This window comes from Streptomyces sp. NPDC007264 (assembly GCF_042869095.1).
GTDB lineage: Bacteria > Actinomycetota > Actinomycetes > Streptomycetales > Streptomycetaceae > Streptomyces.
This window is the reverse complement of the sequence record NZ_JBIAFD010000002.1, coordinates 1-57671: the sequence shown is the minus strand read 5'-3', so window position 1 is coordinate 57671 and position 57671 is coordinate 1. Positions and strand designations below refer to the sequence as shown.

46 protein-coding genes and 1 pseudogene (1 of these 47 running past the window's edge) are annotated in these 57671 nt (G+C 72.4%); 26 read left to right on the top strand and 21 right to left on the bottom strand.

What is annotated here, in order from left to right:
- The 5 genes from ACFYMU_RS02940 to ACFYMU_RS02920 all read left to right on the top strand — a co-directional run.
- Positions 1-1243: the 3' portion of a PucR family transcriptional regulator gene (locus ACFYMU_RS02940; protein WP_388367046.1), read on the top strand. Its footprint begins 317 nt before the window's first position; the window shows 1243 of its 1560 coding nt (coding positions 318-1560); its start codon lies off the left edge, out of view; its stop codon occupies positions 1241-1243.
- 325 nt (positions 1244-1568) lie between these two features.
- Complete coding sequence (locus ACFYMU_RS02935; RefSeq protein WP_388367044.1) at positions 1569-2411, top strand: nitrilase-related carbon-nitrogen hydrolase; 843 nt, start codon at positions 1569-1571, stop codon at positions 2409-2411.
- Positions 2412-2529: 118 nt separating this feature from the next.
- The gene (gene hydA, locus ACFYMU_RS02930; protein ID WP_388367042.1) at positions 2530-3933 is read left to right on the top strand and encodes a dihydropyrimidinase; all 1404 of its coding nucleotides are present in this window, start codon (positions 2530-2532) and stop codon (positions 3931-3933) included.
- 12 nt (positions 3934-3945) lie between these two features.
- Positions 3946-4965 carry a TIGR03842 family LLM class F420-dependent oxidoreductase gene (locus ACFYMU_RS02925; RefSeq protein WP_388367040.1) on the top strand — a complete coding sequence of 340 codons (1020 nt, stop codon included), beginning with the start codon at positions 3946-3948 and terminating at the stop codon, positions 4963-4965.
- A gap of 175 nt (positions 4966-5140) precedes the next feature.
- Positions 5141-6667: an NCS1 family nucleobase:cation symporter-1 gene (locus tag ACFYMU_RS02920; protein ID WP_388367038.1), complete on the top strand. Its 1527-nt coding sequence runs from the start codon at positions 5141-5143 to the stop codon at positions 6665-6667.
- A gap of 23 nt (positions 6668-6690) precedes the next feature.
- Here ACFYMU_RS02920 and ACFYMU_RS02915 read toward each other — a convergent pair whose 3' ends face one another.
- The gene (locus ACFYMU_RS02915) at positions 6691-7374 is read right to left on the bottom strand and encodes a hypothetical protein (RefSeq protein WP_388367036.1); all 684 of its coding nucleotides are present in this window, start codon (positions 7372-7374) and stop codon (positions 6691-6693) included.
- Between the two features lie 423 nt (positions 7375-7797).
- Positions 7798-8097: a DUF6480 family protein gene (locus ACFYMU_RS02910; protein WP_388367034.1), complete on the bottom strand. Its 300-nt coding sequence runs from the start codon at positions 8095-8097 to the stop codon at positions 7798-7800.
- A gap of 200 nt (positions 8098-8297) precedes the next feature.
- On the opposite strand from ACFYMU_RS02910, the gene ACFYMU_RS02905 reads away from it, so the two are divergent.
- The 7 genes from ACFYMU_RS02905 (at position 8298) to ACFYMU_RS02875 (ending at position 18548) form a co-directional block, all read left to right on the top strand.
- Positions 8298-10118: a gamma-glutamyltransferase family protein gene (locus ACFYMU_RS02905; RefSeq protein ID WP_388367032.1), complete on the top strand. Its 1821-nt coding sequence runs from the start codon at positions 8298-8300 to the stop codon at positions 10116-10118.
- A gap of 94 nt (positions 10119-10212) precedes the next feature.
- Positions 10213-11058, top strand: a complete 846-nt coding sequence (locus ACFYMU_RS02900; protein ID WP_388367030.1) for an inositol monophosphatase family protein — start codon at positions 10213-10215, stop codon at positions 11056-11058.
- A gap of 187 nt (positions 11059-11245) precedes the next feature.
- Positions 11246-12655 carry a phytoene desaturase family protein gene (locus ACFYMU_RS02895; RefSeq protein WP_388367028.1) on the top strand — a complete coding sequence of 470 codons (1410 nt, stop codon included), beginning with the start codon at positions 11246-11248 and terminating at the stop codon, positions 12653-12655.
- Complete coding sequence (locus ACFYMU_RS02890; RefSeq protein ID WP_388367026.1) at positions 12652-13200, top strand: O-acetyl-ADP-ribose deacetylase; 549 nt, start codon at positions 12652-12654, stop codon at positions 13198-13200. Before ACFYMU_RS02895 ends, ACFYMU_RS02890 begins: the two co-directional genes overlap by 4 nt.
- 259 nt (positions 13201-13459) lie before the next feature.
- Positions 13460-15106 (top strand): hypothetical protein, encoded by a 1647-nt coding sequence (locus ACFYMU_RS02885; protein WP_388367024.1) that lies wholly within the window; start codon positions 13460-13462, stop codon positions 15104-15106.
- A 17-nt stretch (positions 15107-15123) separates the two neighbouring features.
- Complete coding sequence (locus tag ACFYMU_RS02880; protein WP_388367022.1) at positions 15124-16872, top strand: FHA domain-containing protein; 1749 nt, start codon at positions 15124-15126, stop codon at positions 16870-16872.
- Positions 16869-18548, top strand: a complete 1680-nt coding sequence (locus ACFYMU_RS02875) for a protein kinase (RefSeq protein WP_388367020.1) — start codon at positions 16869-16871, stop codon at positions 18546-18548. Before ACFYMU_RS02880 ends, ACFYMU_RS02875 begins: the two co-directional genes overlap by 4 nt.
- 894 nt (positions 18549-19442) lie before the next feature.
- Here ACFYMU_RS02875 and ACFYMU_RS02870 read toward each other — a convergent pair.
- Positions 19443-19691, bottom strand: a pseudogene (locus tag ACFYMU_RS02870) (protease); the annotation flags it as partial.
- An 882-nt stretch (positions 19692-20573) separates the two neighbouring features.
- Here ACFYMU_RS02870 and ACFYMU_RS02865 point away from each other — a divergent pair.
- Positions 20574-22052: an AlkA N-terminal domain-containing protein gene (locus ACFYMU_RS02865; protein ID WP_388367962.1), complete on the top strand. Its 1479-nt coding sequence runs from the start codon at positions 20574-20576 to the stop codon at positions 22050-22052.
- Between the two features lie 10 nt (positions 22053-22062).
- On the top strand, positions 22063-22575 hold the full coding sequence (locus tag ACFYMU_RS02860; protein ID WP_388367018.1) for a methylated-DNA--[protein]-cysteine S-methyltransferase: 513 nt from the start codon (positions 22063-22065) through the stop codon (positions 22573-22575).
- A 114-nt stretch (positions 22576-22689) separates the two neighbouring features.
- On the opposite strand, the gene ACFYMU_RS02855 is transcribed toward ACFYMU_RS02860, so the two are convergent.
- Together ACFYMU_RS02855 and ACFYMU_RS02850 are read right to left on the bottom strand one after the other, a co-directional pair.
- Positions 22690-23427, bottom strand: a complete 738-nt coding sequence (locus ACFYMU_RS02855; protein ID WP_388367016.1) for an NAD-dependent deacetylase — start codon at positions 23425-23427, stop codon at positions 22690-22692.
- Positions 23428-23527: 100 nt separating this feature from the next.
- On the bottom strand, positions 23528-24019 hold the full coding sequence (locus ACFYMU_RS02850) for an NUDIX domain-containing protein (protein ID WP_388367014.1): 492 nt from the start codon (positions 24017-24019) through the stop codon (positions 23528-23530).
- A gap of 331 nt (positions 24020-24350) precedes the next feature.
- On the opposite strand from ACFYMU_RS02850, the gene ACFYMU_RS02845 reads away from it, so the two are divergent.
- On the top strand, positions 24351-25469 hold the full coding sequence (locus tag ACFYMU_RS02845) for a glycerate kinase (RefSeq protein ID WP_388367959.1): 1119 nt from the start codon (positions 24351-24353) through the stop codon (positions 25467-25469).
- 223 nt (positions 25470-25692) lie between these two features.
- Here ACFYMU_RS02845 and pssA read toward each other — a convergent pair whose 3' ends face one another.
- The 9 genes from pssA to ACFYMU_RS02800 form a co-directional block, all read right to left on the bottom strand.
- Positions 25693-26511, bottom strand: coding sequence for a CDP-diacylglycerol--serine O-phosphatidyltransferase (pssA, locus tag ACFYMU_RS02840; RefSeq protein ID WP_388367956.1), 819 nt, complete (start codon positions 26509-26511; stop codon positions 25693-25695).
- 22 nt (positions 26512-26533) lie between these two features.
- Entirely contained in the window at positions 26534-27181 is a 648-nt protein-coding gene (locus tag ACFYMU_RS02835) for a phosphatidylserine decarboxylase (protein ID WP_388367012.1), read from the bottom strand.
- 170 nt (positions 27182-27351) lie between these two features.
- Positions 27352-28557, bottom strand: coding sequence for an acyl-CoA dehydrogenase family protein (locus tag ACFYMU_RS02830; protein ID WP_388367010.1), 1206 nt, complete (start codon positions 28555-28557; stop codon positions 27352-27354).
- Positions 28558-28559: 2 nt separating this feature from the next.
- Entirely contained in the window at positions 28560-29072 is a 513-nt protein-coding gene (locus ACFYMU_RS02825; protein WP_019757884.1) for a MaoC family dehydratase, read from the bottom strand.
- A gap of 4 nt (positions 29073-29076) precedes the next feature.
- Positions 29077-30042: an HpcH/HpaI aldolase/citrate lyase family protein gene (locus ACFYMU_RS02820; protein WP_388367008.1), complete on the bottom strand. Its 966-nt coding sequence runs from the start codon at positions 30040-30042 to the stop codon at positions 29077-29079.
- Complete coding sequence (locus ACFYMU_RS02815) at positions 30039-32066, bottom strand: protein meaA (RefSeq protein WP_388367006.1); 2028 nt, start codon at positions 32064-32066, stop codon at positions 30039-30041. The genes ACFYMU_RS02820 and ACFYMU_RS02815 overlap by 4 nt, the downstream gene beginning before the upstream one ends.
- Before the next feature lie 10 nt (positions 32067-32076).
- Positions 32077-33414, bottom strand: coding sequence for a crotonyl-CoA carboxylase/reductase (gene ccrA, locus ACFYMU_RS02810; RefSeq protein ID WP_388367004.1), 1338 nt, complete (start codon positions 33412-33414; stop codon positions 32077-32079).
- 480 nt (positions 33415-33894) lie between these two features.
- Positions 33895-34707 carry a TetR family transcriptional regulator gene (locus ACFYMU_RS02805; RefSeq protein ID WP_388367002.1) on the bottom strand — a complete coding sequence of 271 codons (813 nt, stop codon included), beginning with the start codon at positions 34705-34707 and terminating at the stop codon, positions 33895-33897.
- Positions 34708-34843: 136 nt separating this feature from the next.
- A complete protein-coding gene (locus ACFYMU_RS02800; RefSeq protein WP_388367000.1) occupies positions 34844-36649 on the bottom strand; it encodes a 3-hydroxyacyl-CoA dehydrogenase family protein in 1806 nt (601 codons plus the stop codon).
- Positions 36650-37037: 388 nt separating this feature from the next.
- Between ACFYMU_RS02800 and ACFYMU_RS02795 the strand changes: the two genes are divergently transcribed.
- Positions 37038-37613 (top strand): adenylosuccinate lyase, encoded by a 576-nt coding sequence (locus ACFYMU_RS02795; RefSeq protein WP_388366998.1) that lies wholly within the window; start codon positions 37038-37040, stop codon positions 37611-37613.
- Between the two features lie 66 nt (positions 37614-37679).
- Here the strand turns inward: ACFYMU_RS02795 and ACFYMU_RS02790 are convergent, their stop codons facing one another.
- The 3 genes from ACFYMU_RS02790 to ACFYMU_RS02780 all read right to left on the bottom strand — a co-directional run bounded on the left by ACFYMU_RS02790 (position 37680) and on the right by ACFYMU_RS02780 (position 40960).
- Entirely contained in the window at positions 37680-38078 is a 399-nt protein-coding gene (locus ACFYMU_RS02790) for a RidA family protein (RefSeq protein ID WP_388366996.1), read from the bottom strand.
- Between the two features lie 46 nt (positions 38079-38124).
- A complete protein-coding gene (locus tag ACFYMU_RS02785; RefSeq protein WP_388366994.1) occupies positions 38125-39711 on the bottom strand; it encodes an alpha/beta hydrolase in 1587 nt (528 codons plus the stop codon).
- 181 nt (positions 39712-39892) lie between these two features.
- Positions 39893-40960, bottom strand: a complete 1068-nt coding sequence (locus ACFYMU_RS02780; RefSeq protein WP_388366993.1) for an Rv2578c family radical SAM protein — start codon at positions 40958-40960, stop codon at positions 39893-39895.
- Positions 40961-41139: 179 nt separating this feature from the next.
- Here ACFYMU_RS02780 and ACFYMU_RS02775 point away from each other — a divergent pair, with 179 nt between their 5' ends.
- Positions 41140-42090, top strand: a complete 951-nt coding sequence (locus tag ACFYMU_RS02775) for an alpha/beta hydrolase family protein (RefSeq protein WP_388366992.1) — start codon at positions 41140-41142, stop codon at positions 42088-42090.
- A gap of 38 nt (positions 42091-42128) precedes the next feature.
- Here ACFYMU_RS02775 and ACFYMU_RS02770 read toward each other — a convergent pair whose 3' ends face one another.
- Positions 42129-42596, bottom strand: coding sequence for a cupin domain-containing protein (locus ACFYMU_RS02770; protein WP_388366990.1), 468 nt, complete (start codon positions 42594-42596; stop codon positions 42129-42131).
- A 114-nt stretch (positions 42597-42710) separates the two neighbouring features.
- On the opposite strand from ACFYMU_RS02770, the gene fdxA reads away from it, so the two are divergent.
- The 5 genes from fdxA (at position 42711) to ACFYMU_RS02745 (ending at position 49278) form a co-directional block, all read left to right on the top strand.
- Positions 42711-43034, top strand: a complete 324-nt coding sequence (gene fdxA / locus ACFYMU_RS02765; RefSeq protein WP_388366988.1) for a ferredoxin — start codon at positions 42711-42713, stop codon at positions 43032-43034.
- Positions 43035-43387: 353 nt separating this feature from the next.
- A complete protein-coding gene (locus ACFYMU_RS02760; RefSeq protein ID WP_388366986.1) occupies positions 43388-44740 on the top strand; it encodes a PP2C family protein-serine/threonine phosphatase in 1353 nt (450 codons plus the stop codon).
- Between the two features lie 125 nt (positions 44741-44865).
- Complete coding sequence (locus ACFYMU_RS02755; RefSeq protein WP_388366984.1) at positions 44866-45309, top strand: SRPBCC family protein; 444 nt, start codon at positions 44866-44868, stop codon at positions 45307-45309.
- Between the two features lie 281 nt (positions 45310-45590).
- Positions 45591-47987 (top strand): MFS transporter, encoded by a 2397-nt coding sequence (locus ACFYMU_RS02750; protein ID WP_388366982.1) that lies wholly within the window; start codon positions 45591-45593, stop codon positions 47985-47987.
- 136 nt (positions 47988-48123) lie between these two features.
- A complete protein-coding gene (locus tag ACFYMU_RS02745) occupies positions 48124-49278 on the top strand; it encodes a Gfo/Idh/MocA family protein (RefSeq protein ID WP_388366980.1) in 1155 nt (384 codons plus the stop codon).
- Positions 49279-49287: 9 nt separating this feature from the next.
- Here the strand turns inward: ACFYMU_RS02745 and iolD are convergent, their stop codons facing one another.
- The 3 genes from iolD to iolC all read right to left on the bottom strand — a co-directional run bounded on the left by iolD (position 49288) and on the right by iolC (position 53271).
- The gene (gene iolD, locus ACFYMU_RS02740) at positions 49288-51162 is read right to left on the bottom strand and encodes a 3D-(3,5/4)-trihydroxycyclohexane-1,2-dione acylhydrolase (decyclizing) (RefSeq protein ID WP_388366978.1); all 1875 of its coding nucleotides are present in this window, start codon (positions 51160-51162) and stop codon (positions 49288-49290) included.
- A 210-nt stretch (positions 51163-51372) separates the two neighbouring features.
- Positions 51373-52251 (bottom strand): deoxyribose-phosphate aldolase, encoded by an 879-nt coding sequence (locus tag ACFYMU_RS02735; RefSeq protein ID WP_388366976.1) that lies wholly within the window; start codon positions 52249-52251, stop codon positions 51373-51375.
- Between the two features lie 63 nt (positions 52252-52314).
- On the bottom strand, positions 52315-53271 hold the full coding sequence (gene iolC, locus ACFYMU_RS02730) for a 5-dehydro-2-deoxygluconokinase (RefSeq protein ID WP_388366974.1): 957 nt from the start codon (positions 53269-53271) through the stop codon (positions 52315-52317).
- A 320-nt stretch (positions 53272-53591) separates the two neighbouring features.
- Here iolC and ACFYMU_RS02725 point away from each other — a divergent pair, with 320 nt between their 5' ends.
- The 4 genes from ACFYMU_RS02725 to ACFYMU_RS02710 are packed head-to-tail and all read left to right on the top strand — an operon-like array spanning position 53592 to position 57501.
- Positions 53592-54614, top strand: a complete 1023-nt coding sequence (locus ACFYMU_RS02725; protein ID WP_388366973.1) for a sugar ABC transporter substrate-binding protein — start codon at positions 53592-53594, stop codon at positions 54612-54614.
- Complete coding sequence (locus ACFYMU_RS02720) at positions 54614-55690, top strand: ABC transporter permease (RefSeq protein WP_388367953.1); 1077 nt, start codon at positions 54614-54616, stop codon at positions 55688-55690. The genes ACFYMU_RS02725 and ACFYMU_RS02720 overlap by 1 nt, the downstream gene beginning before the upstream one ends.
- A gap of 6 nt (positions 55691-55696) precedes the next feature.
- Complete coding sequence (locus tag ACFYMU_RS02715; RefSeq protein ID WP_388366971.1) at positions 55697-56602, top strand: ATP-binding cassette domain-containing protein; 906 nt, start codon at positions 55697-55699, stop codon at positions 56600-56602.
- Entirely contained in the window at positions 56599-57501 is a 903-nt protein-coding gene (locus ACFYMU_RS02710; protein WP_388366969.1) for a sugar phosphate isomerase/epimerase family protein, read from the top strand. The genes ACFYMU_RS02715 and ACFYMU_RS02710 overlap by 4 nt, the downstream gene beginning before the upstream one ends.
- Positions 57502-57671: the final 170 nt, after the last annotated feature.

Below are 57671 nucleotides of genomic sequence, written 5' to 3'. Positions count from 1 at the left end.
CGCCGAACGCTGCGGCCTGCCCATGGTGGTGCTCCACCGCCCCTTCCCCTTCGCCGAACTGACCGAGGAGGTCCAGTCCCGGCTGGTGCGGCGGAAGTTCGCGGCCGTGAGCCTGTCGGAGTCCGTCCGCACCGCTCTGACCGGGCTCATCACCGCGGGCGCCCCACTGCAGCGGCTGCTCGACGAGATCGCCGTGCACGCCGGCTGCCCGGTGATCCTCACCAACCTCGCCCACCGCGTGCTCGCCACGGCGGGCGAGCGGTCCGCGGTCGACGACGTGCTGCGCGACTGGGAGCGCATCGCCCGGCAGGCCGGCGGCAGCGAGGGCGACGGCTGGGTCCGCGCCGAACTGGGCGCGTGCGGCGAGCGCTGGGGCCGGATCGTGCTGTGCGGCCACCGCGGCGACAGCCCCATCGGGCGCCTCCTCGCCGAGCGGGCGGCCGAGGCCCTGGTCCTGCACCGCATGCTCCACGGCTCCGTGCACTCCTGGGAGGAGCAGTCCGCGCAGAGCCTGCTGACGGACCTCGTCACCGGTGTCGTACCGGCCCGCCAGCTCCTTCCGCGGGCACGCGCGGCGGGGCTGCCCGTGAACCGCCGCGCCTTCGTCCCCCTCGTCGTGGGTGAGGGCGAACCGGCCGCGCTCGACCGTGTGCTGCGCCTGCTGGGCCTGCCGGGACTGGTCGCGGAACTGGGCGACGGTGCCACCGCGGTACTGCTCAGCCTCGCCCGCGACCAGGACGCCGAGGCCCTGACCGCGCACTTCGCCACCCGGCTGCGCACGGAATCGGGACGCAGTCAGACGGTCGTCGCCGCGGCCGACGCGCGCGTCGCCTGGGAGGACGTGCCCGCCGGTCTGCGGGAGGCACAGCACGTGGCCGACGCCGTCACCGACCACTCGGCGGCGATGGACCTCCCGGCGGTCGTACGCCTCAAGGACGTCCATCTGCGCGGACTGATCCGGCTGCTGCGCGACGACCCGCACGTCCAGTCCTTCGCCGAGCGGGAGCTGGACGGTCTGCTGTGCGGCCGCGACGCCGAGCAGGAACTGCTGCCCGTGCTGCGGACCTATCTGGCCACCGGCCGCAACAAGTCGCGCACCGCCCAGCTCCACCACGTCAGCCGGCCCGCGCTCTACCGCAGGCTGGAGGTCATACAGGCCCGCCTCGGGGTCGACCTGGACGACTTCGAGCAGGCCGCCTCGGTGCACATCGCGCTGCTCGCCCACGATGCCCAACAGGGGTGAAACACCGTGGAGAAGAGCAGGAAACACGCGCGTACGGGCCGGGGTGACACCGTGGAACGCCGGGAGCCCGCAGACGTGACACGGTGCAACTCAACCCGTCCCGCCCTGCTTCCTAGGCTCCTGGGACGAGCGCCGCAAGTCCCGTTTGCCCCGCGACGCCCTGCACGCACTCTCGCCGCACCGGGCGCAAGCCCAAGTACATCCAGTACGTGGGCTAGCGCCCGGCGCGCCGAGAGCACGCACCGGACGCCGCAGAGCCCGTCCTTCGGCCGGACGACGGGACTTCCGGCGCTCGCCCCCGCACACCCAGCGACCGGAGGTCCCGATGAGCAGAGTGATCCGTGCGGCCGTCTTCCAGACCGCGTGGACGGGCGACAAGGAATCGATGATCCAGGTCCACGAGCAGGCGGCCCGCGACGCGGCCGCGCAGGGTGCTCAGGTGCTGTGCTTCCAGGAGCTGTTCTACGGACCCTACTTCTGCCAGGTCCAGGACCCGGCCTTCTACGAGTACGCCGAGCGGATTCCGGACGGCCCGATCGTCAAGCGCTTCCAGGCGCTGGCGAAGGAGCTGGGCCTCGTGCTCGTGCTGCCCATGTACGAGGAGGAGCAGCCGGGCGTCCTCTACAACACGGCCGCGGTGATCGACGCCGACGGCTCCTACCTCGGCAAGTACCGCAAGACACACATCCCGCAGGTCAAGGGCTTCTGGGAGAAGTTCTACTTCCGCCCGGGCAACTCCGGCTGGCCCGTCTTCGACACGGCGGTCGGCAGGATCGGCGTGTACATCTGCTACGACCGGCACTTCCCGGAGGGCTGGCGGGCGCTCGGCCTCGCGGGCGCCGAGATCGTCTTCAACCCGTCGGCCACCTCGCGCGGTCTTTCCGGCTATCTGTGGCAGCTGGAGCAGCCGGCCGCGGCCGTCGCCAACGAGTACTTCGTCGGCGCGATCAACCGCGTGGGCGTCGAGGAACTGGGCGACAACGACTTCTACGGGACGTCGTACTTCGTGGACCCTCAGGCGCAGTTCGTCGGCGAGGTGGCGAGCGACAAGGACTCCGAGCTCGTCGTCCGCGACCTGGACATGGCCAAGCTGCGGGAGGTGCGCGACCGGTGGCAGTTCTACCGCGACCGCGCGCCCGGCGCGTACACCCCGCTGACCGCGCCCTGACCGGGCGGCGGCACCCGCGCCCCGGCAGGGGCTCGGGCAGCCGAGCGGACACAGACAACCGGCACCGTCCGACCGCACCCCAGCGGAGCGTCCACGCAGGCAAGGGAGCAGAGGGAGCATGAGCAGCCGTACCGTCATCCGCGGTGGCCTCGTCATCACCGCGTCCGACGAGATCCACGCCGACGTCCTGATCGAGGACGGCCGCATCGCCGCCCTCGCCGCGTCCGGCACCCCGGCCGCCGGGGCATGGACGGCCGAGCGCACCATCGACGCCACCGGAAAGTACGTGATCCCGGGCGGCGTCGACGCCCACACCCACATGGAGCTGCCGTTCGGCGGCACCTTCGCCTCCGACACCTTCGAGACCGGCACCCGGGCCGCCGCCTGGGGAGGCACGACCACGATCGTCGACTTCGCCGTCCAGGGCGTCGGCCACACCCTGCGCGAGGGGCTGGACGCCTGGCACGCCAAGGCCGAGGGCAACTGCGCCGTCGACTACGCCTTCCACATGATCGTCTCCGATGTGAACCAGGAGACGCTCAAGGAGATGGACCTGCTGGTCGAGGAGGGTGTCACCTCCTTCAAGCAGTTCATGGCCTACCCGGGCGTCTTCTACAGCGACGACGGCCAGATCCTGCGCGCCATGCAGCGCTCCGCCGACAACGGCGGCCTGATCATGATGCACGCCGAGAACGGCATCGCCATCGACGTGCTCGTCGAACAGGCGCTGGCCCGCGGCGAGACCGACCCGCGCCACCACGGCGAGGTCCGCAAGGCCCTGCTGGAGGCCGAGGCCACGCACCGCGCCATCAGGCTCGCCCAGGTCGCGGGCGCGGCCCTGTACGTGGTGCACGTCTCCGCGCAGGAGGCGGTCGCCGAGCTGGCCAGGGCACGCGACGAGGGGCTCCCCGTCTTCGGCGAGACCTGCCCCCAGTACCTCTTCCTGTCCACCGACAGCCTCGCCGAGCCGGACTTCGAGGGCGCCAAGTACGTGTGCTCGACGCCACTGCGGCCGAAGGAGCACCAGGCGGCCCTGTGGAAGGGCCTGCGCACCAACGACCTCCAGGTGGTCTCCACCGACCACTGCCCCTTCTGCTTCGTGGGCCAGAAGGAGCTGGGACGGGGCGACTTCTCGAAGATCCCCAACGGCCTGCCGGGCGTCGAGAACCGCATGGACCTGCTCCACCAGGCCGTCGTCGACGGGCACATCTCGCGCCGCCGCTGGATCGAGATCGCCTGCGCCACGCCGGCCCGGATGTTCGGCCTCTACCCGAAGAAGGGCACCATCGCCCCCGGCGCGGACGCCGACGTCGTCATCTACGACCCGCACGCCGAACAGGTCATGTCGGCGCAGACCCACCACATGAACGTCGACTACTCGGCGTACGAGGGCAAGCGGACGACCGGCTGGGTCGAGACCGTCCTCTCACGGGGTGAACTCGTCATCGACGGACGGGAGTTCACCGGACGCGCGGGTCACGGTGTCTACACCCCCCGCTCCACCTGCCAGTACCTCGACTAGGAGTGGCGCACCATGGACTTCGGACTCGTCCTGCAGACCGACCCGCCGGCCTCGCGTGTCATCGGCCTGATGCAGCGGGCCGAGCGCAACGGGTTCAGCCACGGCTGGACCTTCGACTCGGCCGTGCTGTGGCAGGAACCGTTCGTGATCTACAGTCAGATCCTGGCGAACACGGAACACCTGACGGTCGGCCCGATGGTGACCAACCCGGGAACCCGCACCTGGGAGGTCACCGCCTCCACGTTCGCCACGCTCAACGACATGTTCGGCAACCGCACGGTGTGCGGCATCGGCCGCGGCGACTCGGCGATGCGCGTCGCCGGCCGCAAACCCAACACGCTGGCTCGCATCAGCGAGGCGATGAAGGTCATCCGGGCGCTGGGCCGCGGCGAGGAGGCCGACCTCGGCGGCACCGTGATCAAGTTCCCGTGGATCAGGCCCGGTGCCGAACTGCCGGTCTGGATGGCGGCCTACGGGCCCAAAGCCCTGAAGATGACCGGCGAGCAGGCGGACGGTTTCATCCTCCAGCTGGCCGACCTCTATCTGACCGAGTACATGGTCAAGGCCGTCAAGGAGGCGGCCGTGGCCGCGGGGCGCGACCCGTCCGAGGTCACGATCTGCGTGGCCGCCCCGGCCTACGTCACCGAGGACGACTCGCCCGAGGCGCTGGCCCACGCGCGGGATCAGTGCCGCTGGTTCGGCGGCATGGTCGGCAACCATGTGGCCGACCTCGTCGCCAGGTACGGCGAGCACTCCTCCGCCGTCCCCGACGAACTCACCGACTACATCAAGGCGCGCGAGGGCTACGACTACGCCCACCACGGGCGCAGCGGGAACCCGGACACCGCGTTCGTGCCCGACGCGATCGTCGACCGGTTCTGTGTCATCGGCCCGGTCGAGAAGCACATCGAGAAACTGACCGCCCTGCGCGATCTGGGCGTCGACCAGTTCGCCGTCTACGACATGCACGACGCGCAGGAAGCCGTCATCGACGTGTACGGAAGGGAGGTCATTCCCGCCGTCAACGGCTAGTGGCTCCAGGGCCTGGTGGCTCCAGGGCCCTTCGCCCCACCCCTCCCCGTGCGTCCCCTCCCCGTACGTCCCCTTCCCACCTCCCCGGGAGGGGGACCCAGGGCGCTTCTCGCGCACCCCCCATCGGCGCCGCCCCGCACGGCCTTTCCCGGCCCACCTCATGATTGGCCTGCTCATGACCGACACCACTCCCACGGCGATACCGCCGTCCGCCCAAGTCACCCTCCCCGACGGGCGCGTGGAGATCGCCCAGGGCTCCCCGCTGCCGAGCGGCCCGTACGCCAACGAGGACCTGCTCCCGGTCCCCGTCGAGAAGCGCACCTGGACCACGTACAACTTCTCCGCGCTGTGGGTCGGCATGGCCCACAACACGGCCTCCTGGACCCTCGCCTCCGGCCTGATCGCCGTCGGCATGGACTGGAAGCAGGCGGTGCTCACCATCGCCCTGGCCAATGTGATCGTGCTGGTGCCGATGCTGCTCACGGGGCACGCCGGACCCAAGTACGGCATCCCCTTCCCCGTCTTCGCCCGCGCCTCCTTCGGTGTGCGCGGCGCCAACCTGCCCGCCGTGGTACGGGCGTTGGTGGCATGCGGCTGGTTCGGCATCCAGACCTGGATCGGCGGTGAGGCGATCTACTTCCTCGCCGGCAAGCTCATCGGTGACAACTGGGCGAACGCGTCGAAGATCGGCGGCTACGCCTGGACGATGTGGCTGTCCTTCGCGATCTTCTGGGCGCTGCAGGTCGTCATCATCTACCGCGGCATGGAGACCATCCGCCGCTTCGAGAACTGGGCGGCGCCCTTCGTGCTCGTCGGCGCCTTCGTGATGCTGGGATGGATGAGCAACAAGGCCGGCGGCTTCGGCCCGCTGTTCGACCAGCCCTCCAGGCTGGGCTGGGGCGAGGACTTCTGGAAGCTGTTCGCGCCCTCCCTCATGGGCATGATCGGCTTCTGGTCGACGCTGTCGCTGAACATCCCGGACTTCACCCGGTACGGCAGAAGCCAGAAGGCCCAGACCTGGGGCCAGTCGCTCGGCCTGCCGACCACGATGACCCTGTTCGCGTTCCTGTCGGTGCTGGTCACCTCGGGCTCGCAGGCGGTGTACGGCGAACCCGTCTGGGACCCGGTGCAGTTGGCCGCCAAGACGGACAACACGGTCGGTCTGCTCTACGCCCTGGTGACCGTCCTCGTGGCGACCCTGTCCGTGAACATCGCCGCCAACATGGTCTCGCCGGCGTTCGACTTCTCCAACATCGCGCCCCGGCACATCAGTTTCCGCGCCGGCGCCCTCGCCACCTGCGTCCTCGGCGTGCTCATCTTCCCGTGGAAGCTGTACTCCGACCCGCAGGGCTACATCTTCACCTGGCTCGGCCTGGTCGGCGGTCTGCTCGGCACGGTGGCCGGCATCCTCATCGCCGACTACTGGATCCTGCGCCGCACCCGGCTGGACCTGTCCGAGCTGTACCGCTCGGGCGGCCGCTACTGGTACCAGGGCGGCTGGAACTGGCGGGCGGTGGTGGCCTTCGCGGCGGGTGGCGTGCTGGCGGTCGGCGGCGCGGACTTCCATCCGCTGATCGACGGCCGCCCCGTCCCGGCCCTCAAGTCGCTCGCCGACTACGGCTGGGCGGTCGGCCTCGGCACGTCGATGCTGCTGTACGTGCTGCTCATGCTCGCGCGCGGCCGGGAGGAGACCACCGTCTGACCGGCGCCCGGGCAGGGGGGCGGTCAGCTCGTCGTCCGACCGTTCCCCAGCGCGGCCACCGCGGCCTTGGCGGCCTTGATGGCACCCTTGTTGATCTCCTCCGTGGCGGGCGCCTTCTTCGTCTCGAAGTCGCTGCCGTTGTAGGTGACGGCCACGAGCGCGTTGGACGCGCGGACCAGCACGACCCCCTCACGGGTCTGCTGCTTGTCCTCGGTGCTGAGGTTCACCACCGAGTAGGCCGCGTCGCCGAGACCGGGCACCGTCCCTCCGCCGCTCTTCTCCGAGATGCGCTCCCCGTACGACTTCTGCGCCTGCGCCTGCGAGTCCATGATCTCGAAGGTCACGTCGAGCCACCGGTAGTCGTAGCCCTTGAGCGCGTTCCAGGAGCAGGTGCGCCGTACCGACCTGTCCGTGGAGGGGATCTCCTCTCCCGCCGGCTTGGCGCCGGGGACCAGCGACTTGACCGTCGCCGCGGGCAGGCTCGGGCACGGGGCGGGCGCGGCGGTGTACTTCTTGGCCACGGGGGACGCACCGGGCGCGGAGACACCGCCGGAGTTCCGGGCGCTCTGGGTGGACCGCGCCGACTCGTGGTCGGTGGCCGGGGCCGCGGCGAGCGGCCCGGACGACAGGGCCCAGCCCGCGGAGGCGAGCACGGCGACCGGCAGCAGTCGCGCGGTCAGAGCGAGCGGCAGCGGAAGAGAATGCACGGCGCACTTCTCGTGGGGGGACGGTGCGGAGCGAGTCCACACTGCGGACGGGGACGCCAGTGTCACATGACTCTCTGTGGGGCGGAAGGGCGAACTCGCTCCGTGCCTGTGCGGTGACTGTGCATCATGCCGGCACGCCCGCCCGCGCCGTGCCCGGTTCGCTCGGCGGTGTCCGGATCGGTCCGGCACCGAATCCCTTGCGGCGCCGCACCCGCGCCCGGCGGTGAGTTGACGGCCACGGGGAAGAACACCCGCTGCCCGCGGCCGTGGACCGCGCCGCGTCCCGCATCGTCCAGGAGGCTCCGGCGAACGAGTCCGGCCCGGTGCGGGCGCGTACCACCTGATCCGCAAACGCGCACAAGTGATCCGGGCGCCGGGCCGTCACCACCCGGCGCCCGGACGACCTCCCGGCCGCCGCGCCGCTCACACGGCGAGCATCACCGCGAAGGCCAGGAAGAACGCGGCCACCAGCACCGTGAGGACGAGGATCGCGGTCATCGGTGCCTTGGCCCAACCGCGTGTGCGGTCATAGCTCTGCTTCGGGGCGGCACCCGAGATGCAGCTCTCACCGGGCGGGGTCTCGCCCGGCGGCACCCCGCCCGGCTCCACGCCCAGGGGCCGCGCCGGCCCGGGGCCGGGCGAGGTCCCGGGCGCCGGCTCGGGGGCGCGGTAGCGCACGTCCTGCGTGCCCCCCGGTTCCCTGTCCTGATCCATGTGGTTCATACCCACTGAATACCCCCACCAGGGGATGTCACCCGCTCATAACGGGAGGAAAAGGATCGATCGCTCGGTACTCCACCGGCGGCCCGCTCGGCGGCTGCCGCACCGTGGTGGCCGCCCTCCCCGTGGCCGTACCGTGGTCGCGTCCCGTCCCCGCCCCGCAGCGCCAGGACCACCGGCGCGCGCGACCATCGAGGTGAGAGATGCGGTTCACCACCCGGCCCACGCTCCAGGGCACCTTCGGCATGGCGTCCTCCACCCACTGGCTGGCCTCGCAGTCGGCGATGGCCGTGCTGGAGGGCGGCGGCAACGCGTACGACGCGGCCGTGGCCGGGGCCTTCGTCCTGCACGTCGTGGAGCCGCACCTGAACGGGCCCGCCGGTGAGGTCCCCGTCATCCTCGCCCCGGCGGGCGGCGAGGTGCGGGTGCTGTGCGGGCAGGGGGTCGCGCCCGCCGCGGCCACGATCGATCACTACAGGGGACTCGGTCTGGATCTCGTACCCGGTACCGGGCCGCTCGCCGCGGCCGTGCCCGGGGCGTTCGACGCCTGGATGCTCCTGCTGCGCGACCACGGCACCAAGTCCCTCGCCGACGTCCTGTCGTACGCCATCGGCTACGCCGAACACGGGCACGCCCCCCTGGAGCGCGTCGGCGAGACCGTCGAAAGCGTGCGCCGGCTGTTCGAGACGGAGTGGACGTCGTCGGCCGAGGTGTACCTGCCGGGCGGACGGCCGCCGCGGCCCGGCGCGCTGCTGCGCAATCCCGCCCTGGCCGCCACGTGGAAGCGACTGCTCGCCGAGGTGTCCGGGGCGGGCGACCGGACGGCGCAGATCGAGGCGGCACGGGAGGTGTGGCGGTCCGGATTCATCGCCGACGCCCTGGTGCGGCAGGCGCAGCGGCCCACCATGGACACCACCGGAGAACGTCACGCGGGCACCCTGACGGCCGCGGACCTGGCGGGTTGGTCCGCCTCCTACGAGGCTCCGGCGACCTACGACTGGAACGGCTGGACCGTGTGCAAGGCGGGCCCCTGGAGCCAGGGCCCCGCCCTGCTGCAGCAGCTCGCCCTGCTCCCGGCCGAGCTGCCGCCCTACGGCTCCGCGCCGTACGTCCACCTGCTGATCGAGGGCTGCAAGCTGGCCATGGCCGACCGCGAGGCGTGGTACGGCGACGCGGCCGACGTGCCGCTCGGGGACCTGCTGTCGGACGCCTACAACGCCGAGCGGCGCGCCCTGATCGGCGAGAAGGCGTCGTACGAGCTGCGGCCCGGCGCCCCCGGGGGCCGCGTTCCGCGGCTGAGCGAGTACGCGCGCGTGGTGGCCACCGGAGAGCCGCGCTTCGACCCCCTGGGGGCGGGCGAGCCCACGGTGGCCCGCGCGGCCGGGAGCGGGGAGCCGACCGTGGCGTCGGACGGGAGCACCCGCGGCGACACCTGCCACCTGGACATCGTCGACCGCTGGGGCAACATGATCGCGGCCACGCCCAGCGGCGGCTGGCTCCAGTCCAACCCGGTCGTGCCCGAACTCGGCTTCCCGCTGGGCACCCGCCTCCAGATGAGCTGGCTGGACGAGGGCCTGCCCAACTCCCTCACACCCGGCCGCCGCCCCCGCACCACCCTCACCCCCTCGATCGCGCTGCGTGACGGGGAACCGGTCCTGGCGTTCGGTACGCCGGGCGGCGACCAGCAGGACCAGTGGCAGACGCACTTCTTCCTGGCGGTCACCCTGCGCCCGCCGGTCCGCGGCGGGCTCGACCTCCAGGGCGCCATCGACGCCCCGAACTGGCACAACGACGGCTTCCCGGGCTCCTTCTACCCGCGCGGTATGCGCCCGGGCAGCGTCACCGTCGAGTCCCGCATGGACCCCGCGGTCGTCGAGGAACTGCGTCGGCGCGGCCACGACGTCACTGTGGGTGACCCCTGGTCCGAGGGTCGGCTGTGCGCGGTGGCCCGGGACCCGGAGACGGGCGTGCTGTCGGCGGCGGCGAATCCCCGCGTCATGCAGGGGTACGCGGTCGGGCGCTGAATCCGCGCGCCGCGCAGCCTGGTTTTCACACCGATTCCACCCGCCGTGCACCGGCTCGGGGAGGAATGTCAGAGGCTCGTGCTCTCATGGAGTCATGATCGAAGACATGGAAACCATCGAGGAGTTTCTCGCCCACGGCACGTCCGACGTCGAGGACGCCGTCCGCAAGGCCGCCGGCATGGAGATCATGCCGCGCTTCCGGCAGCTCGCCGCGCACGAGGTCGACGAGAAGAACGGCCCGCACGACCTGGTCACGGACGCCGACCGCAAGGCCGAGGCGTATCTGACCGAGGCGCTCGCCAAGATGCTGCCCGGCTCGGTCGTGGTGGGCGAGGAGGCGGTCCACGCGAACCCCGCGACGTACGACGCGATCCGCGGCGAGGCCCCGGTCTGGATCATCGACCCGGTCGACGGCACCCGCCAGTTCGTCCACGGCGATCCCGGATTCTGCACGCTGGTGGCGCTCGCGCTGAGGGGCGTCGTGCACGCCTCGTGGACCTACGCGCCGGCCCTGGAGCGGTTCGCCACGGCGACGCGGGGCGGGGGCGCGTTCCTCGACGGCGAGCGCCTGCGGTCCGGCTCGCCCGAGCCCGACCGCGACCTGGAGGTGGCCACGTCCCACCCGTACTACACGACGGACGAGCAGAAGCGCGCGCTGCTCGGCCTGCAGACGGAGGGCGTCCGCGCGCGCTCGTGCGGCTCGGCGGGCCTGGAATACCTCCACATCGCGCAGGGCCGACTGGACGCCACGGCCTTCTCATGGGAGGCGGCCTGGGACCACGCGGCGGGACTCCTGCTGGTCGAGGAGGCGGGCGGCGCACACGTGACGCTGACGGGCGAACGGTTCCGCGTCACGGGCGGCAACGCCCTGCCGTTCACCGCCGCCCGGGACGAGGCCACGGCACGCCGGGTGGTGGAGCTGTTGTCCGGCACGGTCTGACCCGGGCCGGTGGGGGCACCGCCCGACCGGGGGCGGAGCACCGCCGGAGCGGAACCCGTCGCCTCATCAGAAGGCGGCCACCCGCGCCCCGCGGGGCGCCGGTCCACCGGCATATGCTGATCTCCGAAGGCCCATATCCTGATCCTCAGAGGCCGTCGGCTGACGAAGGAGTCCGAAGGTGCCGTCGATGCTCGATGCGGTCGTGGTGGGGGCGGGGCCCAACGGGCTGACGGCTGCCGTGGAGCTGGCCCGCCGCGGCTTCTCCGTGGCGGTCTTCGAGGCGCGCGACACCATCGGCGGGGGCGCCCGCACCGAGGAGCTGACACTGCCCGGCTTCCGGCACGATCCGTGCTCCGCGGCGCACCCCCTGGGCATCAACTCGCCCGCCTTCAGGGCGCTCCCCCTGCACCGGTACGGCCTGGAGTGGCTGCACGCCGAACTGCCCATGGCGCACCCCTTCCCCGACGGTACGGCCGCGGTGCTGTCCCGGTCCGTGGCGGAGACGGCCGCGTCCTTCGGCCCCCGCGACGCGGGGACGTACCGGCGGCTCGTGGAGCCCTTCCTGCACCGCTGGGACACTCTGGCCCGCGACTTCATGTCCCTGCCGCTCACGGCCCTCCCACGGGACCCGGTCACCCTGGCCCGCTTCGGTCTCGTCGGCCTGCCCCCGTCGACGTGGCTGATGCGCCGCTTCCGCGACGAGCGGGCGAAAACGCTGTTCTCCGGGCTCGTCGCCCATGTGATCGCCCCGCTCGACGGGTTCGCCACCGGCGCGATCGGACTGGTCTTCGCGCTGGCCGCGCACGCCCGCGGCTGGCCTGTGGCCCGTGGCGGCTCCCAGTCCGTCTCGGACGCCCTCGCCGCCTATCTCAAGGACCTCGGCGGCGCCCTGCACACCGACTACGAGGTCAAGCGCCTCGACGACCTGCCCCCGGCCCGCGCGTACGTCTTCGACACCTCGCCCACCGCACTGGCTCGGATCGCGGGATTCGGCAGGTACTACGAGGGCTACCGCTACGGCCCGGGCGTCTTCAAGATCGACTATGCGCTCGACGGCCCCGTGCCGTGGACGGCCGAGGAGGCGCGCGCCGCCGGCACCGTGCAGATCGGGGCGGACAGCGCGGAGATCGGCGCGGCCCTGCGCGCCGCGTCAAGGGAGGGCCGTGCGCCGGACAAGCCGTTCCTGATCACCGTGCAGCCCAGCGTCGTCGATCCCACCCGGGCCCCCGAGGGCAAGCAGGTCTTCTGGGCCTACGGCCATGTGCCGAACGGCTGGACCGGCGACCTCACCGACGCCATGGAACGCCAACTGGAGCGTTTCGCCCCGGGGTTCCGCGACCGCGTCCTGGCCCGTGCCACCGCGGGGCCGCCCGAACTGGCCGCCCGCAACGCCAACTACGTCGGCGGGGACATCGCCTCCGGCGCGGCGTCCGGACTCCAGCTCCTCCTCCGCCCCAAGCTCTCGCTGTCCCCTTACGGCACCCCCCACCCGGCCGTCTTCCTCTGCTCCTCGGCCACCCCGCCGGGGCCCGGCGTACACGGCATGTCGGGCCACAACGCGGCGAAGGCCGTCTGGCGGAGGCTGCGCCGGACATGACCGCCATCACGCTGCTCCAGGGCGACATCACCCGGCAGAGCGCCGACGCGATCGTCAACGCGGCCAACTCCTCGCTGCTCGGCGGGGGAGGGGTGGACGGAGCGATCCACCGGCGCGGCGGCCCCGCGATCCTGAAGGACTGCCGCAGACTCCGGGCCTCCCTTCCCCAAGCTCTCAACTGCGTTCGAGCAGGGGAGACCCCAATCGGCAAGGGACTCCGCACCGGCCAGGCCGTCGCGACCACGGCGGGGAACCTGGACGCGCGCTGGGTGATCCACACGGTGGGCCCGCGGTTCTCCCCCCACGAGGACCGCTCGGCCCTGCTGGCCTCGTGCTACCGGGAGGCGCTGCGCGTCGCCGACGAACTCGGCGCCCGCACGGTCGCGTTCCCGGCCGTCTCCGCCGGCATCTACGGCTGGCCGCTGGAGGACGCCGCCAGGATCGCGGTGGAGACGGTACGGGCCGTGGCGACGGAGGTCGAGGAGGTCAGGTTCGTCCTGTTCGACGAGCGGGCGTACGGGGCGTTCGCCGAGCAACTGGGCTGACGGTCCACGGACGGCCTCCCCGGCGGCGTGCGCTCTGGCCGTATTGCGTCGGAGCGCCCGAGGCACGGCCGGCCCGGCGGCGGATCGCGCGGCGGGTATGGGCTGCTCAGCCCTTGCGCGGGTGAGGTCGCCCCCTCTATAACGATCCTGCAGGCTTCGGTGGGGATGGCCGGAAATGACAGCCAGCCGCCGGCCAGGGGGGTCCTCAACTCCGCCGGGTTCAGCACGAGAACACGCAGACCGACGGAGACGTGAGGACATGCCCGACAACGCCTTTCGCGACGCCATGACCCGCCTGGCCATCGACCCGGCCTTCCGAGCCGAACTCGACGGTGACATCGACGCGGTGTCACGAAGACTCGGCCTGACGCCCGAGCAGGTGGCCGAACTCCGTCGGCTCCGCGTCGAGTCCGGCCCGGCCGAGGGGCCGGCCGCGCTCGACGCCAGGCTGTCCAAGTCGTCCCTGTTCTTCGGGAGCGCGGCCCACGCCCTGGCGCACCACGACGTGTCCGCGGACCACATACCGGTCGATCATGCGCCGACCGACCACGGCGCGCAGGACGCCGGGGCGCCGGACGCCGGTGCGGACGTCGCCGGTCCCGGGGAGTACCGGGGCCACAGCGGGGGGCTGGACGGGGCGGCGTCCGACAGCCTCAGCCTGATCGGCCGTACGCTCGACAGCACCTCCCCGGGCGGCGACGCCCTGCCGGGCGGCCCCGGCGGCTCGGGCGACTTCGGCGACTTCGGCGACTTCGGTTCGTTCGACGACGTCGGCGGTGCCCTGGGCGGCGCCGGACATGACGCCGCGGGGCTCGCGGGCGCCCACGGAGGTGAAGGCGGCCTCGGCGGTGGTCTGGACGGCGGTTCCGGCGGTACCGGCGCCGACTTCGGGGGCTTCGGCGGGGGCGAGGGCGGCCTCGGTGGTCTCGGGGGTCCCGGTGGTGGCGCCGAAGGCGGCTTCGGCGGCTTTGGGGGCTTCGGCGGGGACGGCGGTTCCGGAGGCGGCTTTGGGGGCTTCGGCGGGGACGGCGGTTCCGGAGGCGGCTTTGGGGGCTTCGGCGGGGACGGCGGTTCCGGAGGTGACTTCGGCGGCTTCGGCGGGGACGGCGGCGAGGGCGGTTCCGGCGGCTTCGGTGGCCTCGGTGGGCATGGCGAGGGCGGTTCCGGAGGTGACTTCGGCGGTTTCGGCCGGCCGGGCGGAGCCGAGGGCGGTTTCGGCGGCGGCGAGGGCGGTTTCGGCGGTTCCGGCGGCGAGCACGGGGGCGACGCCGGCCACTTCGGTCACGGCGGCATCTACGAGCGCGGCGAAGGCGGCGACGGCGGTGGCGAGGGCGGCGGTGGCGGCGGCGAAGGGGGAGGCGGCGGTGGCGGCGACCAGGAGAACACCGGTCGGCGGCCCGGCGGCGGCGGTGAAGGCGGGGGCGGCAGCGGGGGCGGTGAGGGCGGGGGCGGTGACGAGGGCTCCGGTCACGGTCACGGCGGTTCGTCCGGCGGCGGGGACGGCGGCGGTGAAGGCGGGGGCGGCAGCGGCGGCGGTGAGGGCGGGGGCGGTGACGAGGGCTCCGGTCACGGTCACGGCGGTTTGTCCGGCGGCGGAGAGGGCGGTGGCGACGGCGGCGGTGGTGACGGCGGTGGCGGTGAGGGCGGCGACGGCGGCAGCCAGGAGAACACCGGCCGGCGACCCGGCGGCGGTTCGTCCGGCGGTGGCGAGGGCGGCGGCGACGGCGGTGGCGAAGGCGGCGGTCGCGCAGGCGTCCTCGGCGGTTTCGAGGCCACGCGCGGTGGCGTGACGACCCCCGGTACCGACGGTCTGCGCGGGCACCTGGCGCCCTCCGGCCCCGGCGGCGCGGCGTCCGGCGGCGGCCTTTCCGGCGGCGCGTTCACCAGCGGTTCCGGAGCAGGCTGAGCCGAATGCTGTGCCATGTGTGTCGCGTTCACCTGCGGCGCGACTTCCCGTACTGCCTGCACTGCGGCACCCTCCGCCGTGACGCGGCGCCGACCTCGTTCGCCGCGCCCCAGCTGCGTGGCGTGGACGATCCCACCCTGCTCGTACCGCTGACCGGTCCGGTGACGACGCTGGGCCGGGGCGCGGACAACGACGTCGTCCTGTCCGACGGCAGCGTCTCGCGCCGGCACGCCCGGATCGTGCGCACCGCGGAGGGCTTCCGCGTCGAGGACCTGGACTCGTTCAACGGCACGGCGGTCGGCGGTGCGGACCTGCACGGCGGTTCGGCGCGGCTCGCCGACGGCGCCCAGCTGTCCGTCGGTGACGTCCGCCTGGTGTTCGAGCAGCCCCGCGATGCCCGGATCGGCTCACGCACCGTGGTCGCCGGCACCCAGCTGACCCGGCTGCCCGTCGCGCTCGAGGAGGAGGCGCCGGAGGCGGCCGGCCCCCTCACCGCGCGGCCCCGCCGTCGCTCCGGGTGGGCTCTCAAACAAGTACCCACGGACCGTGGGGAACCCCACTGGGTGCTGAGCAACACGCGCACCGGTGCCTATCTGCGGCTGGACGAGCGCGAGGTGTTCCTCTGGAACGCGGTGGACGGCGACAACACCGTACGGGACCTGCTGTTCGCCTACGCGGACCGCTTCGGCGAGCTGGCGCTGCCGCGGATCGAGGCCGCGCTGGCGGTGTTCGCGGACGCGGGGCTGCTGCGCGGCCTGCCGGGCCGCCCCGAACAGGAGAAGACCACGGGCTGGCGGCGGGCCCGGCGGGCCGTGTACCGGGCCCTGCTGCGGCTGGAGGTGTCCGTACCGGGCCTCGACGGCGTCATGACCCGCCTGTACGGCGCGTTCGGCTGGAGGTTCTTCACCCGGACCGGGGTGACGCTCGTCTGGCTGTCCGTCATCGGCGGCCTGGTCGCCTTCTTCGCAGCGCAGCGACGCCAGCACCTGCTGGACTTCGCCGGGGCCGGCGCCTGGGGACCGGTGGCGCTGGCCGCGGGCTACGTCTCGGCCCTGGTGGTCCACGAGACGACACACGCGCTGGCCGTGAAGTCGTACGGCCGCAGGGTCCGGCGCGGCGGGTTCCTGCTCATGATGGGGATGCCCTTCGCGTTCGTGGACACGAGCGACATGTGGTTCGGCACCCGCTGGTCGCGCGTCGTGGTGGCGCTGTCGGGTCCGGTCGCGACGGCGGCCCTGGCGGGCTGGTGTGCCACGGGCGCCGCGTACCTCCCGGCCGGCCCGGTCTCGGCGGTGCTGTTCCATCTGGCCTTCGGGCTCTACCTGAACACCCTCTACAACTTCAATCCCCTGATGCCGCTGGACGGTTACCAGGCGCTGACCGACGCGCTGCGTGTGCCACGGCTGCGTGAGGAGGCGAGCGCCTACTTCCGCAGGGGACTCTGGCGGGACCTCCGGGCGGGCCGCAGGCCGGGACCGCGCCAGGCGGGCATGGCCGCCTATGGTCTCGCGGTCGTCGTCGGGACGTACGGTTTCCTGGTCCTCGCCCTGCTGGCGTGGCGTTCCCGGCTGGGGGACCTGCTGCAGGGGCGGGTGCCCCCGCCGTGGGACTCGGTGATCGTGGCCGTCGTGGTGGGCCTGGTGGCGTTCCCGGTGTGGGCCGGGTCGGCGCGGTGGCTGGTACGCCTGGTGCGGCGGCGGCGCGGAGCCGGCGGCGGCCAGGCGTCGCCCGCGATCGCCGGCACCGCCGCGGAGGGGGCGGCATGACGAGGGCCGGCGCGCCGGAGGGCGGCATGGCGGACGGCGCCGGTGGACGGGGCGGCGCGCCGGAGAGCGGCACGGTGGACGGCGCCGCTGGACGGGCCGGTGCGCGGGGTGACGGACAGTGGGCCGTCCCCGGGTACCTTGCCGTGCGTACGCTCGGTGAGGGCGCCGGCGGCCGCGTGGTACTGGCCCGGCACACGGCGACGGGCGTCCCGGTCGCGGTCAAGTACCTCAGTGACCGTCTCCGCGATGACCAGGAGTTCCTCGCCCGCTTCCGGGCCGAGGCACGGCTGCTCGGTGACCTGCGGCACCCGTGCGTGGTGCGGCTGTACGAATACGTGGAGGCGCGGCGGGGCGCGGCGATCGTCATGGAGGCGGTGAACGGGGTCAGCCTCCGTGAGCTGCTGCGCACGCGCGGCGCGACCGGCCCGGAGGCCGCCCTCGTCCTGCTGAAGGGTTCCCTGCTGGGGCTCGGCGCGGCCCACGCGGCCGGGGTGGTCCACCGCGACTACAAGCCGGAGAACGTACTGGTCCGTCCCGACGGCTCCAGCGCGCTGGCCGACTTCGGCATCGCCGTGCGCGCCGGCCGCGAGACGGAGGCCGCCGGTACACCCGCCTACATGGCGCCCGAGCAGTGGCGGGGGGAGCCGGCGGGCCCGGCAGGCGACGTGTACGCCGCGGCGGCGGTGTTCTTCGAGTGCCTGACCGGCCGTCGGCCGTTCACCGCTGACGACGCCTCGGCGCTGCGACTGCAGCACCTGCGGGCCCCCGTCGCGCTGGACGACGTACCCGCCCCGGTACGGGGCCTGCTGCGCAAGGGCCTGGCCAAGGACCCGGCGGACCGGCCCGGGATCGAGGCGTTCCTCGCCGATCTCGAACGGGCCGCCACCGAGGGCTACGGCGTCGGCTGGGAGCAGCGCGGACGCCGACGGCTCTCCGAACTCGCCGCCCTGGCACCCCTGTTGTTTTCCTTCGCCACCGCATCCGCCGTCCACGAGGCCACGCGGGCGCTGACCGTGCTGGGCCGGCTGAAGCGCGGCGGCTGGAAGGCGGCTGCCGGGGCGGCCGCGCTGGCCGTGGTCGCCGGTGCGGTGACCTCCGCGACGGCCGGTTCGCACGACACCACGACGACGGTGGCCAGTTCGACGCCGTCCGGGTCCCCTGGCGTGACCTCTTCCTCCTCGCCTTCCCCCTCGTCGTCCGTCTCGCCCGGCACGGCCACGCCGACGGCCGGCGGATCACCCTCCGGCGCCGCCCCGGTGGGCCCGGCGCCGAGCAGCTCGCCCGGCACCCCTTCCGCGACCGGCGCACCGCCCGCGTCGGCGCCCTCCCCGACGACCGCGGCCGTGAGCCCGGCCGCGCCGACGCCGGGCACGGTGACCCTCACCATCGACTCCTGGCGCCGGGGCCAGAACCCCAGCACGCTGGTCGCCGACGTCACCGTCCGCACCACCGGCACCGGGCCCCTGATGCTGACGGCGGACTTCTACGTCAGCACGCCCGCCAACCCCTACGGTTCCCGCACACAAACGCTGTCGGGCAGCACGCGGTACACCGCGAGCTTCGAGGCCGACTTCTCCAACCACCCGTGCGGGGGCACATGGGACGTCGCCCTCACGAGCAGTCCGCAGGCCGCGAACGGACCGCAGACGGCCTCCGCGGACGCGCCACCGTGCTGAGCGACCACGGCGTGGAGGCGCCGGTACCGTGCACCGAGGAGAACAGACCGACATGACGACAGTCGCCGCGGTCGCCGGACGACCCCTTTCGGTCTGGTCACGCGACAGCCGCTGGGGCACCTGGTACGCCCTGTGCCCGCAGCCCGGCGGCGCACAGCCGCTGGGCGCGCTGCGCCTCGACCGCGCCCTGCTCACGCCGGAGGGAGCACGCGAGCGGCTGGCGGCCGCGGTGCTCGCCGTGGACAGACTCCGGCTGCCCGGGGTACTGGGCACGGTCGACCTCGTCGCGGAGGCCGGGGAGGTGTGGCTGATCACCGCCCGCCCGCCGGCTCCCACACTTGCCGACGTCCTCTCCGCCGACGTCCTCTCCGCCGACGGACCGCGCCCGGACGCGGGCAGCGCGGCGAGCATCCTCAACGAGAGCGCACAGACGTTGCTCGCCCTGCACACGGCCGGACTGGCGCATGGATCGCTCGCCGCGCACACCGTGGTCCTCGCCCCGAACGGGACCGCCCTGCTCGCCGAGCCGGCGCTGGCCGACGCGCTGGGCGACGCGCGCGCGGCATCCGCCCGGCGCGACGACATCGCGGCCTGGGCCGCGCTCGCCCGGACGCTCGGCGACGCCTGGGCGGCGGCCGGCACACCGGCGGCGGACCTGTTCGCCCGCTGCTCCGGCACCGCCGAGTCCGAGGGCTTGGCCGCCGCGCGGGCGGTGCTCGTCGCCGGACGCGAGGCGCTCCCCGCGGGCTTCCTGCAGCGCACCGCGCTGCGCGCCGCGGCAGCCGCCGCCTTCCCGGACATCGCCCCGCCGTCGACGGAGGACGCCCGTCCGGCGGTGGCCGACACCCCCGCCGCGCGGACCTCACACGCGTCTCCGTCTCCTTCTCCGTCTCCTACTCTGTCTCCTTCCCCGTCCCCGTCCCCTTCCCCGTCCCCTTCCCCGTCTCCGTCCCCGTCCCCGTCCCCGTCCCCTTCCCCGTCCCCGTCCCCGTCTCCGTCTCCGTCTCCGTCTCCGTCCCAGGATCCTGAGGCCCGGCAGGTTCCGGTCCCCGGCCCGCAGGTTCCCGACCCGGACGAGGGGGCAGCCGTCCCGGGGCGGACCGGCGATGCGGGCGGCCCTTCCGGCTCGGACGGGCGGGCCACCGTCGCGCTCCCGGCCGCCGACGGGGAGGGTACGGTGGCGGACCGGCGGCCCCCGGCCGTGGACGGCGGGGCCGCGGTCGCGGGACGGGAGGTCACCGTCGCGGACGAGCAGGTCACCGTCCCGGGGCGGGGCGAGCGCGGCCCGCGCGCCGCTGTGGACGAGCAGGCCACCGTCCTGGGCAAGCGGAACCGCGCCTCCGACGCGCTGCGTGCACCGGCCACGGACGAGGACCCGGGCGGGGAGGGCGACGGCGAGATCCTGCTGCGCTTCGGCCCAGGCGTCCCCGGCGGCGAGCAGCCCGCCCTCACCACCCCGTGGCAGGCGGCCGACAGCCGCGGCCGCGGCCGCAGCCGACGAGGACGCCGACGCGCCTGGTTCGTGGCGACGGTGATCCTGACGGCCGTCGCCGTCGTGCTCTGGCTGTTGCTGCTGCGTCCGACCGCCGGACCGGCCGTCACGGCCGCCGAGGTACAGGCGCCCACCCGGCAGCTGCACTGCGGTCAGACCGCCGATGTCGTCGGCGTCATGATCACCGACGGCCGCGCCGGCCCGGTGACCTACCGCTGGCTGCGCAGCGACGGCCATGACACCGGGGAACTGACCTACACGGCCGGCCGCGGCGACCGGACAGCCACCGTGCACCTCCGCTGGACGGTCCGCGGCCCCGGCCGCTTCCGGGGCACCGCCCGCCTCCAGGTCCTGCACCCGCGCGGTACGGGCCGTGCGAGCGCCCCGCTGGAGGCGGAGGGAACCATCCGGTACTCCTGCCCCTGAGGGGCGGCGCCGGGCCACCCGGCGGCGATCCCGGTAACGGCTGGTCCGGCCACGTACATGTCGCATTCCCGCCAGCCCAGGCTCCGCCCATGTCCGATGCTGGAGCCATGCGGAACGGGATGCACCACGACAAGGAGCGCTGCCTGCGAGCCGTCCGGTCCAAGGACGCCCGCTTCGACGGCTGGTTCTTCACGGCGGTCCTGACCACGCGGATCTACTGCCGGCCCAGCTGCCCGGCCGTGCCGCCGAAGCCGGAGAACATGACGTTCTACCCGAGCGCGGCCGCCTGCCAGCAGGCCGGGTTCCGGGCCTGCAAGCGCTGCCGCCCGGACACCAGTCCCGGCTCCCCGGAGTGGAACCACCGCGCCGACCTCGTCGCCCGCGCCATGCGGCTCATCGCCGACGGCGTCGTCGACCGCGAGGGCGTGCCGGGTCTCGCCGCCCGTCTCGGCTACAGCACCCGCCAGATCGAGCGCCAGCTGCTCACCGAACTCGGCGCCGGACCCCTCGCGCTCGCCCGGGCCCAGCGCGCCCAGACCGCCCGGCTGCTCATCGAGACGACCGCGCTGCCGATGGCGGAGATCGCGTTCGCGGCCGGGTTCTCCTCGATCCGCACCTTCAACGAGACCGTCCGCGAGGTCTTCGCGCTCTCCCCGAGCGAACTGCGCGACCGCCTGCCGCGGACGACGGCGATCGCCCCCGGCGTCCTGAGCCTGCGGCTGCCGTTCCGCACCCCGCTCAACCCCGACAACCTCTTCGGCCACCTCGCCGCGACCGCCGTACCCGGCGTGGAGGAGTGGCGGGACGGCGCCTACCGGCGCACGCTGCGGCTGCCGTTCGGCCACGGAATCGTGGCGCTGACCCCGCAGGCCGACCACATCGCATGCCGTCTCACCCTGAGCGACCTGCGCGACCTGCCCGTCGCCATCAGCCGCTGCCGCCGCATGCTCGACCTGGACGCGGACCCGGTCGCGGTCGACGACCGGCTGCGCACGGATCCGGTGCTCGCGCCCCTGGTGGACAAGGCCCCCGGCCGCCGGGTGCCGCGTACCGTCGACGAGGCCGAGTTCGCCGTGCGGGCGGTTCTGGGGCAGCAGGTCTCCACGGCCGCCGCCCGCACCCACGCGGCCCGCCTCGTCACCGCCCACGGGGAACCGGTCCACGATCCCGAAGGCGGCCTCACCCACCTGTTCCCCGCGCCCGATGCTCTCGCGGCGCTCGACCCGGCGACGCTGGCGATGCCGCGCACCCGCCGCACCACGTTCGCCACGCTGGTCCGGCAACTCGCCGACGGGTCGCTCCGCCTGGGCATCGAGAGCGACTGGGAGGACAGCCGTGCCCGGCTGCTCGCCCTGCCCGGCTTCGGCCCCTGGACGGTCGACGTGATCGCCATGCGCGCCCTCGGTGACCCCGACGCCTTCCTGCCGACCGACCTCGGCATCCGGCGCGCGGCGCGGGAGTTGGACCTGCCGTCCACCCCCGCGGCGCTCACGGCACGCGCGGCGGCCTGGCGGCCGTGGCGGGCGTACGCGGTCCAGTACCTGTGGGCGACGGACGGTCACCCGATCAACTTCCTTCCCGTGTGAGGATGTTCCCATGAAGCAGCACCCCGCGGCGCAGCATTCCGCGACGCAGCACACCGTGCTCGACAGCCCGTACGGCCCCCTGACGCTGATCGCCACGGACGGTGTCCTGTCCGGTCTCTACATGGTGGGTCAGCGTCACCGCCCGCCCGAGGAGACCTTCGGCGAGCGCGACGACACGCCCTTCGACGAGGCGGCAGACCAGCTGGCGGCCTATTTCGCAGGCGAGTTGAAGGAGTTCACCCTGGAACTGCGCCTGGTGGGGACGCCGTTCCAGCGCAGCGTGTGGGAGCAGTTGCGCCGGATCCCCTACGGCGAGACCCGCTCGTACGGCGAGCTGGCCGAGGTCCTGGGCAGTCCGCGCGCCTCGCGCGCCGTCGGACTCGCCAACGGCAGGAACCCGATCGGCATCATCGTGCCCTGCCACCGCGTGGTGGGGGCGAACGGTGGCCTGACGGGCTACGGCGGCGGCCTGGACCGCAAGAAGCGCCTGCTGGACTTCGAGAGCGGCACGGCCCTCTTCTGAGCGTCGCCCTCGTCGCGACGTCCTTCTGTCGGACGGCACCGAGCAGGACGAGGGGCACGGCGGGCACCGGACGCAGGCAACCGCGGCGGTCGTCCGGGCGGTGAGAGCGGCTCGTCAGCCCGGCGCCTGCGTGCTGAGCCGGCGCAGCAGTCCGGGCAGGGCCGTGCCGATGGGTTCGCGGAGCACCTCGTCGGCCAGGTCGTCGTACGGTGTCGGTTCGGCGTTGACGACGACCAGGCGCGCGCCGTGGTCGGCGGCCACGCCCGCCAGTCCGGCCGCGGGCTGGACCTGCAGGCTGGTGCCGACCGCGATGAACACGGTGCACGCCTTGGTGATCGCGAGGGCCTCACCGAGGACGACGGGGTCGAGCCGTTCGCCGAACATCACCGTGGCCGATTTGAGGATCCCGCCGCATTCCAGGCAGGGAGGGTCGTCCTCCCCGGCTTCGACCCGGGCGAGCGCGTCCTCCATGGGCCCCCGCGCATGACAGCCCGTGCAGACGACGCTGCGGACCGTGCCGTGGAGTTCGAGGACCTTGCGGGCGGGCATCCCGGCGAGCTGGTGCAGCCCGTCGACGTTCTGCGTGATGACCCGCACGGCCGTGCCGGACCGCTCCAGCTCGGCCACCGCGCGGTGCGCGGCGTTCGGCTCGGCCGTCAGCGCCCGGTTCTTGCGCCGCATCTGCCACGAGCGCCGCCGGATCTCCGGATCGCCCATGTAGTACGCGTACGTCACGAGCTTCTCCGCCTCGGGATCCCGTCGCCACAGGCCGTTGGGTCCGCGATAGTCGGGGATCCCGGAATCGGTGGAGATACCGGCACCGCTCAGGATGGCGACGAGGGGCTTGCTCATGTGACCGAGGGTAGGCCGGGCGATCCGGGCACGGCGAACGGATATCGGCTCCGGCCGGTGGCGGAGGAGGCGCCGCTCCGGGCCGCCGGGGTGCCCGCCGTCAACCGACCCGGTGGCCGTTCTCCAGCTCCGCCGTGCCCGTGCCCTCGTCCAGTGCGTTCAGGGCGGCCAGGACACGCAGCCCCAGCTCGTGCGGCAGGTACTCGGTGAGTTCGTCGCGCGGCACGAGCCGCCAGGACAGCAGCTCCTCCTCCTGCAGACGGATCGCCTTGATGTGGTCCTCGCCGAGCACCCCGCCGTCGTACAGATACGCCGCCAAGGGCGGCCGCCCCACCCCGTGCACCCAGTCCACCGCGAGCAGCCGCCCGAGCTCGACGTCGAGCCCGATCTCCTCGGCGGTCTCCCGCCGGGCACCCTGCCGCGGTGTCTCCCCGTCGTCCGACTCGATCGTCCCACCCGGAAGCGCCCACCCGTCACGGTAGTTGGGCTCGACGAGCAGCACCCGCCCCTCGGCGTCGCGGAAGAGCGCGGCGGCGCCGGCGATGATGCGGGGCAGGGAGGCGATGTACGCGGCGAAGTCTGGAGTGCTCATCCCGGCAGCCTAACCAGCACCCGGGCCGCACCTCACGAGTATGATCCCCTGCGCCTCCCCCCGACCTTCGTGCGCCCCTCACGCTCCCACGACCACGGTCTGCAGCAGAGCCGCCATGCCCATGACCTGTGGTCATACTGAGACGCGCGGCAGGCGGTACCTCGGTCTGTGCCTGGCCGGCTGTGGCCATGCACGCGAGCGAAGACCTTGATGTGCGCAGGGCACGAAGAGCAAGGGGACGCAGGTGGCGGACGCTGCAGGGAACGACACTTGGTCGGCGCGGTCGGCGCGGTCGGCGCGGTCGGCGCGGTCGGCGCGGTCGGCGCCGCGGGTGCTCGTCGCCGCGGACAAGTTCAAGGGGTCGCTGACGGCCGTGCAGGTCGCCGAGCGGGTGACGGCCGGACTGCGCGCGGTCGTGCCGGATCTCGAGGTCGAGGCGCTGCCCGTGGCCGACGGCGGGGACGGGACGGTGGACGCGGCCGTCGCGGCGGGGTTCGGGCGGCGTGAGGCACGGGTCGCCGGTCCCCTCGGCGAGGAGGTGACGGCGGCGTTCGCGCTGCGCGGTGACGTGGCGGTCGTGGAGATGGCGGAGGCGAGCGGGCTGCAGCGGCTGCCCGCCGGGGTCCTCGCGCCGCTGACCGCGTCCACGTACGGCTCCGGGGAACTGCTGCGGGCGGCGCTGGACGCAGGCGCCCGGACGATCGTGTTCGGGGTCGGGGGGAGCGCGACGACGGACGGGGGCGCGGGGATGCTGTCCGCGCTCGGGGCGCGCCTCCTCGACGCCGAGGGGGAGCCGGTGGCACCGGGCGGCGGTGGACTCTCGGCGCTCGCCCGTGCGGATCTGTCGGGCCTCGACCCGCGGTTGGCCTCGGTGGACCTGGTGCTGGCGAGCGACGTGGACAATCCGCTGACCGGGCCGAAGGGCGCGGCGGCCGTGTACGGGCCGCAGAAGGGGGCCTCTCCGGACGACGTGGAGAGGCTGGACGCGGCGCTCGTCCGCTACGCGAAGGTGCTGGCGGAGACGATCGGCCCCCGGGCGGCGGAGTACACCGCGTCGCCGGGCGCCGGCGCCGCGGGCGGCATCGGGTACGGGGCGCTGGTCCTCGGCGCACGGTTCCGGCCCGGCATCGAGGTGATGCTCGACGTGCTGGGCTTCGCGCCGGCGCTGGAGCGGGCGTCGCTGGTGATCACGGGGGAGGGGTCGCTGGACGAGCAGACGCTGCACGGCAAGGCCCCGGTGGGCGTCGCCGCCGCCGCCCGGGCGGCCGGCAAGGAGGTGGTCGCGGTCTGCGGCCGACTGGCCCTGCCGCCGGCGGCGCTGGGAGGGGCCGGTATCCGCCGTGCCTACCCGCTGACGGAGACGGAGCCGGACGTCGCCAGGTGCGTCGCGGACGCCGGACCGATCCTGGAGCGGGTGGCGGAGCGGATCGCCCGGGACTTCCTGGCCTGACGGAAGCCGCTGCCGCCCGATACGGCCGTGGCCGGCTCGCCCCATGCTCCCGGCCATGTCCATGCCGTGCCATGTCCGTGCCGTCGCGGCCCTCAGAGCTCCCGGCCGTCCCGGTCCGCGGCCGCCCGGGTGCCGAAAGGTGACCGGTGGGCGGACGAAGGGCCCCGAACCGTCATGGTTCGGGGCCCTTCCCGTCGTACGGCCGCAGACGCCGTCACCGGCCCTACGGCAGCTGTGCCGCCCGCGCCTCGCGGCGGTTGTCCCGGAAGTTGTGCACCCGGCGAGCCGTGGCGAACAGCGGGATCACCGCGCCCATGACCAGTTGCAGCGCGCAGCCCGTCTGGAGGAGGAGCTGGCCGCTGGGGGCGTCGAACGCCCACGCCGCCAGAAGGCCCATGGACAGGACGATCCACCCCAGCATCGCGACCGCCAGGCGGCCCCGCGGCTTCGGGTACTCCACGCGGCTCACCATCAGCCACGCCGTGCCGAGGATCGCCAGCAGGGTGGCGAAGAAGGGCAGCTCCAGCAGGACGATCGAGACCACCGTCAGGGCGCCGAAGGGCGAGGGCATGCCCTGGAACATGCCGTCCTTCATCGTCACGCACGAGAAGCGCGCCAGTCTCAGGACCACCGCGAGCAGTACCACGATCGCTCCGAGCGCGGCCACTCTCTGGTGCGCGTCGTCCGCGACCATGCCGTAGACGAGCACGAAGTACGCGGGCGCCAGACCGAAGCTGATCAGGTCGGAGAGGTTGTCCAGCTCCGCGCCCATCGGGGAGGAGCGCAGCTTGCGGGCCACCAGACCGTCGAAGAGGTCGAAGACCGCCGCGCACAGCATCAGGATGACGGCCGTGGCCGCGCTGTGCCGGGCCATGCCCGTCGACTCCTCGTTGCCCGTCAGGTGCGGGATGAGGATGCCGGTGGTGGTGAAGTACACCGCCATGAAGCCGCACGTGGCGTTGCCGAGGGTGAGCGTGTCCGCTATCGAGAGGCGGAGCGAGAGGGGCATCTCCTCCTCGTCCACGTCGTCGGCCTCCGGCACCCAGTCGGACTGGGTATCGGGATCAATCACGGTCAAGACGAGTCACCCCAGCCACGGTCTTCTGGCCGACCTCCACCGCGACCTCCATGCCCTCCGGCAGATAGAGGTCGACGCGCGAGCCGAAGCGGATCAGGCCGATACGGTCGCCCTGCTCGACCTTGGTGCCCTGCGGCACGTAGGGCACGATGCGGCGGGCGACGGCGCCGGCGATCTGGATCATCTCGATGTCACCGAGTTCGGTGTCGAAGTGCCAGACGACGCGCTCGTTGTTCTCGCTCTCCTTGTTGAACGCGGGGACGAAGCCGCCCGGGATGTGCTCGACCGACGTCACCGTGCCGGCGAGCGGGGCACGGTTGACGTGGACGTTGAGCGGGCTCATGAAGATCGCGACGCGGGTGCGTCCGTCCTTCCACGGCATGATGCTCTGCACCACACCGTCGGCGGGCGAGATGACCCGGCCCCGGGTGATCTCGCGCTCGGGGTCGCGGAAGAACCACAGCATGCCCGCCGCCAGCGCGGTGGCGGGCACGGCCACGGCCTTGGCGGCGCCGGAGCGGCGCGCCCGGGCCAGGCTGAGGGCTGCGGTGGCAACGGTCGGGAGAAGCCACGGCGATGCTCCGCGCGCGAGGCGGACCCGGCCGCGTGGTGCAGAGGTTTGGCTGTGGGGCATGGATGACCTTCGTAGCGGATGATGCCGCGCTTCGACGGGGGACGGCGGCTTTCCGGCGATCGTACCGGTCATGGGCCACAACTGGGCAAGCCAGGAAGCCGAGTCGACGGCCGAAGAGTGTTGACGGGGTGTGATCTTCTTGGTGAAGAAAACACCCCGAACACGGGCAATCACCCCTGGAGGCGATACTCTTCGAGCAGTCGGCGACCGATGATCATTTTCTGGATTTCGGCGGTACCTTCGCCGATGAGCAGCATCGGGGCCTCACGGTAGAGGCGCTCGATCTCGTACTCCTTCGAGAAGCCGTAGCCGCCGTGGATCCGGAAGGCATCCTCCACGACCTCCTTGCAGTACTCGGAGGCGAGGTACTTCGCCATCCCTGCTTCGAGGTCGTTTCGTTCACCCGAGTCCTTTTTGCGCGCTGCATTCACCATCATGGCATGAGCGGCCTCGACCTTGGTAGCCATCTCGGCCAGCTTGAACTGGACGGCCTGGTGCTGGGCGATCGGCTTGCCGAAGGTGTGCCGCTGCTGGGCGTAGGAGACACCCAGCTCGAAGGCGCGCTGAGCGACACCGCAGCCACGCGCCGCGACGTTCACCCGACCGACCTCGACGCCGTCCATCATCTGGTAGAAGCCGCGGCCGGTGACCCCGCCGAGCACCCGGTCGGCCGGAACGCGCAGGCCGTCCATGATGAGCTCCGTGGTGTCGACACCCTTGTAGCCCATCTTGTCGATCTTCCCGGGGATGGTGAGGCCGGGGCGGACCTCGCCGAAGCCGGGCTCCTTCTCGACCAGGAAGGTCGTCATCGACTTGTGCGGCGCCGTGCCCTCCGGGTGTCCTTCGTCACTTCGGACGAGAACCGCGACGAGCGAGGACGTGCCGCCGTTCGTCAGCCACATCTTCTGGCCGTTGAGGACGTACTCGTCGCCGTCCTTGACCGCCTTCGACGTGATGGCCGACACATCGGAGCCCAGCCCGGGCTCCGACATCGAGAAGGCGCCGCGGACCTCGCCCAGCGCCATCCTCGGCAGGAAGTGCTCCTTCTGCTCCTGCGTGCCGTGCTGCTTGAGCATGTACGCCACGATGAAGTGCGTGTTGATGATGCCGGAGACCGACATCCAGCCGCGGGCGATCTCCTCCACGCACAGCGCGTAGGTGAGGAGCGACTCGCCCAGGCCCCCGTACTCCTCGGGGATCATCAGACCGAACAGGCCCAGCTCCTTGAGGCCGTCGACGATCTGCTGCGGGTACTCGTCGCGGTGCTCCAGCTCGGTCGCGACCGGGATGATCTCCTTGTCCACGAAGTCGCGGACCGTGGAGATGATCTCCTGCTGGACGTCCGTCAGACCGGCGGTCTGGGCGAGTCGTGCCATGGCTACTTCTCCTGCTGCTTCAGCTCCGGGCGGCCGGGCTGCTCGCCGCCGCGCTCCTTGATGTACGTCTCGGTCGGGACCATGACCTTGCGGCGGAACACGCACACCAGCGTGCCGTCCTGCTTGTAGCCCTTGGTCTCGACATACACGATGCCGCGGTCGTTCTTCGACTTCGACGGCCACTTGTCGAGCACGGTCGTCTCGCCGTAGATCGTGTCGCCGTGGAAGGTCGGAGCCACGTGCTTGAGCGACTCGATCTCCAGGTTGGCGATCGCCTTGCCGGAGATGTCCGGCACGGACATGCCGAGCAGCAGCGAGTAGATGTAGTTCCCGACGACGACGTTCTTGCCGAAGTCCGTCGTCTTCTCCGCATAGTTCGTGTCCATGTGGAGCGGGTGGTGGTTCATGGTGAGGAGACAGAACAGGTGGTCGTCGTACTCCGTGACCGTCTTGCCCGGCCAGTGCTTGTACGTCGCCCCGACCTCGAACTCCTCGTAGGTGCGTCCGAACTGCATGGCCCTACGCCTCCGGGATCTCGAACGTGCTGGTGCGCTGCATGCCGGCGGCGCGGCCCTTGCCCGCGATGACCAGCGCCATCTTGCGGCTCGCCTCGTCGATCATCTCGTCGCCGAGCATCGCCGAGCCTTTCTTGCCGCCCGCCTCGGACGTGCAGTACTCGTACGCGTCCAGGATCAGCTCGGCGTGGTCGTAGTCCTCCTGGGAGGGCGAGAACACCTCGTTGGCGGCGTCGACCTGGCCCGGGTGCAGCACCCACTTGCCGTCGAAGCCCAGCGCGGCGGCACGCGCCGCGACCGCGCGGAAGCCGTCCACGTTGCGGATCTGCAGGTAGGGGCCGTCGATCGCCTGGAGGTTGTTGGCGCGGGCGGCCATGAGGATCTTCATCAGGATGTAGTGGTAGGCGTCCGCCGGGTAGCCGGGCGGCTGCTCGCCCACGACCAGCGACTTCATGTTGATCGACGCCATGAAGTCGGCCGGGCCGAAGATGATCGTCTCGATGCGCGGGGAGGCCTGCGCGATCTCGTTGACGTTGTTCAGGCCCTGCGCGTTCTCGATCTGCGCCTCGATGCCGATGCGGCCGACCTCGAAGCCCATCGTCTTCTCGATCTGCGTCAGCAGCAGGTCGAGGGCGACCACCTGCTGGGCGTTCTGCACCTTCGGCAGCATGATGCAGTCGAGGTTCGGGCCCGCGCCCTCGACGACCGTCACGACGTCGCGGTACGTCCACTCGGTCGTCCAGTCGTTGACGCGCACGACCCTCGTCTTGCCCGTCCAGTCGCCCTCGTTGAGGAACTTGACGATGGTGTGCCGCGCCTCGGGCTTGGCCAGCGGCGCGCACGCGTCCTCCAGGTCCAGGAAGACCTGGTCGGCGGGGAGGCCCTGCGCCTTTTCCAGGAAGCGGGGGTTGCTCCCGGGGACCGCGAGGCAGGAGCGCCGCGGACGCAGGCGGTTGACGGGCGTAGTCATGCGGGGACCTCCAGGGGGTCGAGCTTGTTCGCTGTGCGGATCTCGTCGACGATACGGCCGATGATCCCGGTGATGTCGAAGTCCTTCGGGGTGAAGACCGCGGCCACTCCCACGGCCCTGAGCTGTTCGGCGTCGCCGCTGGGGATGATCCCGCCGGCGATCACCGGGATGTCGGCCGCGCCGGCCTCGCGCAGCCGCCGCAGCACGTCCGGCACCAGCTGGGCGTGGGAGCCGGAGAGGATCGAGAGGCCGACCGCGTGCACGTCCTCGGCGAGGGCCGCGTCCACGATCTGCTCCGGCGTCAGCCGGATGCCCTGGTAGACCACCTCGAACCCGGCGTCACGGGCCCGCACGGCGATCTGCTCGGCGCCGTTGGAGTGACCGTCCAGGCCGGGCTTGCCCACCAGGAAGCGGAGCTTGCCGACGCCGAGCTCCCGGGCGGTGGCGTCCACCTTGCGGCGCACCGCGGCGAGGGCCGTGCCCTCCGCGGCGGCCACGGCGACCGGCGCGGAGGAGACCCCGGTCGGCGCGCGGAACTCGCCGAACACCTCCCTGAGGGCCCCGGCCCACTCGCCGGTCGTGACCCCGGCGCGCGCGCACTCCAGGGTGGCCTCCATGAGGTTCTCGGTGCCCTTGGCCGCCTCCTTCAGCCGCTCCAGCGCCTTGCACGGGCGCGGGTGGTTGAAGGGCGGCTGGTAGCGGGTGTCGCGCCACTCCTGGAGGGAGGCGATGACGCGGGCCTCGACCGCCGGGTCGACGGTCTGGATCGCGGTGTCCAGATCGGCCGTGAGGGGGTTCGGTTCGGTCGTCTCGAAGATGTTGACGCCGATGATCTTCTCCCGGCCGGACTCGATGCGGGCGCGGCGCTCGGCATGCGAGGCGACGAGCTGCGACTTGAGGTAGCCGGACTCGACCGCGGCCATCGCGCCGCCCATCTCCTGGATGCGCTCGATCTCCGCGAACGACTCCTCGACGAGCTGGTTCACCTTGGCCTCGACGACCTTCGAGCCCTCGAAGATGTCGTCGTACTCCAGCAGATCGCTCTCGTGTGCGAGCACCTGCTGGATGCGCAGCGACCACTGCTGGTCCCAGGGCCGGGGAAGACCCAGCGCCTCGTTCCAGGCCGGCAGCTGCACGGCGCGTGCGCGGGCGTCCTTCGACAGGGTCACGGCCAGCATCTCGAGCACGATCCGCTGGACGTTGTTCTCCGGCTGTGCCTCCGTCAGGCCGAGGGAGTTGACCTGGACGCCGTAGCGGAAGCGGCGGTGCTTGGGGTCCTCGATGCCGTACCGCTCGCGGGTGATCCGGTCCCAGATGCGGCCGAACGCCCGCATCTTGCACATCTCCTCGACGAAGCGGACACCCGCGTTCACGAAGAAGGAGATGCGGCCGACGACGTCGCCCATGCGCTCCTGCGGCACCTGGCCGCTGTCGCGCACCGCGTCGAGGACGGCGATCGCGGTCGACATCGCGTACGCGATCTCCTGCACCGGTGTGGCGCCCGCCTCCTGCAGGTGGTAGCTGCAGATGTTGATCGGGTTCCACTTGGGGATGTGGGAGACCGTGTACGCGATCATGTCGGTCGTCAGCCGGAGCGAGGGCCCCGGCGGGAACACGTGCGTGCCGCGGGACAGGTACTCCTTGACGATGTCGTTCTGGGTCGTCCCCTGGAGCTTGGTGATGTCGGCGCCCTGCTCCTCGGCGACGACCTGGTAGAGCGCCAGCAGCCACATGGCCGTGGCGTTGATGGTCATCGACGTGTTCATCTGCTCCAGGGGGATGTCCTGGAACAGCCGGCGCATGTCACCGAGGTGTGCGACCGGGACCCCGACCCGGCCGACCTCGCCGCGGGCGAGGACGTGGTCGGGGTCGTAGCCGGTCTGCGTCGGCAGGTCGAACGCGACCGACAGGCCGGTCTGGCCCTTGGCGAGGTTGCGCCGGTACAGCTCGTTCGACGCCTCGGCCGTGGAGTGACCGGCGTACGTCCGCATCAGCCACGGCCGGTCCTTCTGACGCTCACTCATGGGGCAGACCTCAGATGTTCCGGAAGCGGTTGATGGCGTCGAGGTGCTTCGCGCGCATCTCCTCGTCGCGCACGCCCAGGCCCTCCTGGGGAGCGAGGCACAGCACGCCGACCTTGCCCTGGTGGAGGTTGCGGTGCACGTCGTAGGCGGCCTGACCGGTCTCCTCCAGCGAGTAGACCCTCGACAGCGTCGGGTGGATCTTGCCCTTGGAGACGAGCCGGTTGGCCTCCCACGCCTCGCGGTAGTTGGCGAAGTGGGAGCCGACGATCCGCTTCAGCGACATCCACAGGTAGCGGTTGTCGTACTGGTGCTGGTAGCCCGAGGTGGAGGCACAGGTCACGATCGTGCCGCCCTTGCGGGTGACGTACACGGAGGCGCCGAAGGTCTCGCGGCCGGGGTGCTCGAAGACGATGTCCACGTCCTCGCCGCCCGTCAGCTCGCGGATGCGCTTGCCGAGGCGCTTCCACTCCTTCGGGTCCTGGGTGTGCTCGTCCTTCCAGAACCGGTAGTCCTCGGCGTTGCGGTTGATGATCAGCTCGGCGCCCATCTTCCGGCAGATGTCCGCCTTCTCCTCGCTGGAGACCACGCAGATCGGGGTGGCGCCGCCGGCCAGCGCGAACTGCGTCGCGTAGGAGCCGAGGCCGCCGCTCGCGCCCCAGATCAGCACGTTGTCGCCCTGCTTCATCCCGGCGCCGTTGCGGGAGACCAGCTGCCGGTAGGCGGTCGAGTTGACCAGGCCGGGGGCGGCGGCCTCCTCCCAGCTGAGGTGGCCCGGCTTGGGCATCAGCTGGTTGGACTTGACGAGCGCGATCTCGGCCAGGCCGCCGAAGTTGGTCTCGAAGCCCCAGATGCGCTGCTCGGGGTCGAGCATGGTGTCGTTGTGGCCGTCGGAGGACTCGAGCTCCACCGACAGGCAGTGCGCGACGACCTCGTCGCCCGGCTTCCAGGCGTTGACGCCCGGGCCGGTGCGCAGGACCACGCCCGCGAGGTCGGAGCCGATGATGTGGTACGGCAGGTCATGGCGCTTGGTGAGCTCGGAGAGCTTGCCGTAGCGCTCGAGGAAACCGAACGTCGGCAGCGGCTCGAAGATCGAGGTCCAGACCGAGTTGTAGTTGACCGAGGACGCCATGACGGCGACGAGGGCCTCGCCCGGTCCCAGTTCGGGCAGCGGGACGTCGTCGAGGTGCAGGGACTTGCGGGGGTCCTTGTCGCGGGTGCTGAGCCCGGCGAACATCTCCGTCTCGTCCTTGTGCACGGTGACCGCGCGGTACGAGTCGGGGAGCGGCAGGGCGGCGAAGTCGGCGGACGTGGCCGTCCCCGACTGGATCGCGTCCAGGATGTCCTTCACGGTGGTGCCTCCGGCGAATGGCGTCTTGAGGGGAGACGCTGAGGGTTACGTCGGTGCTGCTGCTGTGTGAGGGGTGCCGTCGGTTCGGCGGGGTGGTGCTGTGGCAGCGCTTTGTGGCGCGGGAAGTTGCCTGTGACGCAGGCGTCCGGGCGCGCTCGCCGAGGCTTGCGGGGACAGCCGGCGTACGAGGGGTCTCTGCACGCCGGCCGCCCGGACACCTTCACCGTATGGCACGGCGTGTCACTCGGCAAGGCACTGCGTGCCAGATATTGCTCTCAGATGAAATCTTTACGTAACAAATGAGCGATGATCGATCAAAACTCCCTCAGGGGGACGTGCGGCCGGGGGGGGGGGGGGGGGGGGGGGGGGGGGGGGGGGGGGGGGGGGGGCCCCCCCCGCGGCCCGCCCGCCCCCCCCCCCCCCCCCCCCCCCCCCCCCCCCCCCCCCCCCCCGCCCGGACCACCACGCGTGCCCGACCGGCTACGCCCGTTCCTTGAGGGCCTGCTCGATGACGCGCATGACCTCGTCCAGCGGGGTGTCGGTCCTGGCCACCGTCACCAGCACCTCCCCCTGCGTGGCCGCGGAGGCCGGTGCCGACCGGGGCGCGGCCTCGCGTCCGGCCCCGATGCCGTTGCCGAACGTCTTGCGGACGATGGCGAAGGCGTGGTCGAGCTGGGCCTCCACGTCACCGTGTCCGTCGGCCCGCAGCCAGCGCCGCAGGACGTGGTTGTGCGCGGTGACGACCGCCGACGCGGCGACCTCCGCGAGCAGCGGATCGTCGTTGGCGTCGTCGTCGTGCGCGTGCTCGTCGAAGTGACCGAGCAGATAGCGGGTGAAGAGGCGTTCGTAGCGGGCGACCGAGGCGATCTCCGCCTCCCGCAGCGTCGGCACCTCGCGCGTCAGCTTGTAGCGCTGCACGGAGATCTCCGGACGGGCCGCGTACATCCGCATGACTTCCTTGATGCCGCGGCACACCGTGTCGAGCGGGTGCTCGTGCGCGGGTGCCGCGTTGAGCACCGCCTCGGCCCGGACCAGGGTGTCGTCGTGGTCCGGGAAGATCGCCTCCTCCTTGGAGCGGAAGTGACGGAAGAAGGTGCGTCGGGCGACTCCGGCCGCCGCCGCGATCTCGTCGACGGTGGTCGCCTCGTAGCCCTTGGTGGCGAACAGCTCCATCGCAGCGGCCGCCAGTTCTCGGCGCATCTTGAGCCGCTGGGCCGCGGCACGCGTGCCTGCGGCACTCTCCGGAGCGTCGGACGTGGCTGGTGTACGGGAGGACTTGGCGGGCTGGGACATGACCCGAACGTACTGCATCTGCGCAGGATGGTGCGCGGGCCCCGGGTTCCCCCCGCCCTGGGCGGGCGGGGGGTTGCCGGCGGGATCGAGCAGTCCGCCCCAGTCGGCCTCGCCGCGGAACCAGTCGCCGGGGCGATCAGCGCTTGGCATATTCGCGGAAGCCGCGGCCGGTCTTGCGGCCGAGGCAGCCCGCGGCCACCAGGTGTTCCAGGAGCGGCGCGGGAGCCAGGCCGGGGTCGCGGAACTCGCGGTGCAGGACCTTCTCGATGGCGAGCGAGACATCGAGACCGACCACGTCGAGAAGTTCGAACGGCCCCATCGGGTAGCCGCCGCCCAGCTTCATCGCCGCGTCGATGTCGTCGAGCGTGGCGTAGTGCTCCTGCACCATCTTGATCGCGTTGTTGAGGTACGGGAACAGCAGCGCGTTCACGATGAACCCGGCGCGGTCGCCGCAGTCGACCGGGTGCTTCTTGATCGACGCGCACAGCCCGCGGACCGTCGCGTGCACATCGTCCGCGGTCAGCACCGTACGGACCACCTCGACCAGCTTCATGGCCGGCGCCGGGTTGAAGAAGTGCATCCCGATCACGTCCTGCGGGCGCGAGGTGGCGCGGGCGCAGGCGACCACCGGCAGCGAGGAGGTGGTGGTGGCGAGGATCGCGCCGGGCTTGCAGACCTTGTCGAACGTGGCGAACAGCTGCTGCTTGACCTCCAGGTCCTCGGCGACGGCCTCCAGCGCCAGGTCGACGTCGGCGAAGTCGTCGTAGGAGCCCGTCGGCCGGATCCGGTCGAGGGTCTGCGCGGCCGCCTCGGCCGTCATCCGCCCCTTGTCGACCGAGCGCGCCAGCGACTTGCCGATCCGGGCCTTGGCGGCCTCGGCCTTCTCCTCGCTGCGGGCGGCGAGGACCACCTCGTAGCCGGCCTTGGCGAAGACCTCGACGATCCCGGACGCCATGGTCCCGGAACCGGCCACGCCGACCGAGCGGACCGGACGGCCGGAAGTCAGGGAGCCGCCGTCCAGGGGGGTCAGCGCGTCCTGCACGACGACCGGGCTGCCCGGCGCCTCGTACGTGTAGAAGCCGCGCCCCGACTTGCGGCCGGTCAGGCCCGCCTCGCTGAGCTGCTTGAGGATCGGCGAGGGGGCGTGCAGCCGGTCGTGGGAGGCGGCGTACATGGCCTCCAGCACCGTGCGGGCCGTGTCGATGCCGATCAGGTCGAGCAGGGCGAGCGGCCCCATGGGCAGCCCGCAGCCGAGCTTCATCGCGGCGTCGATGTCCTCGCGGGAGGCGTACTTGGCCTCGTACATCGCCGCGGCCTGGTTGAGGTAGCCGAACAGCAGGCCGTCGGCGACGAAGCCGGGCCGGTCGCCGACCGCGACGGGCTCCTTGCCGAGGTCGAGGGCGAGGTTGGTGACCGAGCTGATGGCCGCGGGCGCGGTCAGCACGGAGGAGACGACCTCGACCAGCTTCATGGCCGGCGCCGGGTTGAAGAAGTGCAGTCCGAGAACGCGCTCGGGGTGCGCCGAGTCGGCGGCGAGCCGGGTGACGGACAGGGCGTTGGTGCCGGTGGCGATGATGGTGTCCGGGCGCACGATGCCGTCGAGGTCGCGGAAGACCTGCTGCTTGATCTCGTACGACTCCGGGACGACCTCGATCACCAGGTCGGCGTCGGTCGCGGCCTGCAGATCGGTGAAGGTGCGGAAGCGGGCGAGGGTGTCGCCGCGCTCCTGCTCGGTCAGGCGCCCGCGGCTCACGGCGCGGGCGGTGGCCGCGTCCAGAGCGGCCGCGGCCTTGGTGGCCGCCGCCTCGCTGATGTCGATGCCGACGACCTCGCGACCGGCCCGGGCCAGCACTTCGGCGATACCGGTGCCCATGGTGCCGAGGCCGACCACGGCTATGGTCTTGAGCGGGGACAGAGGGGTGTCGGACAGGGGAGTGGCCATCGCGGGACTCCTGGAATGAAGGTGACGACTGAGGAGCGCGCCTTGCTGCGCCTACAGGCGCACACGGTGCGGAGGATGCGGGTGTGACCGGGCTGACGAGCGCACACGCCCGGGTGCCGTGGCGGACGTGCACACGTCCGAAGCGGCGATCCGACCGGCCCTGTCCCGGAGCCGAGTCGTACTGAGGTACGTGATGTACCGAACCGACCAGCGCTCCCACCGCCGTGGGGCGGGGGAGGTGTTCCCGCGGTGGCTGCGTCACCAGGCCACTGCGAGCCGCGAGTGGGTAACTCGCTCGAATGAGCTTAACCTGTGGGTAACGAGCACGCCACCCCCGGACTGTGTGATCTGGGTCCCCGCGCCCGGGTCCGCGCCTAGGCTCGGCTCCATGGACGAAGAGTTGCGAGCGCTCACGGAGCGCTTACGGGCCGAGGCCGCCGGCTCCCCGGAATACGAGCGACTCATGGCGATGGACGATCGCGACGGGCTGGCCGCCGTGCTGACCGAGGCCGGACGGCCGCTGTGGGCCCGGGAACTGGCCGCCTTCCGGCTCGGCGTCGCGGGGGACCGGCGTGCGTTCGAGGCGCTCGTGCTGCTGCTCAACCACCGTGATCCGCAGCGCTGCGCCTCCGCCGCACACGCCCTGGCCCTGCTCGGCGACCCGCGCACCGCCCGTGCGGCGGCGGCCCTCGCCACCAACGAGCTCCGCGTCGCCTACGCCCTCCATCCCGTGCGTCTGCTCGTCGAACTGCGCGCCCCCGAGGCCGTGCCCGCGCTGATCACCACGCTGCGGCGCAGGCTGGGGCCGCACGATCCGTACCGAAGGGTCGCGCTCGCCTGCATCGAGGGGCTCGGCACGCTCGGGGACGCCCGTGCGGGTCCCGTGCTGAGCGAGGCTCTCGCGCACCCGGCGCTCGCGGAGGCGGCGGTGCACGCGCTGGCGCGCATCCCACGGCAGCGGTGAACCCCGGTTCACCACGCCGCCGTCACCCCGGGAGGGCGCGGGCCCACGCGGTCACGCGGCCACGCGTCATCCGGGCAGCACCGCGAACGCCTCGATCTCCATCAGGAACTGCGGGCCCACCAGTGCGGCCACCTGCACCGCCGACGAGGCCGGCAGGCGGTCGTCGGGTATGTGCTCCGCCCGGGCCGCGCGGATCGCCGGCATGTGAGCCATGTCCGTGACGAAGTAGGTCAGTTTGACCACGTCGTCGAAGGTGGCCCCGGCGGCGGCCAGGCAGCGGCGCAGGTTCTCGAAGACCTGACGGGCCTGGGCCGCCGGGTCGCCCTCGCCGACGAGCTTGCCGTCCTCGTCCAGGGCCAGCTGGCCCGAGACGGCGACGAAGCGCCCGGTGCCGATGACGATGTGTGTGTAGGCGGTGGCGGGGGCGACCCCGGCGGGGGCGGGGATCCTGGTCGGCTCGCTCATGACTCCATGGTGGACCACGGGTGTGACATCGCCGCTGCCCTCCCGCTCAGCCGCGGGAGCCCAGCAGTCCGTGCAGGGTCGCCCCGCGTGCGGCGGCGGTTCCCGCCGTGCCGCTCTGCGGCTTCGGGTCGGGTGGCCTGGGGCAGGCCGCGTCGGTCTCACCGGCGCCGCGCGGCAGGGTGCCGTCGGCGAGGTACGCCGCCAGGTGACGGTCCATGCACGCGTTGCCGCTCAGGGTGACGCCGTGGTTGCCGCCGCCCTGTTCGACCACCAGCCGGGAGCCGCGCAGCAGGTGATGGAGCGTCACGGCGCCCGCGTACGGCGTGGCGGCGTCGTCCGTCGCCTGCAGCAGCAGCGTCGGCGGCAGCGCGTCGTTGGACACGTCCACCGGCCGCTTGAAGGCCGTGGGCCAGAACGCGCACGGCGCGTTGTACCAGGCGTTGTTCCAGGTCATGAACGGTGCCTTGGCGTACGCGGCCCAGTTGTCCCTGCGCCACCGCACCCAGGCGCGCGGCCAGGAGGCGTCGCGGCACTGCACGGCGGTGTACACGCTGTAGCCGTTGTGCCCCGCGGCGTCGACCGCCGCCAGCTTGTCGTACGCCTTGACCAGCGGGGCGGCGTTCCCGTCGTTCGCATAGGCCGCGAACGCCTTGGCGAGGTGCGGCCAGTAGCCGTCGTAGTAGCCGCCCGGCATGAAGGTGTCCTCCAGTTCGGAGGCACCCACCTTCCCCTGGGCGGGCTCGTGGGCCAGTGCCGCCCGCATTGCGTACCACTTGTCCTCGACCACGGCAGGATCGGTCCCGAGCCGGTACGTCCCGTCATGGCGGGCCACCCACGCCAGGAACGCCCGATGACGGTCGTTGAACGCGTAGTCCTGCCGGATGTTGTCCTCGTACCAGACGCCGGTGGGGTCGACGACGGAGTCCAGCGCCAGGCGGCGTACCCGCTGCGGGAAGAGCTTCGCGTACACGGCGCCGAGGTAGGTGCCGTACGAGTACCCGAAGTAGCTGATCTTCTCCGCGCCGAGCGACCGCCGGATCGCGTCCATGTCCCGCACGGCGCTGACCGTGTCCAGGTGCGGCAGGACGCTCGCGTACCGGGTGGCGCAGGCGCGGGCGAAGGACACGACGCGGGAGAGGTTGGCGCTCTCCAGGGCGGGCGTGCCGGGCACGGAGTCGGGCCGTACCGGGGCGAAGTGGTCGGGCCGGCAGTCCAGCGCGGGCGTGCTGCGGCCCACGCCGCGCGGATCGAAGCCGATGATGTCGTACTGCGCCGCCACCGCCGGGGGCAGCGCGGACGCGACGAATCCGGCGAGCTGAAGACCGCTGCCGCCGGGCCCGCCCGGGTTGACCAGCAGCGGCCCCTGGGAGGTCTTCGCGGTGTGCGGGACGCGTGACAGCGCCAGCGTGATCTGCCGCCCGCGCGGGTGCGCGTGGTCGAGCGGCACCGTCAGCGTCGCGCACTGGAGCCTCGGATAGTCGTCGGTACCGCACTTCTCCCAGGCGAGCGGCGCTCCTTGCGCGGTGTCCGCGGTGTCCGCGGCGCGCGGTGGGCTCGCGTCGGCCGGGGCGGCGGTGAGCATCCCGGCCAGTACGACGGCGGTCCCGCACAGCGCTCCTGCGCGTCTTCTCATGGTCGCGGCTCCCAGGGCGGAAGGGGTCGGACCCGGGTGCCGGGTCTTCGCCGCATCGTCCCGGAAAGTCCGCCCGCAAGAGCATGTTCGGGCCGGAGTTGACCCGATTGGGGCCGTGGGAAGCGCTCGGATGCGCGTCGGCTGCCGTCGCGCCGAAGCTGTCAGGGGCTGTCAGGGGCTGTCAGAGGAGCGAGAGTTGGGTGGGCCCGGCCGCCGCGGGCTCGGGCGCCACCGGCCCGGCCGCGACCGCGGCGGGCTCGGGTCCGGGCCGCCGTATCCTGCGCGGCATGCCCGCGCGCGTGGGGCCGATGCCGTACTCCTGGGCCAGTTCGTGCACCTGGCCGGTGATGCGGCGCTGGTACCACTTCGGGGCGTAGGCGCCCTCCGCGTACAACCGTTCGTAACGCCGCACGAGATGCGGGTGCCGGCGCTCCAGCCAGGCCATGAACCACTCGCGGGCGCCCGGGCGCAGATGCAGCACCAGCGGGGTCACCGAGGTGGCCCCGGCCGCGGCGATCGCCCGCACGGTGTCGCGGAGTTGGGCGGGATGGTCGCTGAGGAACGGGATGACCGGGGCCATCAGGACACCGCAGCCGATGCCGTGTCGGTCCAGGCTGCGGACGACGTCCAGCCGGCGCTCCGGCGCCGGGGTACCCGGTTCGACGGTGCGCCACAGCTCCTGGTCGACGAAGCCGACGGACACGGAGACGCCGACGTCGGTGACCTCGGACGCCTGCTTCAACAGGTCGAGGTCGCGCAGGATGAGCGTGCCCTTGGTGAGGATCGAGAACGGGTTCGCACGGTCGCGCAGGGCCGTGATGATGCCCGGCATCAGCCGGTAGCGGCCTTCGGCGCGCTGGTAGCAGTCGACGTTGGTGCCCATGGCGATGTGCTCGCCGTGCCAGGTGCGCGAGGCGAGGTGGCGGCGCAGCAGCTCCGGGGCGTTGACCTTCACCACGATCTGGCTGTCGAAGTCCAGCCCCGTGTCGAGGTCCAGGTAGCTGTGCGTCCTGCGGGCGAAGCAGTACACGCACGCGTGCGTGCAGCCGCGGTAGGGGTTGACCGTCCACTCGAACGGCATGCGGGAGGCGCCCGGCACCCGGTTCACGATCGAGCGGGCCCGGACCTCGTGGAAGGTGATTCCACGGAACTCCGGGGTGTCGAAGGTGCGGGTGGTCACCGCGTCCGCGTCGAACAACGCGGGGTTGCGGACCGTGGCGGGGTTCTCGGTCAGATGGTCCCAGCGCATGGGCGTCTCCTCGGTAGCACTGGGCACAGAATAGAACAGCTGTTCCCTTGATCGCGAGGGGAGATTCGATCGCCCGTTCGAGTGACGGGCGCCTCCCTCGCGGCCGCTCCGCCGCCTCCCTCCCGCCGCTGTCGGCGCGTCCCGCAACCAGGTGTCGCGAACTGTGACATGACGGAAGCATGCAGAAGCCGAAACCGCCGCAGACCCTGTCCGCCGGCGTGCGTCGCCTCACGCTGGAGGCCGCGGGCGTCACGCTGTCCTGTCTGCTCGCCGAGCCGTCGGACGGCACACCGCGCGCCACCGTGCTGGCCGTGCACGGCGGCGGTATGACGGCGGCCTACTTCGACGGGCAGGCCCACCCCGACCTGTCCCTGCTCACGCTCGGCGCGCGACTCGGCTTCACCGTGCTCGCGGTGGACCGGCCCGGCTACGGTCTGTCCGCCGGTCAACTCCCCGACGGGCAGACCCTCGCCGAACAGGCCGTGGTCCTGGAGGCGGTCATGGAGCGGTTCGCCGCGGGGCACGCCACCGGTGCGGGCTTCTTCCTGCTCGCGCACTCCTACGGCGGCAAACTCGCCCTCATGACCGCCGCGCACGGCATGGGGGCGCTCGCCGTGGACGTGTCGGGCTGCGGCCACCGTTACGCCGCCGAGCCGGACGACCTGCGGCGGATCCGCAGCGGCGCGCACTGGGGACGCAACTGGGGGCCGCTGCGCCTGTATCCGCCGGAGACGTTCCGCGCGATCGGTGCCGTGGTGGCCCCCATGCCGGCCCGTGAGGCGGGCGAGATCCCCCGCTGGACGGCGATCTTCGAGGAACTGGCGCCCCGCGTCCCCACCCCCGTGCGGCTGACCTTCGCCGAGCACGAGGCGTGGTGGCTGCACGGGGAGCGGGACATCGCCGAGATCACCTCACGGCTGGCCTCGGCCCCCGTCGTCCGTGTCGAGGGGCAGCCGGGCGCGGGCCACAACATCAGCCTGGGATGGGCGGCCCGCGCGTACCATCTGCGCGCCCTCGCCTTCTTCGAGGAGTGCCTTGCCGGCCCGCGGCCGCAGGCCGGCGCCCGGACCGCTTCCCGGCTCGACGCCGGGCCGGGGCCGGGGCAGGACGCTCTGGCCCCGCCGGGCTGAGCGCCTGTGCGCAAACCCGTCCGGGCCGGCCCGAGGGCTCAGTCGGTGCCCGGCTGCCGGGACGGCGCGGCGGGCCGGTCCGGGCGGCGGATCTGCAGGCCGGGACGGCGCCGGTGGACGGTCAGGTAGGACAGGCCGCCCTCGCCCGCGCTCAGGCTGCGCGAGGAGCCGTGGGGCAGCCAGAACAGGGCGCCTTCCGTGAGGGGCCGACGTCCCTCGGCGGTGTCGAGGACGCCGTCGCCGGCCACGACGAGGAGCAGGACGTCCAGGTCGGGCTCGGCGTGGGTGCCCACGCGCTGCCCGGGCGGCAGATGGATCACGTTCGCGTCGAGCTGGCGTCCGTCCTCGGCCAGTTTCCACAGGGCTCCGGCCGGGTTGTCGGCCGGCTCGGTCAGGGCCCGGACGTCGCACAGCAGTTGCGGGGCCGGGGCCGTGGGCGCGCCGCCGTCGGGCGGCTCGCCCGGGGTGCTCCCGGTGGCCCGCAGGTGGATCTCGGACGGTGTCACGGCTCTTCCCTTCCCGTCTTCCCGCGCCGGCGGCCCCTATTATTACATGTAGCATTCGTAAAAATTCCGCGGTGGGAGTGGCCGCCCGAGGGGACCCGAGAGGAGGAGCGGACCGTGACGTATGTGATCGCGCAGCCGTGTGTCGACGTGAAGGACCGGGCGTGCGTCGAGGAGTGCCCCGTGGACTGCATCTACGAGGGGCAGCGTGCCTTGTACATCCATCCGGACGAATGCGTCGACTGCGGCGCGTGCGAGCCGGTCTGCCCCGTGGAGGCGATCTTCTACGAGGACGACGTGCCGGCCGAGTGGACGGACTACACCAAGGCGAACGCGGAGTTCTTCGACGACCTCGGATCGCCCGGCGGCGCGGCCGGGCAGGGTGTGATCGAGCGCGACCACCCGCTGATCGCCGCGCTGCCGCCGCAGGGCGAGGGCTGACCGCCCGGACGCCGTGGGCTTCTCCCGGGGACCGGCCGGCACGAGCCCCGATCGCGCGCCCCTCGCGTCCGGGCGGGGCGCGGGACGGGCGGGGCGCGGGACGGGCGGGGCGCGGGACGGGCGGGGCGCGGGAAGCGGGACGGGCGGGGCGCGAGGGGCGCGTCGGGCAACTTCCGCGCGCCGCAACAGCATTCGCCGCCGTGGAGCCGGTCCCCTTCCCCGGGCCCGGTACCCGCGCCACGCCTGGGGGTACGCCCGATCGCGCGCCTCCGGCCCGTCGTCGGCGTAGGGTGGCCCTGACGGAGGGGCGTGCGACGGCGGCATCGGCTCCCGACGTCCCGGGAGGTGCCCCTATGCCGGATGATCCGCGGCGGCCGGAGGACGTGGCCGCACGCGTGGTCGCCGCACTCGAGCAGGCCGGCCGGCTGCCGGACGGTGCGTCCCTGGAGGAACTGAGCGCCCAGGTGCGACAGTTGGCCCTCGGACAGCGCCGTATGCGGCGACTGCTGGACGCGGTGGTGGCGATCAGTGCCGACATGGACACCCGGGCCGTGCTGGAGCGCATCGTGGACGCGGCCACCGACCTCGTGCCCGCGCGCTACGGCGCCCTGGGCGTCCTCGGGGAGAACGGTGAATTCGTCGACCTGCTCACCGTGGGAGTGGACGGTGAGCGGCTGAAGGCCGACCTGGGTCTTCCCCAGAGACACGGCCTGCTGGGCAGCCTGGTCGCCCAGCGCAAGCCCCTGCGGGTCGGCGAGATCACCGCGGACCCCCGCTCGGTCGGCTTCCCGGCGGGCCACCCGGCCATGCGGACGCTCCTGGGCGTTCCACTGATGGTCCGCGGCACCGTGTACGGCAATCTCTACCTGGCGGACAAACGCGACGGCACCCCGTTCACCGACGACGACGAGGCCCTGCTGACCGCGCTGGCCAGCGCCGCGAGCGTCAGCATCGAGAACGCCCGCCTGTACGAGCGCCTCAAACGGGCCGCCGAACACTTCCAGCGCCGTATGCTGCCCGTCCTGCCGGACCTGCGACCCATCGAGGTGCAGGGCCACTATCAGCCGGCCTCCGAACTGCCCCGGCTCGGCGGGGACTGGTACGACGCCCTCGTGCTGCCGGACGGCGCCGTCTGCGTGATGATCGGCGACGTCACCGGTCACGACGTGGAGGCCGCCCCCCTCATGGGGCAGATCCGCAACATGCTGCGGGCCCTGGTGTACGACCGGGGCGGGCCGTCGGGCCTGATCGTGTCGAAACTCGACCGCGCCCTGACGATGTTCGACGACCCGCCCACGGCCACCTTGGTGCTGGGCCGCATCGAGCGCCGGCAGGGGCGGTACACCTTCCGCTGGAGCAACGCCGGGCACCCGCCACCGCTGCTGATCGGCCCCGAGGGCGTCGGCACCTACCTCGCCCCCACCCACCACGGGATCCCCGTGGGTGTCGATCCCTCGGTGCCGCGATTCGACCACGAGCACCCGCTCCCGCCGGGCAGCACCCTGCTGCTGTACACCGACGGGCTGGTGGAGCGCCGCGGACAGGACATCGACACGGGCCTGACGGCCCTGGCCGACGAGGCCGCCCGCCTGTCCACGGCACCCCTGGACCGGCTGTGCGCGGAACTGGTCGCCGGGCACGGTCAGGTGTTCGACGACGATGTGGCCGTCCTCGCCCTGCGCATACCGGCCGGTCTGGTGGCGTGAGATGCCGCGGCGCGCGCCGTCGTGCGCGCCGTGGACCCCCGATGTCCCGGTCCCGTCCATGGCCGCGGTCCCGGGTGTGATGGGATGGCGCACACCCCATCACATGCACAGGGAAGAGGGAGGCCATGGCGCAGGTCGAGGCCACGACGGAGCGGGTCATCGCGGCGGAGGCGGACGACGTGTTCGACGCTCTCGCGGACTACAGCGGTACCCGTGCGAAGCTGCTGTCCGAGCACTTCAGCGAGTACGAGGTGCGTGAGGGCGGCGACGGCGAGGGCACCGTCGTGCACTGGAAGCTCCAGGCCACCAGCAAGCGCGTGCGTGACTGCCTCATGGAGGTCAGCGAGCCGACCGACGGCGATCTCGTCGAGAAGGACCGCAACTCCTCCATGGTCACCACCTGGCGGGTCACCCCGGCCGGCGAGGGCAGGTCCCGCGTCGTCGTCACCACCGTCTGGAACGGCGCGGGCGGCATCGGCGGCTTCTTCGAGCGCACGTTCGCACCCAAGGGCCTCGCCCGGATCTACGACGAGGTCCTCGCGAAGCTGGCCGTCGAGATGGAGAAGTAGCGCCAGGAGGCGAAGACCTGAGGCGCCGTCACGGCTCCTCGCGCGGTCCGGGGGCGCGGAGCCCGTGCCCCGAGCCCCCGGAGCGCACCCCGTCAGCCGTCCGGCTGATTCTCACGCTCACCGTTTCGAGTGGTTTTCCGTACGACGCGGTTGTACGCCGTAGGGCTCCGACCGGCGCATACCTCCGCGCGGACCGGCCTCCGGGTGACTCGTCGCGCTTGCTCCCAGTTGTCGCGCAATGCGAGAAATGGGCGGCGCAGACGCGACGAGGGGAGCGGTACGTGGGCGGGACCACTGTGGTGGACGTGGACAGCGAGCGGGTCGTGCCGCCCGTGGTCCCGGACGCGCCCCGGCAGCCGGCCGGCACCGAAGGACGGCCGGCGCTCGCCCCCGGCCGGGTGCGTCTGGTCTTCACGGGTCTCATGCTCGCACTGCTGCTCGCCGCCCTCGAGCAGATGATCGTCGCCACCGCGCTCCCGAAGATCGTCGGCGAGCTGCACGGCCTGGACCGGATGTCCTGGGCGATCACCGCCTACCTGCTGACCTCCACCGTGGGGCTGCCGGTCTACGGCAAGTGCGGTGACCTCTTCGGCCGCAAGGGCGTCTTCCAGTTCGCCATCGCCGTCTTCGTCGTCGGCTCGGCGCTCGCCGGACGGGCGCAGACCATGGACCAGTTGATCGCCTTCCGGGCCGTCCAGGGCATCGGCGCCGGCGGTCTCCTGATCGGTGTCCAGGCGATCATCGCGGACATCGTGCCGCCCCGAGAGCGGGGCCGCTTCATGGGTTTGATCGGTGCCGTCTTCGGCCTCGCCTCCGTCGCCGGGCCGCTGCTCGGCGGCTACTTCACCGACCACCTCTCCTGGCGCTGGTGCTTCTACGTCAACGTGCCCTTCGGCCTGGTCACCCTGGCCGTCGTCACCGCCGTGCTGAAACTGCCGAAGCCCACCGGGAAGGCCCGCCTCGACGTGCTGGGCACCCTGCTGCTGGCCGCCGCGTCGACCTGCCTGGTGCTGCTGACCAGTTGGGGCGGCACCGAGTACGCGTGGGGCTCGCGCGTCATCCTGGGACTGGGCGCCGGCGCGGCCCTCGCGAGCGTCCTCTTCCTCGTCGTCGAGCGGTTCGCGCCCGAACCCCTCATCCCGCTGCGCCTGTTCCGCGACCCGGTCTTCACCGTCACCGGGCTGGTGGGCCTGGTCATCGGCGTCGCCCTGTTCGGCGCCGCCAGCTATCTCCCCACCTTCCTGCAGATGGTCGACGGGGCGAGCGCCACCGGGTCCGGGCTGCTGATGCTGCCCATGATGGCCGGGATCGTGGGGGCCTCGGTCGTCTCCGGACAACTGGTCAGCCGCACCGGCCGCTACAAGGCGTTCCCGGTCCTCGGCAGCGCCCTGGCCGCCGTGGGGATGTGGCTGCTGTCCCGGCTCGACACGGACACACCGCGGTCGCAGTACAGCGTGTGGATGGCCGTCCTCGGCGTCGGCATCGGCCTGGCGATGCCCGTCCTCGTCCTCGCCGTGCAGAACTCCGTGCGCCCCGCCGACCTCGGCACCGCGACCAGCGCCAACACCTACTTCCGGCAGATCGGCGGCAGCGTGGGCGCCGCCGTCTTCGGCACCCTGTTCGCGGGCCGGCTCTCCGACGCGCTGGAGCAGCGGCTCCCCCGACGGGCGGCTGCCGCCCTGCCCGACTCCGAGTCCATCACCCCGCAGCTCGTCCACGCGCTGCCCCCGGCACTGCGCGGCGCGTACATCGAGGCGTACGCCGACGCCATGCCGCGCATCTTCCTCTGGCTCGTGCCGGTGCTCCTCGCCGGCCTGCTCATCGCCTTCTTCCTCAAGGAGAAACCGCTGGTGTCCCACAACGCCCCCGTCGAGTCCCCGCTCACGGCCCAGATCCCGCAGGCGCGTTCGCCGTATCCCGCGGGAGTGCCCGTGTGCGGCACGGTCCAGCACCCCGACGGCACCGTGGTGCCCCGTGCCGCGCTCACCCTCATCGACGTCGCGGGGCAGCAGATCGGGCGGGGCGCGAGCGGCGAGGACGGCCGGTACGCCCTGTCCACCCCCGGATCCGGTGCGTACGTCCTGATCGCCGCGGCAGGCGGTCACCAGCCGCAGGCCGTCTCGGTGACCGTCGGGGAGCGCCCGGTGGAGCTGGACGTCGTGCTCGGCGGCGCCGGGAGGCTCGCGGGGAGCGTGCTGACGGCGGACGGCACGCCCGTGCGCGACGCCGCCGTCACGCTCACCAACGTGCACGGAGAAGTGGTCGCGAGCACGCGCAGCGGGCGCGAGGGAAGCTACGTCATCACCGAACTCGTGGCCGGCGAGTACACCCTGGCCGCCAGCGCGCCCGCCTTCCGCCCCGCCGCCCTGCCTGTGACCGTGCAGGCCGCGCGCGAGACCCGGCAGGACGTCGAACTCGCGGGCGGCGCCGTACTGCGCGGCACCGTGCGCGCCGGGGGCGGGCGGCCCGTCGAGGACGCGCGGGTGACGCTGCTCGACGCCGCGGGAAACGTGGTCGACACGCTCACCACGGGCCCGGACGGAACGTTCCGGTTCGTCGACCTGTCCTCCGGCGAGTACACCGTCATCGCCGCGGGATACCCCCCGGTGGCCACGGTGTTGCAGGTGGCGGGCGGCGGACGGACGGAACGGGATCTGCAACTCGGACACGAGGACTGACCGGCGTGCGGCGTGCGGCGCTCCGGAGCGCGAGCCCCCAGGCCGCCGGCAGGATGCCGGCGCACGCGATGTCATGCGCGGCCTCCGGATGGGCAGGACACTCCTTGACCGGCCGGACGGCGGAGGAGGGTGGAGCATGGTGCGTACGCTCGGTGTCGCCGTCGTGGGATTCGGCTGGATGGGGCGGGTGCACACCCAGGCGTACATCCGTGTGCCGCACCACTTTCCCGGGCTGACCGTCCGGCCCCAACTGGTCGCCGTCGCCGACGAGGTCCCCGGCCGCGCCGAGGAGGCCGCGGGGCGGTACGGGTTCGCCACGGCGGTCCAGGACTGGCGCGAGATCGCCGCCGACCCGCGCGTCGCGGCGGTGAGCATCACCGCCCCGAACTTCCTGCACCGCGAGATCGGCGTGGCCATGGCCGGGGCGGGCAAGCACATCTGGATCGAGAAGCCGGTCGGCCTGACCACCGGGGACGCCCGGGCGGTCGCGGACGCCGCGGCAGCGGCCGGCGTGCACGGAACGGTGGGCTTCAACTACCGCAACGCGCCGGCCGTCGCCGCCGCCCGCGAGCTGATCACCTCGGGCGGGATCGGCGCCGTCACCCATGCCCGCATCCGTCTCTTCAGCGACTACGCGGCCCACCCCGAAGGCGCCCTCACCTGGCGGTACGAGCGCGAGCGCGGCGGCAGCGGAGTCCTCGGCGACCTCGCCTCGCACGGGGTGGACCTGGCCCGCTTCCTGCTCGGTGAGATCGAGTCGCTGGCTGCCGACACCGCTGTCTTCGTCCCCGAGCGGGCGCGTCCCGCCGGGGCCACGGCCGGCCACACCCGGGCCACGGGCGGCGAGCCCGGCCCGGTGGAGAACGAGGACTACGTCAACTGCCTGCTGCGCTTCGCCTCCGGCGCCCGCGGCGTCCTGGAGGCGTGCCGGGTCTCGGTCGGTGAGCAGAACGCCTACGGCTTCGAGGTCCACGGCACCCAGGGCGCCGTCTTCTGGGACTTCCGCCGCATGGGCGAACTCGGTGTCAGCCGCGGCACCGCCTACCAGGACCAGCCCGTCAGCACCTGCTACGTCGGCCCCGGGCACGGCGCGTACGCCGCCTTCCAGCCGGGCTCGGCCAACGGCATGAGCTACGACGACCTGAAGGTCGTCGAGGCCCACCACTTCCTGCGCTCCGTCGCGGAGGGCACCGCCCACGGAGCCACCCTCGACGACGCCGTGCGCAGCGCCACCGCGCTGGACGCGATGAGCCGCTCCGCCGAGCGGCGCACCTGGGTGGACCTGGCGTGAGTCAGGGCGTCACAGATGCCGCCGTCGGCCGGCGATGTGCCGGTCGTACCTCTCCCGGGCGGTCCGGGCCGCCTCGCGGGAGGCGACCTCGGCGACGGGCACGTCCCACCACGCCTCGGCGGGCGGTGCGGTGGGCGTCGGGTCGGTCTCGACATGGACGCAGGTCGGCCGGTCCGAGGCGCGCGCCGCGGCGAGGGCCTCGCGCAGTTCCCGCACGGTCCTGGCGCGCACCACGTCCATGCCGAGGCTGGCGACGTTGGCGGCCAGGTCCACCGGGAGCGGGGCGCCGGTGAAGGTGCCGTCGGCGGCCCGGTAGCGGTAGGCGGTGCCGAAGCGCTCGCCGCCGGTCTCCTCGGACAGCCCGCCGATGGAGGCGTAGCCGTGGTTCTGGACGAGGACCAGGTTGACGGGCAGGCGCTCCTGCACCGCCGTGACGATCTCGGTGGGCATCATCAGATAGGTGCCGTCCCCGACGAGCGACCACACCACGGTGCCGGGCGCGGCCTGCTGGACGCCGATGCCCGCCGGGATCTCGTAGCCCATGCAGGAGTAGCCGTACTCCAGGTGGTACTGGTGCGGGGAGCGGGCCCGCCACAGCTTGTGCAGGTCGCCGGGGAGCGAGCCGGCCGCGTTGATCACCACGTCGTCGTCGCCCACGACCGCGTCCAGGGCGCCGAGGACCTGGGTCTGGGTGGGTGCCGCGTTCTCGTCGTCCGCGCGGAAGGCGGCCTCGACGACCCGCTCCCAGCGCTCCTTGCCCGCGCGGTACTCCGCCTCGTACGCCTCACCGACCCGGTGGTCCGACAGCCCCTCGGTGAGCGCCTCGAGGCCCGCCCGGGCATCGGCCACCAGGGTGCGGGCGGCGAGCTTGTGGGCGTCGAAGGCGGCGATGTTCAGATTGAGGAACCGCACGCCGGGGTGGCGGAAGAGGGTGCCGGAGGCGGTGGTGAAGTCGCTGTGACGGGTGCCGACGCCGATGACCAGGTCCGCGGTGCGGGCGATCTCGTCGCAGACCGCGGTACCGGTGTGACCGATGCCGCCGAGGTCCGCCGGATGGTCGTGGCGCAGCGAGCCCTTGCCCGCCTGGGTGGCGGCGACCGGGATGCCCGTGGCGTCGACCAGCGCCCTGAGCGCCTCCTCCGCCCCGCTGTGGTGGACGCCGCCGCCGGCCACGATCAGCGGCCGTTCGGCGGCGCGGACCGCCCGCACCGCCTCCGCCAGTTCCACCGGGTCCGGGGCCGGACGGCGCACGTGCCAGATCCGCTCCGCGAAGAACTCCTCCGGCCAGTCGTACGCCTCCGCCTGCACGTCCTGCGGCAGGGCCAGGGTGACCGCGCCGGTCTCGGCCGGGTCGGCGAGGACCCGCATGGCGCCGAGTGCGGACGGGATCAGCATGTCGGGGCGCGTGATCCGGTCGAAGCGGCGGGAGACCGGGCGCAGCGTGTCGTTGACCGAGACATCGGCCTCGACCGGGTGCTCCAGCTGCTGCAGCAGGGGCTCCGCGGGGCGCGTCGCGAAGTAGTCGCCGGGCAGCAGCAGCACCGGCAGGCGGTTGATCGTCGCGAGCGCGGCCCCCGTGACGAGGTTGGTGGCGCCGGGGCCGATGGACGTGGTGACCGCCTGCGCGGACAGCCGGTTCCGCCGCCGCGCGTACCCCACGGCCGCGTGCACCATGGCCTGCTCGTTGCGGCCCTGGTGGAAGGGCATGGCGTCCTCGCCGGCCTCCAGCAGCGCCTGCCCGACGCCCGCGACATTGCCGTGGCCGAAGATGCCCCAGGTGCCGGCGATCAGCCGGTGGCGTGCGCCGTCGCGCTCCGTGTACTGCACGGACAGGAAGCGCACCAGCGCCTGGGCGACGGTCAGACGGCGAGTGGACCGGCTCATCGGGACCTCACTGGGACGGGACGGTGGGGGAGCGGGACAACGGACCGGCGTCCGCGGTCCGGGCGCCGCGGAGCCGGGGCGGGCGGACGCGGGCGGAAGAGAGCGCGGCCGGGCGGCTCCGGTGCGACGTCCACGGCGTAGGCTCCGGGGGTGGCCCTGGCGGCGGGAAGGTGGTGCGTGGTGGTCATGGTGCCCTTCTGGGACGCGGTGTCACAGCAGGCCGACCGCGGTGTCCACCGCCGCCTCCACGCCGCCCTCGGCGGGATACAGCAGCGACCGGCCCACGACCATGCCCTGCACGGTGGGCAGGCGCAGCGCCTTGCGCCATCGCTCGTACGCGCCCTCCTGGTCCCTGCCGACCTCGCCGCCGAGGAGCACGACGGGCAGCGTGGACGCCTCCAGGGCCTCGGCCATCTCGTCGGGGTCCTCGGTGACGGGCAGCTTGAGCCAGGTGTAGGCGGAGGTGCCGCCGAGGCCCGAGGCGATGGCGATCGACCGGGTGACGGCCTCGGCACTCAGGTCGTTGCGCACCCGGCCCTCGACGCGGCGCGATATGAACGGTTCGACGAACAGCGGCAGCCGGCGTGCGGCCATGCCGTCGACGGCCCGCGCCGCGGCCTCCAGGGTCCGCAGGGAGCCCAAGTCGTCGTAGTCGATGCGCAGCAGCAGTTTGCCGGCGTCGAAGCGGAGCCGTTCGATGTCCTCGGCGCGGTGGCCGGTGAAGCGGTCGTCCATCTCGAAGGACGCGCCCGCGAGGCCGCCGCGGTTCATGGATCCCATGACAACCTTGTCGTCCAGGACGCCGAGCAGCAGCAGGTCCTCCAGGATGTCCGCGGTGGCCAGCACCCCGTCCACGCCGGGCCGGGACAGCGCGATGCACAGGCGCTCCAGGAGATCGGCGCGGTTGGCCATGGCCAGGCGGCGGTCGCCGACCCCCAGGGCGCCCCGCGCGGGGTGGTCGGCGGCCACGATCATGAGGCGGCCGCTGTCGCCGATCAGCGGGCGGCGGACCCGGCGGGCGGCGGCCTCGGCGATGGCCTCCGGATGCCGGGCGCGCACCCTGACGAGGGCGGGGATGCTGATGCTCACAACAGGCTCCGTTCGGGGGGTGGCAGCGGTCGGCCGCGGGCGAGGAGGGCCCCGGCGCGGCGGTCAGCCGCGGTCGAGGAGGCCGGCGACCTCCTGCTCGGTCGGCATCGCGGAGGAGCAGGCGAGCCGGGAGGCGACGAGCGCGCCCGCCGCGTTGGCGTGGCGCACGGTCTTCTCCAGAGGCCAGCCGGACAGCAGCCCGTGGCAGAGCGAGCCGCCGAAGGCGTCCCCGGCGCCGAGCCCGTTCACCACCTCCACGGGCACGGGCGGCACCTCGGCCGCCGTACCGTCGCGGCGCACGGCCAGCACCCCTTTGGGGCCCTGTTTGACGACCGCCAGTTCCACGCCCGCGTCCAGCAGGGCCCGGGCGCAGGCCCACGGCTCGCGCACCCCGGTGGCGATCTCGCACTCGTCGAGGTTGCCGACGGCCACGGTGGCGTGACGCAGCGCCTCGGCGTAGTGGGGCCGTGCCGCCTCGGGGTCCGCCCAGAACATCGGGCGCCAGTCGAGGTCGAAGACGGTGATGCCGGCCCTGTCCCGCGCCTTGAGGGCGGCGAGGGTGGCCGAGCGGCTGGGCTCCTCGCTCAGGCCGGTGCCGGTGATCCAGAAGATGCGCGCGGCGCGGATGGCGAAGAAGTCCAGTTCGCCGGTGTGGATCTCGAGATCGGGGGCCTTGGGCCGGCGGTAGAAGTAGAGGGGGAAGTCGTCCGGCGGGAAGATCTCGCAGAAGGTGACCGGGGTCGGATAGGCGTCCACCGGGGTGACGAACCGGTCGTCGACGCCGAATTCCCGCAGCGCCTGGTGCAGATAGGTGCCGAAGGGGTCGTTCCCGGTCCGGGTGATCACCGCGGTGCTCCGGCCGAGGCGTGCCGCCGCGACCGCGACGTTGGCCGCCGAGCCGCCGAGGAACTTCCCGAAGGATTCGACGCGCGCCAGCGGCACGCCCGTCTGGAGGGGGTATAGGTCCACTCCGATGCGTCCCATGGTGATCAGATCGAAACGTCCGGCGTGCTCAGGCATGCGCGTCGCTCCTCAGGCGGGGGGATGCGGGCGGCGGGCCGCCCGCACGGCGGGCATCCGGGCCCGGATGTCTCACAGGTGTAGGCCGCGGGACGACCCGCTGTCAAGACTTTGTACTTACATTCGGACCTACTTCTGAAATGATGTCTTAACAAAGTATTGACAGCCGGGTACGACAAGGGTTTGTATCCGGTCCGAGCGAAACCGCCGGTTCACCGGCACACGGCCCGGACCCCACGTCCGGGGTCCACGCGGGGGCTCCCGGCCCGCGCTGCCCCACCCCGTTCCCTTCCCCGGTCGCACAGTGAGGTGCAGGACAGATGGACCGCACGTTTCAGCCCCGCCGTTCCCGCAGAGTCGCCCCTCTCCTCGCGATAGCCGCGGCGTCCGCGCTGCTCGTCGCCGGCTGCTCCAGCAGCTCGGGCGGCAAGAAGGCGACGGAGGACAACTCCGGCGCCGGCGCCGGAAAGGCCGGCACTCCCCCCATGACGGTGGCGCTGGTCACCCACCAGGCGCCCGGCGACACCTTCTGGGACATCGTCCGCAAGGGAGCGGAGGCCGCCGCGGCCAAGGACAACATCAAGCTCGTCTACTCCAACGACCCGAACGCGGGCACCCAGGCCAACCTGGTCCAGAACGCCGTCGACCAGAAGGTCGACGGCATCGCGATCACCCTCGCCAAGCCGGACGCCATGAAGGACGTCGTGGGCAAGGCGACGAAGGCGGGCATCCCGGTGGTCGGCCTGAACTCCGGCGTGAGCGACTGGAAGAAGCTGGGACTGATGGAGTTCTTCGGGCAGGACGAGAGCGTGGCGGGGGAGGCGTTCGGCAAGCGGCTCACCGAACTCGGCGCCAAGAACACCGTCTGTGTGATCCAGGAGCAGGGCAACGTCGGCCTCACCCAGCGCTGCGACGGCCTGAAGAAGACGTTCAGCGGCAAGACACAGATCCTGTACGTCAACGGCACCGACATGCCGTCCGTGAAGTCGACGATCAGTGCCAAGCTCAAGCAGGACAGCTCCATCGACTACGTGGCCACGCTCGGCGCCCCGTACGCCCTGACCGCGGTGCAGTCGGTGTCCGACGCGGGCAGCAAGGCGAAGGTCGCCACCTTCGACCTCAACAAGGACCTGACCGCCGCCGTCAAGAAGGGCGACATCCAGTTCGCCGTCGACCAGCAGCCCTACCTCCAGGGCTACCTGGCGATCGACTCCCTGTGGCTCTACAAGAACAACGGCAACTACAGCGGCGGCGGCGAGCAGCCGGTGCTGACCGGCCCGGCCTTCGTCGACAAGTCCAACGTCGACACCGTCGCGGCCTTCGCCGCGAAGGGCACCAGGTGATCGCGATGACCCAGCAGGCTGCGCCGGCGGTCACCTCACCGCCGGCCTCCGGCCCCCAGGAACGCGACGGGCGGACCGTGCGGCGCCCGCTCGCCCTGCGGCTGCTGGCCCGGCCCGAGGTCGGCGTCTTCCTCGGGGCCGTCGCGGTCTTCGTCTTCTTCTTCGCCATGGCGCCGGCGTTCCGCTCGGGCAGCGCGATGGCCACCATCCTCTACCAGTCGTCCACCATCGGGATCATGGCGCTGCCCGTGGCCCTGCTCATGATCGGCGGCGAGTTCGACCTGTCGGCCGGTGTCGCCGTGATCACCTCGGCGCTGACCGCCGCCATGGTCAGTTTCCAGCTCACCATGAACGTCTGGGTGGGCGTCGTCGTCGCGCTCGTGCTCTCGCTCGCCATCGGCGCCTTCAACGGCTGGATGATGGTGCGCACCGGCCTGCCCAGCTTCCTGGTCACCCTCGGCACCTTCCTGGGCCTGCAGGGCATCAACCTCGCGGTCACCAAGCTGATCACCGGCAACGTCGCCACCGACGACATCAGCGACATGGACGGCTTCGACCAGGCCAAGGCGGTCTTCTCGTCGTCCTTCACCGTCGGCGGCGTCCAGTTCAAGGTCACCGTGCTGTGGTGGCTCGCCTTCGCGGCGCTGGCCACCTGGGTGCTGCTGCGCACCAAGTACGGCAACTGGGTCTTCGCCGTCGGCGGCAACAAGGACAGCGCCCGAGCCGTCGGCGTGCCCGTGCACTTCACCAAGATCTCGCTGTTCGTGCTGGTCGGCTTCGGCGCCTGGTTCGTCGGCATGCACCAGCTGTTCGCCTTCAACACGGTGCAGTCCGGCGAGGGCGTGGGCCAGGAGCTCATCTACATCGCCGCGGCCGTCATCGGCGGCTGCCTGCTGACCGGCGGCTACGGCTCCGCCATCGGCCCGGTCTTCGGCGCCTTCATGTTCGGCATGGTGAGCCAGGGCATCGTCTACGCCGGCTGGAACGCCGACTGGTTCAAGGCGTTCCTGGGCGTGATGCTGCTCGGCGCCACCCTCATCAATCTGTGGGTCCGCCAGTCGGTGACCCGGAGGTGATCGTCCATGACCACCGCTGACCTCAGCGAGAACAACGGCCCGGTCGCCCCGGCCGACCCGGCACCCGTGGTGGAGCTGCGCGGCGCGGGCAAGTCCTACGGCAACATCCGCGCCCTGCACGACGTCGACCTCGCTGTGCACCCGGGCCGGGTCACCTGCGTCCTGGGCGACAACGGCGCCGGCAAGTCCACCCTCATCAAGATCATTTCAGGTCTCCACCAGCACACCGAGGGCGAGTTCCTCGTCGACGGCGAACCGGTGCGCTTCACCACTCCGCGCGAGGCCCTCGCCCGCGGCATCGCCACCGTCTACCAGGACCTGGCCACCGTGCCCCTCATGCCGGTGTGGCGCAACTTCTTCCTCGGCTCCGAGATGACCAAGGGCCCCTGGCCCGTCCGCCGTCTCGACATCGCCCGCATGAAGAAGACCGCGGACGAGGAACTGCGCAACATGGGTATCGTCCTCGACGACCTGGAACAGCCCATCGGCACCCTCTCCGGCGGCCAGCGCCAGTGCGTCGCCATCGCCCGCGCCGTCTACTTCGGAGCCCGCGTCCTCATCCTGGACGAGCCCACCGCCGCGCTCGGCGTCAGGCAGTCAGGGGTCGTCCTGAAGTACATCGCCGCAGCCCGCGACCGCGGCCTCGGCGTCATCTTCATCACCCACAACCCCCATCACGCCTACATGGTCGGCGACCACTTCAGCGTGCTGCGCCTCGGCACCCTCGAACTGTCCGCTCCCCGCGACCGGGTCGGCCTCGACGAGCTGACCGACCACATGGCCGGCGGGGCCGAACTCGCCGCCCTCAAGCACGAACTGGCACAGGTCAGCGGCGTCACCGTCGAGGAACTCCCCGAGGAGAAGGACCTCCAGGCACCCGTGCCGGCAGCTCCCGAAGGGAACACCCCATGACCCCTGCCCTGGACCGCATCCGGGTCGGCTCGGCCCCCGATTCCTGGGGCGTCTGGTTCCCCGACGACCCGCAGCAGGTGCCCTGGCAGCGCTTCCTGGACGAGGTCGCCGAGGCCGGCTACCGCTGGATCGAGCTCGGCCCGTACGGCTATCTGCCGACCGATCCGGCGCGGCTGACCGACGAGGTGGCCCGGCGGAACCTGAAGGTGTCCGCCGGCACCGTCTTCACCGCGCTGCACCGCGGACCGGCCGTGTGGGAGTCCACCTGGGAGCAGGTGAGCCAGGTCGCCGCGCTCACCCGGGCCATGGGCGCCCGACACCTGGTGGTCATCCCCTCCTTCTGGCGGGACGACAAGACCGCCGAGATCCTCGAGCCCGCCGAACTGACCGCCGAGCAGTGGACCCACCTCGCCAAGGGCATGGAGCGGCTCGGCCACGAGGTCAGGGAGACTTACGGGCTCGACATCGTCGTCCACCCGCACGCCGACACCCACATCGACACCGAGGAGCACGTCGAGCGTTTCCTCGACGCCACCGACGCCGGCCTGGTCGGCCTCTGCCTGGACACCGGGCACTACGCCTACTGCGGCGGCGACAGCGTCAAGCTCATCGAGACCTACGGCGAGCGCATCGGCTACCTCCACCTCAAGCAGGTCGACCCGGAGATCCTCGCCGATGTCGTCCGGGGTGGGGTGCCCTTCGGGCCGGCCGTGCAGCGCGGCGTGATGTGCGAGCCCCCGGCCGGCGTTCCCGCTCTCGAACCGGTCCTCGCCGCCGCCCAGGGCCTCGGCGTCGACCTGTTCGCCATCGTCGAGCAGGACATGTACCCCTGCCCGCCGGACAAGCCGCTGCCCATCGCCGTACGCACCCGCGCGTTCCTCCGCTCCTGCGGTGCCTGACCTAGGCCGGGATGGTTACCCATGACGACAGCGATGTGGTGGGCGCCTTGTTCGCGCAGCCACAGGCCGTTCGCGTGCTGCGTGTGCGCCGCGTCCGCGGTGATCACAGTGTTGTCCAGGTCGAGGTCTTGCAGGAGAGGGATGAAGGCGGGTGTCTCATTGCTCTTCGC

Excerpts from the sequence above, each read along its gene's own strand:
- ACFYMU_RS02935 (WP_388367044.1), top strand. The coding sequence starts at position 1,569 with ATGAGCAGAGTGATCCGTGCGGCCGTCTTCCAGACCGCGTGGACGGGC.
- ACFYMU_RS02905 (WP_388367032.1), top strand. The coding sequence starts at position 8,298 with ATGCGGTTCACCACCCGGCCCACGCTCCAGGGCACCTTCGGCATGGCG.
- ACFYMU_RS02900 (WP_388367030.1), top strand. The coding sequence starts at position 10,213 with ATGATCGAAGACATGGAAACCATCGAGGAGTTTCTCGCCCACGGCACG.
- ACFYMU_RS02860 (WP_388367018.1), top strand. The coding sequence starts at position 22,063 with ATGAAGCAGCACCCCGCGGCGCAGCATTCCGCGACGCAGCACACCGTG.
- ACFYMU_RS02895 (WP_388367028.1), top strand. The coding sequence starts at position 11,246 with ATGCTCGATGCGGTCGTGGTGGGGGCGGGGCCCAACGGGCTGACGGCT.
- ACFYMU_RS02775 (WP_388366992.1), top strand. The coding sequence starts at position 41,140 with ATGCAGAAGCCGAAACCGCCGCAGACCCTGTCCGCCGGCGTGCGTCGC.
- ACFYMU_RS02800 (WP_388367000.1), bottom strand. The coding sequence starts at position 36,649 with ATGGCCACTCCCCTGTCCGACACCCCTCTGTCCCCGCTCAAGACCATA.
- ACFYMU_RS02785 (WP_388366994.1), bottom strand. The coding sequence starts at position 39,711 with ATGAGAAGACGCGCAGGAGCGCTGTGCGGGACCGCCGTCGTACTGGCC.
- ACFYMU_RS02925 (WP_388367040.1), top strand. The coding sequence starts at position 3,946 with ATGGACTTCGGACTCGTCCTGCAGACCGACCCGCCGGCCTCGCGTGTC.
- ACFYMU_RS02715 (WP_388366971.1), top strand. The coding sequence starts at position 55,697 with ATGACCACCGCTGACCTCAGCGAGAACAACGGCCCGGTCGCCCCGGCC.
- ACFYMU_RS02890 (WP_388367026.1), top strand. The coding sequence starts at position 12,652 with ATGACCGCCATCACGCTGCTCCAGGGCGACATCACCCGGCAGAGCGCC.
- iolD (WP_388366978.1), bottom strand. The coding sequence starts at position 51,162 with ATGAGCCGGTCCACTCGCCGTCTGACCGTCGCCCAGGCGCTGGTGCGC.
- ACFYMU_RS02780 (WP_388366993.1), bottom strand. The coding sequence starts at position 40,960 with ATGCGCTGGGACCATCTGACCGAGAACCCCGCCACGGTCCGCAACCCC.
- ACFYMU_RS02920 (WP_388367038.1), top strand. The coding sequence starts at position 5,141 with ATGACCGACACCACTCCCACGGCGATACCGCCGTCCGCCCAAGTCACC.
- iolC (WP_388366974.1), bottom strand. The coding sequence starts at position 53,271 with ATGCCTGAGCACGCCGGACGTTTCGATCTGATCACCATGGGACGCATC.
- hydA (WP_388367042.1), top strand. The coding sequence starts at position 2,530 with ATGAGCAGCCGTACCGTCATCCGCGGTGGCCTCGTCATCACCGCGTCC.
- ACFYMU_RS02725 (WP_388366973.1), top strand. The coding sequence starts at position 53,592 with ATGGACCGCACGTTTCAGCCCCGCCGTTCCCGCAGAGTCGCCCCTCTC.
- ACFYMU_RS02885 (WP_388367024.1), top strand. The coding sequence starts at position 13,460 with ATGCCCGACAACGCCTTTCGCGACGCCATGACCCGCCTGGCCATCGAC.
- ACFYMU_RS02825 (WP_019757884.1), bottom strand. The coding sequence starts at position 29,072 with ATGCAGTTCGGACGCACCTACGAGGAGTTCGAGGTCGGGGCGACGTAC.
- ACFYMU_RS02755 (WP_388366984.1), top strand. The coding sequence starts at position 44,866 with ATGGCGCAGGTCGAGGCCACGACGGAGCGGGTCATCGCGGCGGAGGCG.
- ACFYMU_RS02865 (WP_388367962.1), top strand. The coding sequence starts at position 20,574 with ATGCGGAACGGGATGCACCACGACAAGGAGCGCTGCCTGCGAGCCGTC.
- ACFYMU_RS02745 (WP_388366980.1), top strand. The coding sequence starts at position 48,124 with ATGGTGCGTACGCTCGGTGTCGCCGTCGTGGGATTCGGCTGGATGGGG.
- ACFYMU_RS02850 (WP_388367014.1), bottom strand. The coding sequence starts at position 24,019 with ATGAGCACTCCAGACTTCGCCGCGTACATCGCCTCCCTGCCCCGCATC.
- ACFYMU_RS02910 (WP_388367034.1), bottom strand. The coding sequence starts at position 8,097 with ATGAACCACATGGATCAGGACAGGGAACCGGGGGGCACGCAGGACGTG.
- ACFYMU_RS02795 (WP_388366998.1), top strand. The coding sequence starts at position 37,038 with ATGGACGAAGAGTTGCGAGCGCTCACGGAGCGCTTACGGGCCGAGGCC.
- ACFYMU_RS02710 (WP_388366969.1), top strand. The coding sequence starts at position 56,599 with ATGACCCCTGCCCTGGACCGCATCCGGGTCGGCTCGGCCCCCGATTCC.
- ACFYMU_RS02855 (WP_388367016.1), bottom strand. The coding sequence starts at position 23,427 with ATGAGCAAGCCCCTCGTCGCCATCCTGAGCGGTGCCGGTATCTCCACC.
- ACFYMU_RS02815 (WP_388367006.1), bottom strand. The coding sequence starts at position 32,066 with ATGAGTGAGCGTCAGAAGGACCGGCCGTGGCTGATGCGGACGTACGCC.
- ACFYMU_RS02875 (WP_388367020.1), top strand. The coding sequence starts at position 16,869 with ATGACGAGGGCCGGCGCGCCGGAGGGCGGCATGGCGGACGGCGCCGGT.
- ACFYMU_RS02835 (WP_388367012.1), bottom strand. The coding sequence starts at position 27,181 with ATGCCCCACAGCCAAACCTCTGCACCACGCGGCCGGGTCCGCCTCGCG.
- ACFYMU_RS02820 (WP_388367008.1), bottom strand. The coding sequence starts at position 30,042 with ATGACTACGCCCGTCAACCGCCTGCGTCCGCGGCGCTCCTGCCTCGCG.
- ACFYMU_RS02790 (WP_388366996.1), bottom strand. The coding sequence starts at position 38,078 with ATGAGCGAGCCGACCAGGATCCCCGCCCCCGCCGGGGTCGCCCCCGCC.
- ACFYMU_RS02760 (WP_388366986.1), top strand. The coding sequence starts at position 43,388 with ATGCCGGATGATCCGCGGCGGCCGGAGGACGTGGCCGCACGCGTGGTC.
- ACFYMU_RS02830 (WP_388367010.1), bottom strand. The coding sequence starts at position 28,557 with ATGGCACGACTCGCCCAGACCGCCGGTCTGACGGACGTCCAGCAGGAG.
- ACFYMU_RS02805 (WP_388367002.1), bottom strand. The coding sequence starts at position 34,707 with ATGTCCCAGCCCGCCAAGTCCTCCCGTACACCAGCCACGTCCGACGCT.